Source organism: Streptomyces stoeckheimensis, from assembly GCF_045822005.1.
In the GTDB taxonomy this organism is placed as follows: Bacteria; Actinomycetota; Actinomycetes; order Streptomycetales; family Streptomycetaceae; genus Streptomyces; species Streptomyces stoeckheimensis.
The window spans coordinates 5,201,907-5,259,577 of record NZ_CP169550.1; the positions used below are offsets into that span (position 1 = coordinate 5,201,907).

Consider the following 57,671-nt stretch of genomic DNA (forward strand, 5'->3'; position numbering starts at 1 on the left):
TCGATGTGCGGCCAGGGGCGCTCGGGGTTCACGTGGTCGGGAGTGAGCGGGGAGACGCCGCCCCAGTCGTCGATGCCGGCGCCGATGAGCAGCGCGTACTCGGAGTCCACCAGGTTCGGCGGGGCCTGGATGCGGGCGCTCGGGCCGAGGATGTGGCGGGCCACGGCGATGGCCGCCGCGAGCTCCTCCAGCTCCGCGTCGGGCATGCCGCGCATCGCCGTGTCGGGCTTGGCCCGGAAGTTCTGGACGATGACTTCCTGGATGCCGTGGTAGCTGCGCTGGATCCGGCGCAGCTCGAAGAAGGCGTCCGCGCGCTCCGCGTAGGACTCGCCGATGCCGATCAGCACCCCGGTGGTGAAGGGGACGTTGGAGCGGCCCGCGTCCTCCAGGACGCGCAGCCGGACGGCCGGGTCCTTGTCGGGGGAGCCGTGGTGGGGGCCGCCGGGCTCGGACCACAGCCGGGTGGCGGTGGTCTCCAGCATCATGCCCATCGAGGGGGCGACGGGCTTGAGCCGCTGGAGGTCCGACCAGGACAGGACACCCGGGTTGAGGTGGGGGAGGAGGCCGGTCTCCTCCAGGACGCGGATGGCCATGGCGCGCACGTAGGCGAGGGTGTCGTCGTAGCCGTGAGCGTCGAGCCACTCGCGGGCCTCGGGCCAGCGGTCCTCCGGCCGGTCGCCGAGCGTGAACAGGGCTTCCTTGCAGCCCATGGCCGCGCCCTTGCGGGCTATGTCGAGGACCTCGTCGGGGGACAGGTACATGCCGTGGCCCTCGCGGCGGAGCTTGCCGGGGACCGTGACGAAGGTGCAGTAGTGGCACTTGTCCCGGCACAGCCGGGTGAGGGGGATGAACACCTTGCGCGAGTAGGTGATGACGCCGGGCCGGCCCGCGGCTTCGAGGCCGGAGTCCCGGACCCGGGCGGCGGAGGCGGCGAGGTCCTTCAGGGCCTCCCCGCGCGCCTGCAGGAGCACGGCCGCCTCGGTCGCGTCGAGCGCGACGCCGTCGCGGGCGCGACGGAGCGCCCGGCGCATCGAGTTCTCGGTCGGAGCGTCACTCGGAGTGGTCATGGCCCGAGCATACGATCCGCTCGCGCGCGCAAGGAGGGGCTCATCGCATCAGCTCCCCGGCGTTGACCAGCAGAGACTGGCCGGTTATCGCCCGTGCGCGGTCCGAGGCTAGGAAGGCGGCGGCATCGGCGACGTCCCCGTCGGTGGCCAGGTCGGGCAGCGCCATGCGGTCGGTGAGCCGGGCGTGGACCTCGGCCTCCGGCACGCCTTCGGTGTGCGCGGTGAAGGTGACGAAGGCCTGGACCGGGGGACCCCACATCCAGCCGGGGAGCACGGTGTTCACGCGGATGCGGTGCGGGCCGAGTTCGCGGGCCATGGAGTACATGGCGGAGGTCAGCGCGCCCTTGGAGGCGGCGTAGGCGGCCTGCTGCACCTCGTTGGGGGAGGCGATGGCGGACTGGGTGCCGATGATGACGACACTGCCGCCGGAGCGCTTCAGCGCGGGCAGTGCGGCGCGGGTCATCCTCAGCGTGCCGAGCAGGTTCACGTCGAGGATCTGCTGCCAGGTGCCGAAGTCGGCGTCTTCGAGGCCACCGAAGTACGAGTCCCAGGCGGCGACGTGGACGACGGCGTCGACCCCGCCGAACCGCTCCTGGGCGAGGGCGGCGAGGGCCTCGCACTGGCGCTCGTCGGAGATGTCGGTCGGCAGGTACGCGGTGTGCGTGCCGTCGGGGTCGATCTCGGCGGCGGACTTGGCGAGGTTGGCCTCGGTCCGCGCCCCGAGCACGGCGTTGCCGCCGTCGCGGACGACGGTGGCGGCCACCTGGTGACCGAGCCCGGCCCCTACGCCGGAGACGATGACGGTCTTGCCTTGCAGCAGCAGCGACATGGTGGGGGTCTCCTGACGGCCCGATGAATCTGACGGGGCGTCAGGCTACGGCGCGGGGCGCGGTGAGGGAAGTCCCCGGTGCGCCACCGTTGCCGGGGACCAGCCCCCGGACCCCCGCTCCTCAAACGCCGGAGGGGCTGGATTTGCCTCCGGCGGCGCCTCAAACGCCGGCGAGGCTGAATACGGCCGGCGCCGGGCAAATCCAGGGGTCCGGGCGGAGCCCGGGATCCCGGTTCGGGCGGGGTCGCACAATCCAGCCTCGCCGGCGTTTGAGGCGTGGGGTCTGGGGCGGAGCCCCAGGGGTCCGGGCGCGGCCCGGGGCCCCTTCCCAGCCCCGCCGGCGTTTGAGGCGAGGGTCCGGGCGGCGCCCGGGGAACGGTGGAAGGGTGGGTGGGGGACTTCGCCCCGCAGGGCCGCCCCGCGCTACGCGGCCAGGCGGCGGAGGCCCTCCGCGATCTCCTCCGGGGTGTGCGTCGTGAACGACAGGCGCAGGGTCCGCGGATCCGGGGCCGCCGCGAAGAACGGGGCCCCGGGAACGAAGGCGACCCCCCGGGAGGCGGCCGCGCGGAGCAGGGCCGTCGCGTCGTGGCCCTCGGGCAGCCGCGCCCAGACGAACATGCCGCCCTCGGGCCGGTTCCACGTGGACCCCGCCGGAAGCGCACCGGCCAGCCCCGCCAGCAGCGCATCCCGCCGGATCCGGTACGCATCCCGCACCCGCGCCACGTGCGCGTCGAGGTCCACCGCCCGCAGGTACTCCGCCACCGCCAGCTGGTCCACCGTCGAGGTGTGCAGATCCGCCGCCTGCTTCGCGAGCACCGCCCCGCGCAGCAGCGCGGCCGGCGCGCGCAGCCAGCCGAGCCGGAGCCCGGGGGCCATGACCTTGGAGAAGCTGCCGAGGAGCGCGGTGCGGTCCTCGGCCCCCGGGTGGGAGGCGAGCCGGGGCAGTGCGCGGCCCTCGTAGCGGAGTTCCCCGTACGGGTCGTCCTCCAGCAGCCACAGTCCGAGCCGGGCCGCGACCGCCGCGATCTCGGCGCGGCGGCCGGCGGGCAGGGTGCGGCCGGTCGGGTTCTGGAAGGTGGGGATCGTGTAGAGCAGCTTGGGGCGTTCGCGGGCGACGAGTTCGGCCAGCGCGTCCGGGAGGATGCCCCGGTCGTCGCACGGCACGGGGACCACCCGGGCGCCGGCGAGCTCGAACCCCTGGAGCGCCGCCAGGTAGGTGGGGTTCTCGACGAGCACCGTGTCGCCCGGCTCGATCAGCGCGGTGGTGATCAGGCCGAGCCCCTGCTGTGATCCGGTGGTGATCAGCAGGTCGTCCCCGGTGGTCGCCAGCCCCTGCCCGTCGAGCCGGGCCGCCACCGCCGCGCGCAGTTCGGGGGAGCCCTCGGTGGTCGAGTACTGGAGGGCGCGGCGGGCGGACCGCGCGAAGGCGGAGTCGTAGGCGGCGCGCAGGCCTTCGGTGTCGAAGAGCTCGGGTGCGGGCAGGCCGCCGGCGAAGGAGATCATGCCGGGCCGGGCGGTGACGGCCAGGATCTCGCGTACGGCGGAGGGGGCGGTCGTACGGATCCGGGCGGCGAAGGCCGGCGGGGGAGTGAGGGCGGAGGCGGGCGCTGAGGCGGGCACGTGAGCTCCTTCGGGAGGCGGGTGCGCGCATCGTAGCCGCGGGAAGGTGTAGATGGCATCTATGTATCGGATGCTGAACGGCCCCTGGGGACTCCCCATCTGACGTCGCATCAGCTAGACCGTCTCCATGACAGCAGACGAGCGGAACACCCGGGCCGACGACTACGCCGAGCTCGCCTCGGTCGGCCCCTACGGAGTCCACCCCGGCCATGCGCTGATCACCATGGTCGAACCGCACCCGGGCCACGAGTTCGCGTACAACCGCTGGTACGAGGACGATCACTACTACGCCGGCGCCATGGCCATGCCCTGGATGTACGCCGGCCGGCGCTGGGTCGCCACCCGCGAGCTCCAGGAGCTGCGCTACCCGGAGAAGTCGGCCGTGGCCCAGCCCGTGACCGCCGGGTGCTACATCTCCACCTACTGGGTCACCGAGGGCCGCTACGACGAGCACATGAAGTGGACCGTCGGCATCAACAAGCGCCTCAACCGCGACGGCCGGGTCTACCAGGACCGCACCCACGTCTTCACCGCGTTCCAGGACCACGAGGCCACCGTCTACCGGGACGGCGCCGCCGGCCCCCGAGACTTCCACGCCCTCGACCACCCGTACGGCGGGCTCGTGGTCCAGGTCATCGACGCGGAGGGCCCGGAGCAGCGGGCCGAGCTGCTGGAGTGGCTGCGCTCGCGCGCCCTGCCCAAGCGGCTGGCCGGCTCACCGGCCGCCCTGGTCACCGTCTTCCGGCCGACGCCGCTGCCCGGGGACCGGATGACCTACGTGAAGCAGGTGGAGGGGGTCGACACCCGGCTGACCCTGCTGTGGTTCCTGGAGGCCGACCCGCGCAGCTGCTGGGACCGGTTCCAGGGGCTGGACGCGGAGGTCGCGGAATCGGGGCTGGGGCGGGTGGAGCTGGTGGCGCCGTTCATCCCGACGGTGCCGGGGACGGACCGGTACGTGGATCAGCTGAGGTAGCCCGGGGGCCGCGGTTCGGGACCCGGGCCGGGGGTCCGGGGCCCGGACGTGGCCGAGCCCCCTCGGCAGGCGACGGCGGGCCGGTCGAGAGGGCTCCAGTCAGTGGTGCAGGTAGTGCAGGTGATGCTGGTTGTGCTCTTGCTTCTGGCCGTAAGGGTCGCCTCGATGTTCAGACGAGGCGTCCCAGCCGGCCCTCGGTCACATCGGCGACGAAGGAGGTCCAGGAGCCGGGCGCGAAGGTCAGGGACGGGCCGTCCTGCACCTTCGAGTCGCGGACCGCGATGGACTCGACGACGGGGGACTTGACCTCGACGCAGGCACCGTTGGCGGAGTACGAGGACTTGGTCCAGTTTTCCGTTGCGCCTTGACGAATAGCCATGTTTCTCTCCGGTTCAGCGAGTGGTTCCGGTGTCATGTCGGCCATTGCTCCGGCTGACGTGATCGACGCTACCCGCAGCTCCCGTTGCGCGAAGGGGGCGTTCACCCGACCGAGTGGCATATTCCATTCAGGTCTTCTGCGCCCGGGGAGTGACGGTGTACCGTACCGGCCTTTTCGTCGTCCCTCATTTCCCCTTGCCCGCGAAGTCCTCGATGATCTGCGCGATGAACTGCCGAGTCTGGTCCACATTGTGGGCCTGTGCGCGCAGATGTTCGTACATCACGCTGTATTTCTGGACGTCATTGGCCTTCTCCAGGTACAGGTCGCTCGTCACGCCCTCGATGTAGACGACCGTCGAGTCCGAAGCGTCCGGGAATTCCAGAATGGCGTACTGGCCGTTGACGCCCGGGTGGGCGCCCATCGAGAAGGGCATCACCTGGACCGTGACGTGCGGCTTCTCCGACTGCTCTATCAGGAACTCGAGCTGGCGGATCATGAGCTGCGCATCGCCGACGTGCCGCCGCAGGGCCGCCTCGTCGATGACCGCCCACAGGCGCAGGGGTCCGATCTCGGGATTGCTGTTCTCGGTCTCGTGGAGCCGCTTCTGGCGGTGCATCCGGACCTGGACGCGCTTCTCCACGTCGACCGGAGCCGTCTCGGGCCACGCGCCGCGGACGAGCGACTGGGCGTACTCCGGGGTCTGGAGCAGCCCCGGGATCACCAGGGGTTCGTAGGTGCGCAGGCTGGCGGCGTCCGTCTCCAGGCCGATGTAGACGCTGTACGGGATGTCGCCGAAGGCGTGCCACCAGCCCTGCTGGCGGGAATCCTTGGCCATCTGCATGAGGGAGTCGACGAGCCGGCGGTCCTCGACCTCGTAGACGTCGCACAGATCGCGGACGTCGCGCTGACTGATGGAACGGCGGCCGTTCTCCAGCCGGCTGATCTTCGACTGGGAGACGAGCAGGCGTTCCGCGACCTGCTCGGCCGTCATGCCTTTGTCCTCGCGCAGTTTGCGCAACTCCATGCCCAGTCGGCGGCGTCGGACGGTGGGATTGACATTGGACGCCACGTGAACGGCACCTCCGCCTTCTTCTGTTGCTGTCGCTTTGCTGTCTCTCTGCGTGTCTGCTGGTGAGCAGACTGCCACCGAAACACGCGACCCCGCTGGGGAACGGACGGGAAAAGCAAACGCGCGGGCCGACGGAGCCGGCGTACCGGCCCCGTCGCCCCGCGCGTAGGCGGTTGCGATTACTGCTGCCCTGCGTGTCCTGCGTGTCCTGCCGGTGGATCAGTGCGCGGCCGCGCGGGCCATCGCACCGGTCCGGCGCGGCTGCAGCGGAACGGCTGCCGCCGTTGCCCTGGCGGGCTGGGCCGGTGCCCGGTCGCGGCGCGGCTGTGCGGCCACGCCGTTCTGGACGTCCATGACGGCGTGAGCCACCAGTCCGCCCATCGGGTCGTGCCGGATCAGGTCCCGGAGCCGGGACCTGGACGACCGCCCCTCGTTGCCGGGGTACAGGTGCTTGCCGAGTCCGACCGCGTGGGCCAGTGCGGCAAGCGCCGCGGTCCGCGGGTCCGGCGGTACGCCGGTGCGGATCGCACTGTCCAGCCGGCCACGGATCTCCCGGCTGATCGCTGTGTCGGTCGCTTGGTAGCGAGTCGTCGGCAGCACCCCGCACATCTGGCCCGCGACGGCATGCACCATGCCGCAACGCTCCAGGTGAGCGAGGTAAATCTGACGGAGCCCCAGTCGGGGTCCGCCGATCCAGTGGACCGCCCGAACCGGGCTGCCGCGCCTGCGCAGCAGTTCCAGTGCGGAGTCCAGAGTCGGATCTCCTGTCGGCCGTGGCATCACCACGGCGATACGATCCCCATCAGGGGCTATCCGTCCTGCCAGAGCCAGCTCCACTAGCTGTGCCCCGGCCAGGCCGAGGTCGAGCGACTGCGGCTGCGCCGTGGTACCCGTGGCCGGGTCCAAGGCGAGCAGCAAAAGCTCCTCCGGAATCGTTCTGCGGCTCTTGCCCATCCATGCCTCCCCGCGTGGATGAGTGACAGGGTGACGCCTCTCACATTCATCTGTCGAGAGTGCCTGGCCGCTTTGTGGGGGAACCGTCAGCTATGTCGTTCTCGTCTAGCACGGGGGCGATGCCCCCTAGACGGGACACTGTTAGACATTCGGACAGCCGGACGTGAAGGCGAACGAGGAGGAACTGGTGGCGGGCGAGTCCCCCGACAAGTCGGTTGATGAAGGAACGTCGGGGACGGCGGAGTCGTCCGAGGGGCGTGACCCGAGGGCATCGCTGTTCCGCCCGAGGGACTCGGAGGACGGGTCCGCGGAGCGCGATCCGCTGCGCGAAGCGGTGGCCGCGTGGGTGGCCACGGCGGAGGACGAGCCGTCCGACGCGCCGGCCGCGCCGAGTGCACCGGGTGCGCAGACCGAGGTCTTCGAGGCGCTGCCGCCGGAGGCGGCTTCGGCTTCGGGGTCCGGAGGCGGCGAGTCCGCTGCCGCGCCGGCCGGGAGCGAGCGCGCGGTGTCGCCTCCGGCTGCCGCTTCCGGTGATTCCGCTTCCGCGCGTACGGGTGGCCCGGACGCCGCCCGGCCCGCGGCCGGGTCCCGTACCGAGACCCCTCCAGCGGCCGCCGACCGCCCCACGCCTCCTGATTCCGCACCTGGTTCTGCACCTGGTTCCGCTTCCGCGGGCGATGCCTCGGCCGCGCCTGCGGGCGGCGACCGCACGACCGCCTTCCGCGCTGCGACGCCGCCGACCGACGCGGACCGCTCTGCGGGTTCCGTTTCGGGTGCGCCCGGGGCTACCGCCGGGCAGGTCGAGAGCACCCGTACGAGCCTTCCTACGGGTTCCGGTTCTGGCGCCTCGGGCGAGCCTGCGGCTGGCGCCGCGCCGGTCGAGAGCGACCGCACGGCGTCGTTCCGCATGACTCCGCCCAAGGGTTCCGGTTCGGCCCCCGCACCGGCAGGCGGCACCTCGGACGAGCCCGCGGCCGACTCCGGCCCGGTCGAGAGCGAGCGCACCGCGGTGTTCCGTACGCTCACGCCGCCGGCCGCCACCGCGCGCCCCACGGATTCCGCTTCGGCGCCGACCGACCCCACCGACAGCGAGCGCACGGCCGCGTTCCGCACGCCGGGCGCCCCGGCCCCTTCGGCTGCGCCGGACGCCCGAACGGCTTCGGATGCTCCGGCTCCGTCGGGTACCCGTCCGTCCGCGGACGCCCCGGCTACCCCGGGCGCCCCGGCAGCGTCGGGCAGCCAGACGGCTTCCGGTGCTCCGGCTGCGCCGGGCACTCGGCCGTCCGAGGGCGCCTCGGCTGCGCCGGGCAGCCAGGCGGCTTCCGGCGGCCCGGCTTCGTCGGGTGCTCGGCCGTCCGAAGGTTCCTCGGGCGCTCCGGCGACGTCGGGCGGCCAGGCGGCTTCCGGCGGCCCGGCTTCGTCGGGTATCCGGCCGTCCACGAATGCCTCGGGCGCTCCGGCAGCGTCGGGCAGCCAGGCGGCTTCCGGCGGCTCGGCTTCGTCGGGTGCTCGGCCGTCCCCGGATGCCTCGGCTGCGTCGGGCGGTCAGACAACCTCTGGCGGCCCGGCTTCGTCGGGTGTCCGGCCCGCCTCGGGCGCTTCGGCGGCTTCCGGCGGACCGGCTTCTTCGGGTACTCGGGCGCCTTCGGGTGCCCAGACTCCTCCCGGCGCCCCCGGCGCCCCCGCCGCCGGTGGGGCCGTCGACAGTGAGCGGACCGCGGTGTTCCGGGCGGTCAAGCCCGGGGCCGGCGAAGGCGGTGCGGCGGAGGACAGCGAGCGGACTGCGGTGTTCCGGGCGGTGAAGCCCCCGGCTCCGGCAGCCCCGGCCGACGACGAGCCCGTCGACAGCGAGCGGACGGCCGTGTTCCGGGCCATCAAGCCCGGCACCGCCAGCCCGGCCGCCCCCACCCCCGGCGCAGCCGGGCAGGGCACGGCCACTCCCGGCGCGGCAGGCCAGCGCGCCGCAGGCCAGCGCCCGGTCCCGCCGGTCGGTGCGGAGCGGGCGAGCACCTTCGTACCGCTGCGGAGCGACGACACCCCGCCCGTGCGGCCTTCCACGGGCGTGCCCGGCACGCCCCCCGCGCCGCCGGTGCGGACTCCGATCGATCCCGGCGTGCGGACCCCCGTGACGCGGGAGTCCCCGGAGCGGACCACGCAGCAGCCGCTGCCGCCCAAGCCGCCGCTCGACATGCTGGCGGACCTCACCAACAACCCGCCCCCGCCGCCGAGCGCCGCCCGGACCGCCGTACGGCGGTTCAAGATCTACGCGCCCATCCTGGTGCTCCTCGCGGTGGTGCTCGCCGTCGTCCAGCTCGTGCGGCCGCTGCCCAAGCCCACGCTGAAGGTGACCGCGAACACCTCGTACACCTTCGAGGGCGGAGCCCCGTCCCTGCCGTGGCCGAAGGAGGGCCAGGCCTACATGGCCGCGGCCGGCCTCGGCCCCGTCGGGAGCTTCGGGGAGCAGAAGCCCGTGGCGATCGGCAGTGTCGCCAAGGCCATGACCGCCTACGTCTTCCTCAAGGACTTCCCCATGAAGAAGGGGGAGAAGGGCCAGATGATCCCCGTCGACAAGACGGCGGTCGAGGACGGCAAGAAGGAGACCGAGGGCGAGTCCACGGTCAACAACCTGAAGGAGGGCGACAAGATCTCCCAGGAGGACGCCCTCTCCGCGATCATGATCCCGTCCGCCAACAACGTCGCGCGGCTGCTCGCGCGCTTCGACGGCGGGCAGGAGGCGTTCGTCAAGAAGATGAACGACACCGCCAAGGAACTCGGCATGACCAACACCACGTACACGGACCCCTCGGGTCTGGACGCGACCACGGTCAGCACCGCCGAGGACCAGGTCAAGCTCGGCCTCAAGATCGTCGAGATGCCCGAGCTGATCGCGATCACCAAGAAGCCGAAGTGGATCGACCCCACGGGCAAGGAGTGGCGGAACTACAACGACCTGGTTCCGTTCAACGGCTCGCTCGGCATCAAGACCGGCTCCACCACCAAGGCCGGCGGCAACCTGCTCTTCGCCGCCGAGAAGAAGGTCGGCAAGACCAACCAGCTGATCGTCGGAGCGGTCCTCGGCCAGCACGGCGTGCCGATCCTCGGCACTGCGATCGCGGCGAGCAAGAACATCATGCTGGCCACGCAGAAGATGCTCACGGCAGCGCCCGTCGTCAAGAAGGGTTCCGTCGTCGGCTACGTGGACGACGGCCTCGGCACCCGGGTCCCGGTCGTGGCCACCGCCGACGTGGAGGCGGTCGGCTGGCCGACCCTCACCATCGCCATCAAGCTGGCCGACGGGGCCACCCAGCTCCCGCAGACCGCCAAGGCGGGCTCGGAGATCGGCATGCTGACCGTCGGCGAGGGCGCCAGCCAGGTGAAGGTGCCGGTGGCGCTGCAGAGCGACCTCACCGCACCCGGCATCGGCAAGAAGCTGACGCGCGTCGGCTGACGAGCGCGGAGCGGGTCCGGCACCCCGGGGCAACCCCGGGGTGCCGGACCGCGTCTACGAACCGAGGGACGCACCCGAGGGACGCACCCGAGGGACGCACCCGAGGGACCGGAGTGGGGAGTACGTCGGCGTGACCACCGCTGAGCGGCAGGAACAGGGCCGGGAGCAGGCCCGTGGCCGGGGCGGGGTTCCGCCCCGGGTCCCGGCTGCCCCGGCTGCCCCGAGCCCGCAGGCCGGCCCTCAGGCCGCCCCCGGGCCGGTCGGTCGTGCGCTCGGCTGGGCCCGTAGGCACCCCGTCGCCGTGGCCACCGCGCTGGCCGGGCTGCTGCACCTGATCTGGTTCTTCGCCGTCGCCAACAGCGGCGGCGACCTCGCCGCGCAGGACGCCTGGGCCGAGTTCGTGGGCCGGCATCCCGACTCGGCGTACAACCTCGCCTGGTACGGCGGCATGCACCCGGTCTCGTACAGCGTGGTCTCGCCGTACGTCATGCACGTGCTCGGCGTCCGCACCACGATGATGATCGCCGGCACGGTCTCGGCCGGGCTGCTCGCGATGATCCTGACCCGCTGCCGGGGAGCCGTCCGCGAGCCCCTGTGGCCCGCCCTGGCCGGGGTGTACGGGCTGCTGTGCAACGCCGTGTCGGGCCGCGTCACCTTCGGGCTCGGCGCGATGTTCGCGCTCGGGGCCGTCGCCGCCGTCTTCTGCTGGCCCCGCAAATGGGCCGAGCGGCGCTGGGCGAAGGCCGCCGTGGCGGCTCCGCTCGCGGCGGTCGCCACCGCCTCCAGCCCGGTCGCCGGGCTCTTCCTCGGGGTGATCGCGGCCGCGCTGTTCCTGAACGGCCGGCGCCCCGGGGCGTACGCGCTGGGACTGGCCCCGGCCGCGGTGGTCGGGCTGTCCTCCTGGCTGTTCCCCTTCTCGGGGACCCAGCCGATGAAGCTGATCTCCGCGGCACTGCCGTTCGCTTGCGCGCTGGCCGCGCTGTTCCTCGTGCCGAAGAGCTGGAAATCGGTCCGGACCGCGTCCGCGATCTACGCCCTCGGGGTGGCGGTGACCTGGGCGGTCGACTCCCAGGTCGGCTCGAACGTGACCCGGCTGGCGATGCTCTTCGGCGGGGTGGTGCTGCTCGCGGCCCTCCCGTACGAGGCCCCGCGCACGCGCCGCTGGTACGGGCTGCTCCTCGCGCTGACCGGAGTGACCGCCTGGATCACCGTCAACAGCGTCACCGACATCGTCCGCACCACCCCGCTGGCCTCCTGGAGCCGGGAGCTGGCCCCGCTGGTGGACCAGCTCCAGAAGGCGGGCGCCGACCGGGGGCGCGTCGAGGTGGTCCCGGCCAGCAGCCACCGCGAGTCCTCCGCCTTCCCCGCGTACGTGAACCTCGCGCGCGGCTGGAACCGGCAGGCCGATCTGGAGCGCAACCCGGTCTTCTACGACGACACCCTGACGGCCGACAGCTACCGCGAGTGGCTGGACCGCTGGGCCGTGCACTACGTGGTGCTGCCCGCCGACAAACCCGATGAGGGCGGGCGGGACGAGGCGAAGCTGGTGCGCGAGGGGCTCCCGTACCTCCAGCAGATCTGGGGCGACGCGAACTGGCAGCTCTTCAAGGTCACGAACCCGACGAACCTGGTCGCCGGTCCCGCGACGGTGGTGCGGGCCAGTGCCGACCAGCTGGTCATCGACGTGAAGCAGGCCGGGCGGGTGCTGGTGCGCATCCCGCACTCCCCGTGGCTGGGCCTGGTGGACGGCGCCGGCAAGCCGGTGGAGCCGCCGCAGGAGACGGAGGCCTCGAAGGCCGCCGCGAAGGCGGTGCCGAAGGGCTCGGTCACCCCGCCCAAGGTCTACGCGAACACCGCGGGATGCCTGTTCAAGGCACCCTCGGACGGGACCGGGGACGAGTGGACGGAGCTGCTGGTCCCGGCGCCGGGGGAGTACCGGATCGCGGCGAAGTACCAGCTTCCGCGGGGCACGCCCTGTCCGGACGAGCTGCTCTACGAGGTGCTGGGGCCGCCGCAGCGGCCGTCTCCGCCGCGCCCTTGACCGGCCAGGGCCGGATCTCGGGCCGACCCGGGCCGGATCTCGGCCGACCTTGATCGACCATTCTTTACGTCCGGTCCGGGTGCGTTGGGGTCTATATGTGCATACGATCCCAGTAGTCCGATTGGGTGCCCCGAGTCTTGTTAGGGAGTGACGACGGGATGAGCAAAGAGCAGAAGCACGACTTCCAGGCGGCTGTCGCGAAGGCCGCGGAAGCGACCAACCTGCCCCGCACCGTGCAGCACGCGCACGGCTTCTCCGGTCCGATCCGGAGCAAGGTCAAGGGCGGAGCGCACACGAAGGCGGAACTCAAGCGGGCAGGGACCCCGCAGGGCGACCGCATCGGAGAGCGCAGCAGAGGCCTCAGCTGAAGACGGGGCCGAGGGCTGAGCCCCGCCCCCTGTCGTGATGCGGCCCTTCCGGCTCCGGCCGGAAGGGCTTTCGTCTGCCTTGACGGCCTCTGAAGGCCTCCTTGACGGCTTCCTTAACGGCTTCGCGGGGTGGCGTCCGGCCGGCTGTTACGTTCCCGACGGACGGCCCTGACCTGGCCCTCGTAACGTCGTGGTCGTCGCCACCGCAGGCGACGCCGACCCGAGGGAAGCACTCATGCGCGCCACCGTCCGTACCGCCGCCGTCGCGGCGCTCGCCACCCTCACCGCATGCGGGACCCTCACGGCGTGCGGCACCGGTGGCGGGACCAAGCTGCCGCCGGACCCCCGGGTGGGCAGCACGGCGGCCCCCGCTCGCACGGGCGAGGCGGCGCCCGCCCTCCCGGGGTCGAAGCCGACCGGCATGAAGATCGCCGCGGCGGGCGTGGACGCGAAGAAGATGGTCGACCTCACGGTGGACCCGGCGACGGGCGAGCTCGGTGTGCCGAACGCGGACACCGACGCGGACAACCCGGGCTGGTGGACCCAGGGCGTGACTCCGGGCGAGAAGGGGGCGGCCGTCCTGGTGGCGCACTTCGACACGAAGTACGGGCCCGCGGTGATGAAGAACGTCAAGAAGATCAAGCTCGGTGACCTGATCGAGGTGCCGCGCGAGGACGGGAAGACGGCCAGGTTCGCGATCCGCGAGATCGAGGACGTCGCGAAGAAGGACTTCCCGACCGACAAGGTCTACGGGGACACCAACCGCCCCGAGCTGCGCCTGCTGACCTGCGGCGGCGAGATCAAGAACGGCCACCGCACCAACAACGTGATCCTCTACGCCGACCTGGTGGCCTGAGCCCGCCCGATCTCTCCCGGCCTCTCCTGACCCGGCCTGACCCCGCCTGACCCCGCCCGATCCCGGCCGTTTCGCGCGACCACCCGAGACAGTTCCTTGACCCGCGGGCGGGGCCGGGGCCTATCGTCGGCGGCCGGCAGTGACCAGGACGAGGAAGGCGGTGCCTTGGTGTCAGTGGGAGGAGTGCGACAGGTATCCGTACTGGACCGCGCGCATTCCCGCCTGGAACCGGCTGCGGACGCCCAGGTGGGTCAGCAGCCCGGTGATCACCCGGCCCACGGTGCGGGTGGAGACGCCCAGGCTGTGGGCGATGGCTTCGTCCGTCCGGCCCTCGGCCATGAGCTGCAGCACCGCGGCCTGTTGGCGCGTGAGGAGCTCCGGCTCGCAGGGCGCCGCCGTCGGGCCGAGGGGGCTCGCGGCCTCCCAGATGTGCTCGAAGAGCGTGACCAGCAGGGAGATCAGGCCCGGGCTGGTGACCAGCGCCGCCGCGGCCGCGGTGTTCTTCTCGTCGACGGCCACCAGGGCGCTGCGGCGGTCCACGATGGTGAGTCGGTTGGGCAGGACCGGGCTGGTGCGGATGTGGGCGCCGACGCTCTCCAGCCACGTCGCGTACTCCCGGGCGTGGTTGTCGTGGCGGATGCTGTCGAGGTAGATGGTCCGCATCACGATGCCCTGCTCGACGTTGCGCAGGTTCAGCGGCCGGGCCGCCTCGATGCTCGCCTGGGACATCTGCGAGTCGGGGGCGAACGACAGCACCTCGGAGCGGGTCCCGGCGGACAGCAGCTCGATCTGGTCCCGGATCGCGTCGATGCCCTCCAGGTACCGGATCCCGGATCTGGAGGACTCCTGCGACGAGGAGTCGGCGATCTCGGCCATCAGGCCGACGACGGCGGCCCGCGTGGCCTCCATGCGCTGCTGCTGGGCGGCGAGTTCGGCCTGCTGGCGGGCCTGGAGGAGCTGGAGGGCGAGCTGCGGATCGATGGCGCGGCCCTGTTCGGGATCGCCCCCGCCGCCGCGCAGCAGCGCCATCTCGCTGAGCAGGGCCAGTGAGCGGCGTACGTCCTCCGGGGCCAGCCCGAGGCGCTCCGCCAGCTCCAGAACACCGTCCTGGGGATTGGCCAGTTTGCTTCGATAGACCGTTGCCGTCACGTCATCGAGTTCTAGTCGACCGAACATTGCCGCCCACCCCCTGGAAGACCATGTATGGCATATCGGTGCAGCTCACATGCCCTGTTTACGTGCGTCAGGCTAGCTTGATCGGCCGCCCGATCGAAGGGTGCTCGGCACGGAATCCGATGGAGATATCCGGCCGATCTGACGAATGCGGCCATGCCGGTTGTCCGGTTCTCCCCCTGCTCCGCCCGGGGCGGTCGAATTCCCGCCGGCGAAGCACGTTTGATGAGGAAACGACACCGAATCAGGAGGTTTCATGTATCTCGTCCACTTGTATCTGAGTGCCCCTCCGGGGGCGGGCGACCTGCCGACCGGTGTGGAGGCCGCCCTCTCCGAGGTCGAGCCGACGGTCGAAATGGCCGTCAGGCACGTGCGGGCGAACGGGGAGCCGGTGCTCGGCGTCTACCTCAAGGCCCCTGACCTGCACACCGCCGAGCAGCGGGCGGCGGTGGCCTGGCACCTCGCCGTGCGCCGGACGTCCGGGGCCGGCGCGTGGACCCTGCTGAAGGCCGAGGTACCGCTGCTGGTCCTCGACGAGTCGGCCTGACGACTACCTGACGACCGGCCTGGCGACTACCTGACAACCGGCCTGACGGCCGCTTGGCGACCGCCCCGACAGGTGCTTCCGAGGCCACCCTGTCCGGTGTAAGACATGTCGGGTCCAGGACAGCCAAGACCCCTAGATAGCCCCCTCCACCTGCGGCAACCTTGATCACGTCAGCAGGAAACGCCGCTCAACTCGGGGGAATCCAGTCATGGTTAGTCGTCTCAAGGCCGCCACGCTCGTCGCCGTCACCGCCACCGCGCTCCTCACCGGAGCCGTCACCGGAGTGGCCGCGCAGATCACCGGTCCGGACGGTGCGACGCACCAGGCGGACTGGCGCTGGGACTCCCCCGCCCCGGTCATCGGCAACGGAGCGGACAGCTGAGCACCGGCCTCCGGTCCGGGGGGAACAGGGTCCGCGAGGCACCGATGGTGACCGCAGCGGCCCGGCGGGGAGCACCTTCCCGCACCACCGGCCGATTCGCCTGGCTGTCCCCGACGGCCCTCTGGCCACTGGCACGACACCTGCTCGCCACCGGTACGGTCCGCCCCCAAGGAGGCGGCACCCGCAGGGCGGACGAGGAGGCCGTGTTCGCAGCGGTCCTGTACATCCTGGTGAGCGGCGAGTCCTGGCGCGCACTACCGAAGTCCTTCCCCGTCTCCTGGCAGAACGCCCACCGGCGGTTCGGCCAGTGGTGCGAGGAGGACCTGTGGAACCGGATGGCGGACACCGCCCGGGCCACGCCCCACATCTCCGCACCGGTACGCGACTGGGCCGAACGCGTCGCCGAGGCGGCCCGGTCCCGCAGGCCGGACCTCACGAACCTCACCGAGCTCAAGAACCTCACCGAGCTCACGAACCTCACCGAGCTCACGAACCTCACCGAGCTCACGGACCGACCCGGTCTCGCGGCCCGTACGGACCTCAGGGACCGCCCGGCCCGTACGACCCCTACGGACATCCAGGCCCAGACCCGCACGCAGGCCCGTACGCAGACCCGTACCCAGGCCGGTACGCAGGCCGCCGCCCGGTCCCAGGCCCGGGTCGCCTGACCGAGCCGCTCACCCCGGCCCCCTCCGGTCAGGGTCCGCAGGCCCGCCCCTCACCTGACCCCCTCACCTGCCCCCGCCACTCCCGTGGCACAGCCATGCCCCGGGGCAGAGCCCCGCCCCCGCCCGCCCTGCCCACCGGCACCGGCAGGCACAGACTTTCGCACTCCATCCGAACACCCATCGAGAGGTTTACCGTGCGCAGATCCGCGCTCCCCATCGTCGCGGCCATGTCCATGGCCCTACTGCTCCCGCAGAATTTCTCGGCCTCCGCCGCCGAAGAGGCGCCCAGCGCACCTCTCAGCGCGGGCGATGTCACGAACATCGGCCCCGGCCTCTACACGTCCGCGAACGACAGCTACCGGGTCTTCGAGAGCGACGTCGCGGCCGGCCTCATGGGCCGCAAGCACACCATCACCGGACAGGCGGTGGGCGTCTCGCAGGCCCAGGACGCCCCCCAGACCCGCTCAGACCTCGGAGTCTTCGGTCCCAGCTGGCAGGCCGAGTTCGTCGGTGGCCAGCTGAACCGCAAGCTGGTCCAGGAGTCGGGTGCGATCGTCACCACCGACCTCGACAACAGCGAGTCCGTCCGCTACGAGATGACCGACTCCCTGGAGGCTCCGGGCGGCGGCAGCGTCAACACCTACACCTCGTCCGACGGTTCGACCATCGTCGAGAACGTGACGTGGGACGACCTCGCCGGTGAGATGAAGTCGAACATCACCGAGACGCTGAAGATCGGCATGGGCGCCGCGCTCGAGGGCGACAGCGGCCCCGTCGGCGAGAACGGCGCCCCCATCCCGGAGGCCGACCTCCACCCCACGTACACCTGGAAGCAGGTGTCCGGCACCGGTGACACCTGGCGCGTCACGAGCGTCGGCACCAAGGCGCTCAATTCCACCCAGGTCTCCTACGACGCCCAGGGCCGCGTGGCCACCGTCAGTGAGCCCGAGGGCGGCGACCACCCGGCGCGGTCCCTCACCCTGAACTACGCCACCGCGACCACCGCGGCGGGCACGACCCTCGGTGACGTGGCCGGCCAGGTCAAGGACATCACGGTCACCACCGGCCAGACCGTCGAGACGCTGGCCCGCTACACCTACGAGGCTTCCGGTCTGCTCCGCGAGGTCACCAACCCGGCCGCGGGCAGCGAGCTCAACTCCTACACCTACGACGGCGCCGACCGCCTCTCGACCCTGACGAGCGGCGACGGCGGCGACTGGCAGCTGACCTTCACGGGCGACGCCGCCGCCCCGCAGGCCCAGGAGACCGGCGGTGGCATTCCCGACGCTGGCTCCATCGTGGCCGGCGGCCAGGAGCACCCCGACGGTGTGGCCCCGCCCTCCGAGAACTTCGTAGACGGCGAGATCACCGACCCGCAGGCCTACCCGCGCGCCTGCTCCTCCCCGGAGTCGTGGATCCGGTACTGGGGCAACTGCTCGACCGTGGTCGCCCACTACGGCTGGAAGTGGCCGTCCTGGAAGCAGACGCCCACCGGCTACTGGGTCCGCGGCATCTACGAGGACCACTGCACCACCTCGGTCGACCGCCCGTACGGCTTCGACTTCCGCGCCGCGTGTGACGCGCACGACTACGCCTACGGCACCATCGGCAACCGCTACAAGGGTTACGGCTGGTACCTGGACACCAACCAGGGCTACAACGCCGACGCCGCGTTCTACAACCTGCTGCGCTACAACACCTGCCCGGCCTATGCCTCGTGGACGCAGCGCACCTGCAAGAACCTGGCCGCCACCTACTACGCCTTCGTCTACAAGTACGGTCACCCGAGGAACGGTGCCAACGCCACCTGATCGGCCCGCCGATCCATCTGACGGAACCGTCCGACTGCACCGTCCGACTGAACCCGTCCGACCGCACCACCTGATGGAACCGTCCGACTGAAGAGCCCGGACGGAACCGTTCGAAGGACTACGCAGGGGCCGGGCGCCCGACCCGTCCGGCGCCCGGGCCCCTGCGTCCCCCGGAGCCCCTGCGTCCCCCGGAGCCCCTGCGTCCCCCGGAGCCCCTGAGTCCCCGGAGCCTCTGAAACCCCGGAGTCCCTGAGTTCCCGGAGCCCCTGAGCCCCTGCGTCCCCCGGAGCCCCTGAGTCCCCGGAGCCTCTGAAACCCCGGAGTCCCTGAGTTCCCGGAGCCTCTGAGTTCCCGGAGCCCCGAACCCCCGGAGCCCCTGCCCTCCGGCCCCTGAACCCCCTGGGCCCCCGGCCCCCCGGAGCCCCTGGCCCCCGGCCCGCGGAGCCCTCGGCCCCCGGAGCCCGCCGGAGTCACCCGGAGCCTGCGTTTCCCCCTGAGCCCTCGCCTTCCCGGCCCCCGCTCATGCGCCCGCTCCCGCTCCTCCCCCTGAACTTCCGTCCCACCCCGCGCCCTTGGCCTCCGCCCCGGCCGCGCCCCGTAGTCCCGTAGTCCCGTCCCCCTCCCCACCCCTCCCATGGAGCCACGAGTGAAGAGATCCATGCGGGTCGTGCTCGCCGCCTCGGCAGTAGCCGCCGTTCTCACCGCCGTACCGGTCGGCTTCAACCCCGTGTCGGGCACCGGCCCGGCGTTCGCCGCGGACAACGGAGCCATCGACCCGCCGCTGTTCGACGAGACCCAGGACGGCGGCACCGTCCGCGTCAACGTGGTCCTCGACGGCCGGTCGGAACTCTCCTCCGCCTCCGAAGCGGGCGAGGTCCTCGTCTCCTACGAGACCCTGCCGATGGTCACCCTCCGGGTGAACCGCTCCGGCCTGGACTCGCTGAGCGCGATGGCGGGCGTCGTCAGCGTCACCGAGGACATCCCCGTCGAGGCGACGCTGAACGAGTCCACCGCCAAGATCGGCAGTGACGCGGCCGTCGCCGCCGGGAAGAACGGCGCGGGCAGCACGATCGCGATCCTCGACACCGGTGTCGCCACCAACCACCCCTTCCTCGCCGGCCGGGTCAAGGCCGAGGCATGCTTCTCCGTCACGGACGAGGCCTACGGCGCCACCAGCCTGTGCCCCGACGGCACCACCGAGCAGCACGGCACCGGCAGTGCCGACGCCGACAGCGGCCCCTGCACCACCGTCGGCGCCGGCTGCTCCCACGGCACCCACGTCGCGGGCATCGCCGCGGGCAACGGAGCCGGCGTGACCGGAGCCCCCGCACGCGGTGTCGCGCCCGGCGCGGACATCATCGCCATGCAGGTCTTCTCCAAGTTCACCTCCGACTCCTACTGCGGCCCGGGCGCCAGCCCCTGCGTCCTGAGCTTCACCAGCTCGCAGATCAAGGCCCTGGAGAAGGTCTCGGCCCTCAAGAGCGCCGGAACCAACATCATCGCTGCCAACATGTCCCTGGGCGGCGGTCGTTGGACGGCCGCCTGCAACACGGATGCCCGTAAGCCGATCATCGACACCCTCTTCGCCCAGGGCGTCGCCACCGTCGTCGCAGCCGGCAACAACGGCTACTCAAACGCCGTCAACTCCCCCGGCTGCGTGCCCTCGGCCCTGACCGTCGGCTCGACGACGGACGACGACCAGCTCTCCAGCTTCAGCAACCGCGGCCCGCTCCTGGACATCCTCGCCCCCGGCACCGCCATCACCTCCTCCGTCCCCGGCGGCGCCTTCGCCTCCAAGAACGGCACCTCGATGGCCGCGCCGCACGTGGCCGGCGCCCTCGCGATCCTGCGCCAGGCCCACCCCGGCAAGACCCTTGCCGAGCTGGAGACCCTCCTGAAGGAGGGCGGCACGCCCATCACCTACACCGGCGGGGTCACCCCCCGCCTCAAGGTCGAGGTCCCGGCGGCACCCCAGCGCCCCCGCTTCACGGACTTCAACTGCGACACCATCGAGGACACCGTCATCGGTGACCCGAAGGCGACCGTCGGCGGCGACGCCGGCGCCGGTGTGGTCCGCGTGGTCTACGGCGGCGGCAAGGGCACGGCCGAGTTCCACCAGGACCTCGCCACCGTCCCGGACGACGCCGAAGCCGGCGACTCCTTCGGTGAGAACCTGGCCACCTTCGACCACGACGAGGACGGCTGCTCCGACCTCGTCGTTGGCATCCCGAGCGAGGACATCGGCACGGACGCCGACGCCGGCGCCGTCAACGTCCTCTACGGTGCCGCAGGCGGCCTGACCACCGGCAAGGCCGCCCTCAACCTGGTCCAGGGCACGGGCGAAGGCGCCGTCAAGGCCGCGGCCTCCGTCGCCGAGGACCGCTTCGGCCACGCCGTCGCCGCCGGGCACAGCGCCCAGGGCCCCTACCTGCTGATCGGCGCGCCCGGCAAGGACATCGGCGCCGTCAAGGACGCCGGCAGCGTCTACTACCTGCGCGGGACCACCAACGTGGCGACCGACCAGAACAAGCCCGCCATGGACGGCGACATCGAGACCGGCGACCGGTTCGGCTCGACCATCGCCGCCTCCGCGAACCACATCGTCATCGGCACCCCGAACGAAGCCATCGGCACCGCGGCCGACGCGGGCAACATCCAGCTGCTCACCCACGAGCTGAACGCCGGCGGCCTGCCGACCCCCCTCGCGGGTCTCAACCAGAACGACCCGCTCGTCGCCAGCCTCGCCGAGGCCGGTGACCTGTTCGGCGGCTCCCTCGCAGCCGTCGCCTACACCCCGTCCGGTGCGACCGCCTCGACCGACACCCTCCTCGCGGTGGGCGTGCCCGGCGAAGGCCTGACGGTCGCCGGGGCCCCCGTCGACCATGCCGGCCAGGCCTACACCTTCCGCATCACCGGTGCGGGCGCCATCACCAAGGTCGCCTCCATCACCGCCGAGGTCGCCGGAGTGACCGGCACGGCCGCCGCCGGTGACCAGCTCGGCCAGAGCGTGTCCCTGGTCAACCTCGCCCCCGAGGCACCCGCCACCCCGGCGACCCTCGTCCTCGCGGTCGGCATCCCGGGCAAGGACATCGGCGGCGCCGCCGACGCGGGCGCGGTGCAGACCTTCGACCCGCTCGGCGCCCCCGGCGACACCGACCAGTGGATCCAGGCGGGCGACGCCTCCGGCCTGGGCGGCACCCCGACGGCCGGCCACGCCATCGGCTCGCACCTGGGAGCCACCACCTCGGCCCTGCGCATCGGTGTCCCGAACGCGACGCCGTCCGGCGCGGTCCACGCCCTCCCGTGGGGCAACACGACCGCCGGCCGCACCGGAGCAGCCGGCACCGTCACCACCCACCAGCCCGGCCAGAACGGCCTCCCGGCCGGCGGCACCGCCTTCGGCTGGTCCACCGCCTGACCAGGCCCCCCGGGCCACGCATCGCCACCCGGGAGGGAGGGAAGGATCACCCCTCCCTCCCGGGTGGCGGTGGCCCCACCCCAGGCCCTTGAACTGGGCCTTTACCAACCCCCGGCGATAGTGCAAGATCGCTGCCACCCCGCCTCAACCGCTCCACCAGCCCCGCCCATCCCAATCCGCCCTCACCACGATCCGGCCGCTACAGCGCCTCCGGGAGGACCCCCGTGTCTCAGCTCATCGGTTACGCGTCAGGCGTCTTCGACCTCTTCCACATCGGCCACCTCAACCTGCTCAAGCAGGCCAAGGCCCAGTGCGACTACCTGGTGGCCGGCGTACTGACCGACGAGGCCTCCTGCCACAAGGGCTTCCCCCCGGCGATCCCCCTCCACGAGCGGATCGAGGTCGTCCGCTCGATGAGCTGCGTGGACGAGGCCATCGTGGACCCCACCCTGGAGAACCTGGACGCCTGGCAGCAGATCGGCTTCCACCGCCTCTTCAAGGGCGACGACTGGCGGGGCACCCCCCGAGCCGACCGCTGGGAAAGCGACTTCGGCACCCTGGGCGTGGAGGTCATCTACCTCCCGAACACCCCCCACGCCCCCAGCACCAACCTCCACCGCCTGATCAACCACCTCTAACCCACAGGCACACCGAAGGCCCCCAGCCCCACCCGGCCGGGGGCCTTCGGGCACGCCCAGGAGCCCCGCTGCGAGCCCAAACAAGCCGCACACCCTTCCCCGTCACCGGGGCCAGCACCAGACGCCAAAGACCCCCAGCCAAGATCGGCTGGGGGCCTTTGTCTTGTGCCCTCGGCAGGATTCGAACCTGCGACACCCGCTTTAGGAGAGCGGTGCTCTATCCCCTGAGCTACGAAGGCGGGGATCTGTCGGAAAATGTGTCTGAAATTCGCCTCAAGGTAGACGAATCCATTCAGTTGAGACCCCGACAGTGGGGTGGTGGTGCTGCCTGCGAGGCTGCGCCATCGCTGGACAGTGTAGCGGGTGGATCAGTCGAGGCGGCCGGCTTAACCGGCGGGCTGTTGTCCGGACGTCGGGTCTGGGGTGTGGTTGCGGCAGGCCCTCTGTACCTGCCGCAACCGTGCGGGCCGGGTCAGGTCTTGCTGCCGCCGACGGCGCGTGCGATCGAGTTGTTCACCCAGGCGTAGCCCAGGTAGATGAGGAGGGCTCCGACGGCGCCGTAGGCCGGGACCCGCTCAAGGTGGTACGCCTGGTCGAAGCGGGAGTGCTGGGATTCGCTGTCCTGCCGGAATCCCTTCAGTCGCTTTCCGGCAGGTGTGCCCGGGGCGATTTGCCTCAGGTGCTCAGTCCGGTTGAATCGCCGCCTTTTTGTGGAGGGGTCGATCTCGCGGTCTTCATTGGTCTCGTCGACACGGATCCGTGTGTGGTGATTTCCGCGCGGGCAGGGAATTTCGATTCGCTGATAAAAGCGGGTCTGCGTGCCTTTTCGGCACTCCAGCTCTTGGACGGGCAGCGGTGTGTAGAGGGTTTCACCGTCAACGGCGATCAGACGTTCGCAGACGCGGCCTGCTGCGGCGTAGAGGACGTGGCTGCAGAGGCCGTCTCCGCCGTCGTACTTCAAGAGCGGCTGGGGTTCATTTCCGCTGTGGTGGGGGGTGTAGACGACGAGGCCCGCGGCGATCAGCGGAGCGCGGTGCACTCCGCGCAGCGCGGTGTCGTAGGTGAAAGCTCGCAGGTTGTCGACCTTGCTCATGATGTACTTGACGAGCCTAACCGTGGCGGTGCCTTCGTCTTCGCGGAGCGGGTCCCTCTTTCGTGACTTGTGCCGGACGGACTCCAGGGCGAGGATGACCCGGCTGTGCGGGGTGTTAGCGATACGGACGGCGACCGAGAGGAACTTGTTTCCGTAGACTTTCCGTCCCCCGCCTTCGGTGGTGTAGCTGGCGTCGGGGTCGACACGGTGCTGGCGAATTTCCCCGGTTTCCGTGTTGACGGTGGTTTCTTCGGTGTGGTCCGAGGGCGGAGAGGCGACGGTCGCGTCGCCGTGAATCACCTGTTCCCGCTCAGGGTAGATCCAGCTTCCGCGGGATTTTCCGGTCATCATTCCTTGTGCGATGGCCTGCTGGATCCAGGCATCGCGGCTTGCATCGCGGACATCGCCGACAGCCTTCTTGAGATGGTTTTGGAAGAAGTAGTTCCACTGGCTGCGGGTGGGACCACGGTCGGGAAGGGCATCGGCAGCATCGGAGCCGATGAACTCGCGGACGGCCCTGCGTACCGGCTCCCACCACAGCGGACGGGCGAGGCACGCGGCGGTGCCGCGGGCCGAGCCGAACACCGAGATCGCGCACAGGAACACGAAGAAGATGTACGGGGGGAACGTCAGCGGACGTCCGGCCTGTCCGTCCCGCGGTGCGGGGAGGGCCTGCTGGGCCACGGCGTACAGGTCGGGGTTGGTGACCAGGTACTCGAAGCGTTCGTCGATGGTGAGGTGTGGCGCTTCGGGGCCGTGCTTGGGCGGAAGGTCGGCGGCGGCGCCGAACGCGTCGTCGGGGGCCGGTCCGAGCAGCCAGTTCTTGCCCTCGGTGGCCTTCTTCTGAGGGGTGCGGCGGCTCCGCTTGGGGGTGCTCATGCTGCTTCGCCGTTCTCGGGGAGCCAGTGGAGCGAGGCGAGGGCGGCCGCGCTGTCGAGGGAGGAGTAGCCCAGGCGCCGTGCCACGTCGGAGAGCCGTCCGGTTTCCGTGAGGACGGTGCGGGCGACGTAGCGGGTGATGTCGCGGGGTTCGACCCTGCTGCGGCTGGTGGCCAGTCCGCTGCGGCGGGCGATGTCGCCGAAGCCGGAGCAGACGCTGGCCTGGGCCCGGTAGGCGGACGAGGCCCCGGTGGTGAGGCGCTGTGGCAGGCCGGGCTCGCCGGCGCGCAGCAGGTGGGTGGAGCGCATGGCGAGGACGGGCAGGGCCCACTCGTCGAGGGGGCAGTGGCGTCCGTAGGTACGGGTGGCCCCCGAGGTCCAGATGCTGGCGCCGGCCAGGTCGAGGTCGTCGGTGGTGGCCTTGGCGATCTCGGCGCTGTGCAGTCCGGCGAGCAGGAGCGCGAGGATCGAGGCGTGCCGGGTGGCGGGCATGCCGCGCTCCGCCTGGAAGCGCAGCGCTGCGATGTCCTTTGCGTCCAGGGCGGTTCCGGTCTTGCGGGGACTGCGGGGGATGGGCGGCAGGTCGAGAAGTGGGGCGGCGGTCGTCAGGCCGAGGGCCCGGGCTTCGCTGAAGAGGGCTTCGAGGCCGGCACGGCGCTGACGCTGGGTACCTGGCGCGGGGTTGAGGATGATGCCCTGATGGCGGTCGTGTCCCGGTGCCTGGAGGAAGGCGATGACGAGGGCTTGGGTGACCTCGTCCAGGCGCTGAGTGCCGTGCATGGAGGCGAAGCGTTCCATGCGTTCGGCGATCTGGGTGTACAGGTCGACGGTCTCCAAGCTCATACCGCCTGCTGCGGCGCGCTTGAGCCAGGCGCGGGTGATGTGCGGCAGAGCGGTACGGATGTGAAGGCGCTTAGCCACGGTCGCTCCCTGCCCAGGACGCGTCCGTCTGGATGGCGCCGTGGATGGCGGCGAAACGGAGCTGGCTTACGAGGGTCTGCGTGTAGAGGTCGATGGTGGGGCTCGTGGCGCGGTCGGAGCCGGACTTCAGCCAGGAGATGAGGTTGATGGGAGCGGGGCGTACCGCTTGCGGGTGGTGATGGACTGCTTCGGGGTGGTGGGGGGATGCGGGGGCGCTACGGTGAGCAGCGCCGGCCGCCTTGTGGTGTGCAGGCATGCCGAAGCCCTTCTGTCGTGCTCGCGGATGTGTCCGCGTGTGCGCGTGGGGTGGAGGTGAGGGGTCCGGCAGCGCTTCTCCGGCCAGGAAGTGGGCGCTGCCGGACCCGTTTGCTCAGCGGGTCAGTTCAGGGGTCGGGTGTGGGGCGGCTCCTGAGTTTCGTGGCGGTGGCGGATAGCCCGGCCAGGTGGCCGTGCAGGGAGAGAAGCTCTTCGGGGGAAAGCCGGGCCAGGTCGGCCAGTCGTACGGGCTGACTCAGCAGTGCCACCAGGTCCTCGACACCGCTGTCGTCGGCCGAAGCCACGGGTGAGGGGATCTGGCGGACGGCGCACTTGTCCGGGCCCGCGCCTGCCCCAGGCTTCTGCGCGGGCAGCGGCGGCTTGGCGCGGGCGGTGTCGGAGGGGACGCTGCCGGCTTCGGCAGGCGGCCTGTTCGTGGGTGGCGCTGCCTGCGCGGGGACCGCGGCTGGGGCGGGGGTGTGGCCGTTCCAGCTCAGATATCCGTCGGACTGCGCAGAGAGCATCCCCACGGCGACCATAAGGTCCACGAGCATCTCGACATCGCGCCGGTATTCGTCCCCGACCTGGGCAAGCCGCATCAGCTTGGTGATCACGCCGGTCCGCAGCCCCGGTCCCGCAGCCAGCCGGGATTTGACCGACCGCGCGAACCACTCGGTCTTCAGCACGTGGCGTACTGCCGCGCGGCCCTGCACGTCTCCTGTCCGCCAGGCGCGGGCGGCGGACGTGGCCACCTGGGTCGCCCGGTACATGCCCCGCCCGGGGACGCGCTCGACCAGGCCGCACGAGCGCCAGAACGCCAGCGTCAGCTGAATCCGCTCTGCCCGCACCCCGCACACCGTCTCAAGTTCCCGCGCGGTGAAGGGGCCGTCCGAGAGGCAGATCCCCTTGGCGACGGCCAGGTACGCGTGCGAGGGGGTCCGGTAGGTGGGCAGTGGACGCGCAGGACGCGGCCGACTGTTCTGACGTGCTGTCAACGTGCACCTCCCATGTCCACGGGGCCTGCCGGGCCGGTGTCCGATGGCCGAAGGGCTGTCGTGCGGAGAAACGCCTCCACAACCCCATGCTGGATAAGTAGCATGGTTGGATGGAGTGCGCATCCCGGCACCCCCTCCGCCACACTGTCCCCATGCCCGGAGGAACGCGACGTGCGAAAAAGCCCAGTGAATACGTCATCCACGGCTCGTGGCCGAACGCGGTGATCGAGTCGAGGCGGGCGGCGCAGATCGCTCAGACGGTCAGCCGCAGGCTCGCCGAAGCGATGACCCGTCAGGGGCTGAGCGCGAACGCCCTGGCCAAGGCCAGCGGCGTCAACCGGCAGGTCATCGCGAACATCCTGGCGGGTCAGGTCTGGATCGACACGGTGACTCTGGCGGACCTGGAAGAGGTGCTGGACGAGATGTTGTGGCCCCAGCACGTGGCCTGGCCGCGAAATCCGCAGGGCGAGGCACTCGAACCGCTCTCCGAGTAACGGCGAGGGTGCTCGTGTTCGAGTTTTTCTCGAAAGGCAGCACAAAGAAGGCATGCGTGTTCGACCTCTGGTTACGTGGGCAGAGTGAATTAGGCCGAGCACGGACGGCGCCCCCGCGAGGAGACGCTAAAGTCGGTGGTGCTCGGCCGTTACGTGGGCACAGAGCGCAGGCCGCCGCCCGGCTACTAGAATTTGCCGTTCGTTGTGCAGGGCGGCGGCTACTACGTCCGTGGTCCACACGGAGTCCGTTACGGACAGCTGGATATCAGGCTCATTTCAGCCTCCACGTCCTGACGACCCGATAGGTGACGCGGGAATCGCCAGCAACACCCAACCTGAGCTGGCCCTGGCTATGGTTCTTCTCCAGGATTCCCTTCCTGCATAGGTAGTCCAGGCCGGTGCGAACCCGCTTCAGACTGCCGGCCTCGGGCTCGTCGAGCTGGGAGGCGATCTGGGCGGCGCTCCACTCACGGTCCGGATCGCTGGCCAGGACCTCCAGAAGCAGCCGGGCGCGCTCGCCGGTGATGTCCACCGGGGCGCCAGCGGTCTCTTCGGCGGCCGGAGCGGGGTGCGGGGCCGGGGGGTCGGGCTCGGCGTCGTCGCTGTGGTCGTGGCGGGGGCCCTGTTCCGGGACGGTGTGCAGGGGGTCGGTCCCAAGAGTCTGGCCGGCGGCGTTCTGCAGGAACAGCACCTGCGACTCGACGGCCTCCGCGTTCTTGAGTGCGCTCTGGGCCTCGAGCAGAGTCCTTGAGACACGGTCACGGTTGGCTTCCTCGGCAGCCACGGCGAGCCGCAACTGCTCAAGTTTCACGTCGCAGGCATCGACGTATTCCAGGCACTGCTGGATGTAGACGCGAAGCCACTGTGTGGGGGCGGCCGAGCCTGTTTCGCTGCCTGTCTCCGTAGCGCCCTTTGGGCTTGGCGTCATGAGCACAGGGTAGGGCCGCAGAAGGTTGCGAGTCGAATCACCAAAGGGTGATTCTGTCTCGGCGTTGATGTGATCAACTCTGTCCAGGATTTCAAAAGTTGACTGTGCGCACCCTGTTTGCGCTTCGCCGAATTGTTCGAGTGTGGGCAGGGGTGCGCTTACGGGCTCGCCGCATGTCCTTTCTGAACCTGGCTCTTGGACAGCACGCGGTGGGCAGAACGTGCCGTCCGGTGTGGTCCCTGGCCTGTCAAGGTGCCGCGGATGGTGGGTACTGGCCCCCGGGAGGGGCTGTGGGAGACCGGCCAGGGTCTTGGCGGTCACACGCTCGGAACCGTTCATGATGGCCTTGATGGCCGCGGAGCGGACGAGATGGACCAAGGCGCCGAGCCGTCCATCGGTGCGTTCCATCAGATACCCGGCGGCAGCCGGCAGGTCACCCGGCCGTTGGCGGCGAAGGCTCAGGCTGTGCTCCAGCCCCTCCACCAGCACGCTCCAGGTGACGGGGTCCTCAACGGGCCCGATCTGCAGAAGAGCTGTCTGTCGCGCTTCGCTGGCCTGGCCCGTCATCGTGAATCGGCTGTCCCAGGCGGCGTAGGTGAACAGGCACGGGACCTGGTCCGCGAGATAGGTCAGAACTTCCCAAGCGCTGGGCTGTGACCGTGAGGGGTGCGGGTGCAGATGGTGCGCGTCGTCGATGAGGACCATCCTTGTGCCGCAACGCAGCAGTGCGTCCTGGACGGCGTCCGTCAGTTCAACAAGGTCCCCGGGGCGGTCCACCCCCAGGGCGTCGGCGAGCAGCCCCAGAGCGGTCGGCGCCGTTGCGCCGGGCGGGATCCGGATGTACACGGCCTCGCTGTCGGAGGGTGCTGCCTTCTGCCCGTGGGGCTGGTGTGCCAGTTCCAGCAGCGTCGCCGTCTTCCCGGAGCGCGCAGGGCCGGTCACCACCAGGGGGCGGGCGCTCTCCTCCGGCTGTCCGCGGAGCAGGAGGAGCCGCTCTGCCCAGGCGTGTACCTCTGCGCTCAGGGGGCTGCCTGCGGCGGTGAGCGCTGCGTGATGGGCCAGTCTGTGCTTTGTGCTGGCCGATGCGGGCATGGGGGGCTTGCCCCAGTGGCGGAGCGTGGCAGCGTGGCTGAGCCGGGAGGTGGCCGGGATGGCAGGAACGCGCTGGGAAGGGCTGGGTGCGGAGCGCGGCTGAGGTAGGCCCAGGGGTCGAGCAGGCGGTGAAGCGGGCTCGGTCCGCGGCGCGGCTCCCGGGGTGCTGTGGCCCGGGCCGACAGCCGGAGCTTCCTCGGATGCCGTCTCGTGCTGGTCAGGGGTCTGCCGGACGGAAGGAGGCAGGTGCACCCACCCCAGCCGGGCCACACACGCGGCGAAGGCTCCGTTGGGTGTGGGCTCGCCCTGCGGACCGACGACCGGAAGCAGTTGAGGCTGGATGCGCCGCTGCCAGACCTCTGTCACCCAGCGCTCCAGCAGGTCCTGGACCACGGCGGGTGTCCAGGACGGCGCGTCCGCGGCGTCGTCCCGCTCCAGCAGGTACTGGTGGAACATCTCGCACAGGAGACTGACCTTCGATGTGCCCGACGCAGGCTGCGGGGGAAGGGGGTTGGAGTTCACAACGCCGACACCGTGAGCCTGTAGCTGCTCGTAGAACGTCTTCGACCGGCCCAGGCCGAGAGGTTCCACAGCAATGAACTCCGGCAGGATCAACGGGACGCGCCCGGCCAGACCCGCTCCAGGGGAATGCGAGGACCACCAGCGCTCCAGCAGGGACCCGCTGTCGGTGACCACGCCGAGGGCGTCGACCGCGACCGAGCACACCGACCAGGTCAGCTCATCGAGGGCGACGGTCACCTCCATCCAGTTCTCCGAGCATCCGATACGGACCTGGAGGCTGTGGAGGAAGACGCGCTGCCCGGGCCGTGACAGCCACGTCCCGCCGGCGATCGCTGTCGGGCGCCCACGCTGGACGAGCTGCTCGCGCGCGCGACCGTGCAGGGGGGAGAGCTGTTTGAGTAGCCGGTAGAACGTGGTCCGTGAGGGCATCACCCCGAGTTCGTCCTCGCCGTACCGGCTGATGAACATCTCGCGCGTCCGGCTCTGGTAGTAGTCCATCGGCCTGGGCGGCTGGCCCTCCAACATGGAGAGCAGGTTCAGGAGGCATTCCACGACTCGCGGGTCAAGACGTGAGCCGGCCGCGGGCGCCCGCCGCGTACGGGCATCGACGAGACCTGCCCGGCCTTGGACCTGGTAGCGCTGGCGCTTGCGCCGCACCGTGCGGGCGGAGGCGCCGCTTACGCCTGCGGCCGCCAGTTCCCGGGCCTTGGCAGCCTCCCGGGCCGCCAGATCGTGTACCCGCGGATCGAAGGCGGGGCGAGGCCCGACGGCTCCCTCGCCGGGCCGCTGCCCGGTGATGACCTCCACGATGTGCTGTTCCCACCACAGTGCCTGCCGCTCGGCTTCCTCCTGCGACCCGAGACCCGCGACCGCCGCTGGAGGCGGCGTGAGGGGGCCACGGTCGAGGATCTCGAACCCTGGCGACCCGATGAGCTGGAAGACCGACCGCACCAGCTGCCGGCCCAGGACATCGACGAGCTCCACGAGCCCGCCCGGCAGACCTGCCACCGTCCACGCGCGGCCTTCGAACAGGATCCGCTCGCCCAGGCCGATCCGGGAGTCCACCAACTGGCCCATGGCACGTTCTCCCGTCCCTTGCCGGCCCGAACAGTTTCTGTGCCGCCCTCCCGTGCGAGGCATCACTCCTCGCAGACCGCCGGTCAGTGACGGCTGTGGATTTTCAAAGCCACCGAAAGGGACGATGCATTCACAGAGTTAAGCAATAAACGGTCCCTGGCGTCCCTGAACGTGGGCACCGTGACTCCCCCGCGCGAGCCAGGCGCATGCTCCCTGTCAGGCATCGTCAGCCTGCCGGCGCGGCCGGTGCTGGTGGGCGGCGGCGTACGGTACGGCCTCGGCTGAGCTGTCCGGAAGGACACCCCCCGGCGAGGGCATCATTGACGCGTATGACTCCGGGATCACGGGGCTCTCGACACCTGATGTCCGACCGGCCGCAGGGTTTCGTCCGAACCGAAGAACGGAGGGGCGGGGGTACCCGAAACGGGCTCCGGCACCGATGTACAGGTGACAGTGTTTCGGTTGGGCCGGCCGGCCACCACGGCGGTACCTGGTCCCCAGGAAGATGATCTACGCACCGAGTGCGCCACCCACAAGGAGGCGAACACCCGCAAGGGGTGGATCAAGAACCGTTTCGAGGCATGCGTGCACCTGCCCGTTTTCCTCAAGCTCATCGACGACAAGAAGCGCCTGCGAGGTGAGCTCTGGTTCGACGTGTGGATCCTCGGCTTCACCTACGACGGATCCCGGCGCGTCGACTACACCAGCAGCATCGAGAACATCCGCACCAAGGCGGTCGCCGGCGAGAACCTGGCCACGGGGAAGATCGACCAAAAATTCAGCCACTCCATCAACGCCTCGGCCAGCGGCCCCAACCCCAAGATGACCAAGCCGACCGTTACCAGCGGCAGCGAGACCATCGCACAGTGGAAGGCCAAGCCCTTCTGGCAGCTCAAGTACACCTCACCCGACACCGGCAAGCTCGACCTGGCCAACACCCAGATCGTGGCAGGGATGGTCTCCCTCGAGATGCGGGCGTCCTCGCCCACCGCGGTGCCGTGGTCGGATCCCGTCATGGCCTACCCGTGGCGCCAGGCGCTCGGGGAAGCGGGGCATCTCGGCATCCCGGAGCTCGAGCCCTTCCTGGAGGGCTACCTCGAAGGCTGGATCCCGGACGGCTGGATCACGCTCACCCCGGATGGGCACCACTGACCGGGTGCGGTTTCGCCGCTGAAGCTGCGGTGAGGAACGTCGCGAGGGCCGAGGTGCACGCGAGGGCTGCGGCGATATGGGTGGGTGCGCCGAGAAGCCCTGAGAGGCGGCCGTAGTGCGTGGTGCTCCAGCGATCGGTGACCGCCGTGGCCTGCAGGAGCGTGAGGTTGCCGACGCCTCCCGCGAGGATCGCGAGGGCGGCCAGCAGTGGCACCGGACCTGGGATGAAGGGCAGCGATGCTGGCGTTTCGCCGTCGAGGGCGATGAGGATGTCGGGTCGTGGCGGCCGTTCGGTTCGAGAGGGCCACGTAGAGGGTGCGGCTGGCGAGCGGCCGGGCATAGGTGTCCACCGGGCCGTATGAGGGCTTCCGCCCCGGACGCGCCGGTGCCCCGGCGGGAGAGCCCGCCGGGGCACCGGCCTCATTCATTCCGTGGCGAGTTGGCCGTCAGTCCCACCAGAACGTCCATACCGATCTCCGGGACTGATCACTAGCAATCGCTGCGTCGCCGAGATCGGGGCAGTACGCATACTGCTCCACTCCGACCTGGGCGACCTCAAGGAGAGTCCGAGGCGGTCGGCTGACAACCAGTTCCAGCGTCGACGAGTCCGCGTAGCGGAACTCTGCTCCGTACCGGTCATGCCAATGGCGGAGCACCGCGACGTGGTCGGCGGGCAGTAGGAGCCGGTCTGGATGGCCCGACCAGTTCGCCGTCCGCAACAGTGCGGGGAAGAGTGCGGGAAGCTCGTAGCCGGCATTCGCCTGGACGAAGTTCAGCCACAGGAGCCCCTCCTCTCGCTCAGTCCGTGGCGCAGACTCCGGGGTTGGATCGGGCCGGAGTGCGAGTTCTGCCTGAAGTGCCATCGGGTCGAACAGTCGTTCGTATTCCTCGATCTCCGACCTGTCTGCCTCACTCCGTGGGGGAAGGTAGATGTCGACCATCTCCCGCAGTCGTGCGGCCACCAATTCGGCCATCACCTCCGACGACTTGGCCCGCAAAGCCGAGCCGAGGAGCTTCCTGCTCCCTCCGGACCACGGCTGGTCACCGCCGTCGTGCTCGACCATGGCACGCGGCCCCAGTGTGGTTACGAAGGGAACCAGACCAGTCCGGTCATGCTGGGCATGCCACCATGCCCATGCGGACCGGACGGTTCTGCGATCAACACGGAATCCGTGGAGTGCGATGTCCGACGCGGAAACCGCGGATTCCACGGCTACCGGCCCTGGCGCGAGACCGTTGGCCTCGCTCTCTTCGGCTAGAAACCTGGCCGCAGCCGCCTGCTCTTCCATCAGTGTGCCCTCCTTGCTCTAACGGAAGTGGATCGGTTCAATTCCGTCTTCGTGCACAACATAGATCGAGGTTAGGTTGACCGTTCGTCGGCTATCTGAGGCCCACTCGTTGACGATCTCCTTGGCGTCGTCCACATCGATATTCTTCAGCTTGATGTAGAGGGCGTCTGCGCCCTTCTTGTTCGCGTCGGACAGCTGATCCCTCACATTTCTCGGCTTGTCCGTCGAAAGGATCTTGAACTCTGAGCGGATGCCGTCGACCCAGGCATCGAACCTCTTGTTGCCCTCGGCCCCTGGAGCAGGGATGTCCTCCCCACGGGACGTCACCGTGTGCTCATCCCGTGCCAGTTGAAGTGCGAGGTTGAACTCATCCTCAGTGAAGGCAGCCTCGCCGCCGTCTTTCCAGCCCTCGTCGATCCGGTCGAGAGCGTCGCCGAAGATTGTCTCCGCGTGCATCTCGCGCTGCGACTGGGTGATGAGGCCGCAGGCGGCTCTGCCAAGCCCGCGCAACTTGGCGCATTCCTTCTGCTGAAGCTTGATGATCACATCGACTTCGTCACTGTCTGCGAGGTATGCCAGCCGCTTCTTCCGAGTGTTGTCGCGGGTCTTCTTCGACCAGTGTCCGTTTCGCTGCTCGTGGTCCACCTTGGCGTACTTCTTCGTGTACCCGTTGGGTTCACGAGAGGGGTCCAGCTCCTCGACGTTCCAGCTACCCCCACCCTCGTACGAGCAGGTGATGCCGTGCTCGATGCACTCGATGGGCTTGAGACCGGACGGGTCCGAAAGCGCGACCGGGTTGTTGTTGGAATAGGTGTACCCGTGTGTCTGCTGCGGGTTGGCCAGGTCCATCAGTGGGTCGACGGAGATGAAACGGCCAATGGCCGGGTCGTACTCGCGGGCACCAAGATGGGTCAGGCCGGTGCCGGTGTCCTTGGTGCCGCCGACGAATCCCTTGTCCCCGGCCCAGCCGGTCGGCTGAGCGCCGCGCTCTTCACCGAAGATGCCTGTCTTGCGCCGGGTTACCGTCTGCGTGGCGTCGGCCGACACCTGGGTGGTGCCTGTGCCGTGGTGGTCGCTGAGCAAGAAGGTCAGCTTGCCACTGGTGCGCATTGCAACCGCCTGGCCGGCGACTGAGTAGTAGCGGGTCCCGGTAACGGTGGTGCCAGCCTTGTCGAGCTTGAGCTCGTTGCCGCCCGGCAGAGTGAGTGTGGTACCCGTGGAGTCCTTGCGAATCAGCCGCTGGCCGGCGGCGTCGTAGAGGTAGGAGTTGTTGTTGGTGCCCTGGACGACTGAGGAAAGATGGCCTTCATCGTCCCAGTTCAGGGTCTGCGTGGCGGCCGACCCGATCTTGCGGGTTCTGATATTGCCTGCCGCGTCGTAGGTGAACACCTCGTCACGGGGGCTGGTCCCAGTCTGTGTGACCTTGGATAGGTTGTGCTTGCCCAAGGTCGGGTCGGCGTAGCTGCGGGTGGTATCCGCCGAAGGCCCTGAGGGCGTCTTGTGCTTGGTCTCGGTCTTGCGGTTGCCGACGGCGTCGTAGGTGTACGTCGTCCAGTACGCATCCTGGCCGCCCACCGCGGTGCCTGAGGGATTGGAAGCGCAGGCGCTTCCCGTGTTGGTCCATGCCTCCGTGATCCGACGCAGCTCGTCGAGGGCGAAGCACTGGGTGTCGGTGGTCCGGGCCGTTCCCTGCCCGAAGCCGGAGGCGATGGAGGTGATGTTGCCGAGCGCGTCGTACGAGTACGTGGAATCCTCGACCCGCTGCGGGGCAACCTCGCGGTCGATGTAGCTCCGCTTCAGAGCGCCGCTGTGCTCGTCGTACTCCTTGCTGACCCAAATATGCTGGGCGAACTCGCCGAGCTCCTGGCGTATGTTACGACCGTAGTGGTCATAGGTGTTCGCCGAGATGATCGGGTCCACGCCCGCGCTGACCGTGTCGAGGAGCCCAGACTCGGCTTTGTACGTGTTGGTGATCTCCTCCTGTGACAGTCCGCCCATCGCGGGGTGCCGTACCCACATCACCTGGCCGGTGTTGGGGTTATAGGAGTTGATCCACTTGTACGTACCGGCAAGTGCCCCTTCGCTGTCCGGGATGGTTACCTGCTGGCCGACCGGCTGGTAACGACTGTTATACGAGGTGATCGAGCTCTCGTACCCCTTGCCGTTCACCCAGCGTGTGGACTTGGACGGCTGGCCCTTGGCGACGGTGTCGAACTCCCAGGTCGCGAGGGCGGTCGTGCCGCTCTTCAAGGCGGTTCGCCGACCCAGCTCGTCATAGTCCGAGTGCAGGCTGACCTGCCGGGCATCCGTGATGTCCGTGATCCGGTCGCCCTTGTCGAAGACGGACTTGGTGGTCCCCTCGTCGGGGTCGTCGACCTGAACCTGGCGACCCCGGATGTCGTAGGTGTACGTCCACTTCGCGCCGGACGGGTCAGTCACCTGCGACAGCTTGCCCACCTTGTTGTAGGCGTAGAAGGTGGACTGCGAAAAGGTCCGGGCCTCGTTGGTGTACTGCCTCTGTTCAACGGTACGGCCCAGAGCATCCACGACCGCGGTGGTCGCGGTGCCACCCTGCGGGGGAATCACCGTAGTGCTGTCACCTGTGTAACTGGTGGTGGTGCGCTTGGTCTCGCTACCGAATTTCTTGGCGATGACGGCTGTGACCCGGCCGGCTCCGTCGTACGCAGTATCCGCGGACGCCGGGTACTTGAGCTCCTGGCCGGTGACCAGGACGGGTTCGGCGGCGCCAGTCGCGAAGTATGAACCGGAGGTGCGCCACGCTTGTCCACGTGTGTTGTAGAACGTCTCGGAGACGATCCGACCAGCCCCGTCTTGAGAGGGTTCCTGTGTCTGTCGCGGGCGCAGGAGTCCGTCAGCGAAGGCATACGCCGCCTTGTATTTGGAGTCGTGAGTCAGGACCTTGGTTGTCGTGATGATCGGGCCGTTGTTGCGGACCAGGTAGTCGAAAACGTAGTTCGGCGAGTCGGGGTACGTGACTGCTGATCGGGCCGGCAGCCAGACCTTGGTGACCCGTCCAAGAGCGTCGTACGACGTCGTCGAGATCTTGCTGTTCGCATCAGTGAGTCGGACTGTCTGACTGCGCAGCGGTTCCAGAGTACTGGTCACGACGTGGCCGAGAGGGTTCGTGACGACCATGCTCGTCGGGACCTCGCCCGTGGCGGGAGTAAATGCCGTCGTCGTGATCTTGCCGTAGGCGTCGGAAGTCTTCAGGACCCGGCCGTGGGCGTCAACGCAGAGCTGCTTGCTGTCTGCACCGCAGATGCTGGGGATCGTGGTGCGGACGTCGTAGCCGTCGCCCTTCCCATTGATCCGCTCGGTTTTGGTTGGCAGACCCTGGCCGGGAACCGTGCCCAGGGTGCCATTGTCGTAGAAGGTGCGGGTCTCATCGACAACATCAACGGGATGGCTCCACGCCGAACCACAGTTCACGGCAACGGTCTTGACTCGGCTGACCTTGTTCAGGATCCCCGTTGTGTCGTTGCGCGCATAGCTCGTGGTTGTGCATGTCTCATCGCCGGTCTTGTCCTTGTCGCCGGTAGAAGACTCGGTGGCGACCATGCCGTAGGCGTCGAAGGTCCGGAGAACCTCGACAGTGCGAGTGCCGCCCGTGACCGGGGTCCGGGCTGACTCCAGTTTTGTGCCGGTCTGGTATGAGACCAGGGCAGGAAGGCCTGTGCGGATACGCGTGGCTATGGCATCATCCGAGCGCCACGGGGTGTAGGAGGTAGAGGTGACGAGCTTCGTGGTGTCGTCGCCGTTGTACGTCGAGGTTTCCCGGGACATGCCCGCGAACTGTTCGCGGTCGGTTACGGCGATGCCCGCGGAGTCCTTGACCTCCTGGCCGTCCAAGCCGCGGAAATAGCGGGTCTCGTTCAGGGTCCTCGGGTCGCTAGCGGCGCCGGTACGAGTCTGTACTCGCCCGTAGCCACGGGCGACAGAGTGGACGCGGTCCTCGGCCTTGGTGAACTCGTCGGTGCTCTTTGCCCACGCGGCGCCGTCAAGGTAAGAGTACGAGGTCACCTTGTCCGGGGATTCGACCAGATTATCGCCCTCGACGACCTGGTTGACGACGTAGGTGTTGAACCAGTCGAGCTTCGCGGTGTCACCTTCGTACGCCCACTTCACTGGGAAGCAGCGCGTCTTGTTCGAGCCGTCGGCCGGCGGCAACGTGGTAGCGGTGCAATCCGGCTGTGAGTAGGTGGCACCGATGGTGCCGCCCGTCTCCGTGGTGATCTTGTAAAGCCGCAGGCGGATGAACGCTGCGAGGCCGTCGCCTGTCTTGTCGACTCGGTTCGCCTTCTGCTCACCTTCGAATGTCACGGGGGGAGTGTCCAGCGACCCGCCCACCAGGCCTGTGCGTTGGATCGACATCAGCCACATGGGCGTGGAGATGCCGTCACCAGAAGGCAGGAAGTCCTGGTTCAAGGCCCAGGAGTCGACATCCTTGTACGACCCGTCGCTCAGCAGCTTGGTAGTGATTTTGGTGAGCCGTTTACGGGACCAGAAGCTCGGGGAGTACTGGTCCTTGCACTCGGCCGAGCCATTCTTACAGTGGAGGTCGAAGGGACTGTCGGGCCAGTTCTTCGCGTTGATCTCGTCGAAGGTGCCGCAGTTGGTTAGGCAGCGTTCAGAGACTCCGAACGTGACCTGGCCCATGGCCTTGCCGGTATAGACCGCGTCCGGCCTCAAGCCGTAGTCGATGTGGTCGAGCCAGCCGCCCCGGATGTACGGGGTGACCGTAGATTTGCCCGTGCTCTCAGAGACGTTGCGACCGTAGTTGTTTCCCTCGGTCTTCCAGTAGTACGCCATGGCGCTGGCACCGGGTGCGACGACGTAGTCGAGCTGCCACCGCCATGCCTGCTGACACCAACCGCTGGCGAAGTTCGCGTTGTAGCAGGGCTCACCGGACTGATTGCCGAACACCGGAACAGTCCAGGTTGAGTTGGTGACCGGATCGTCAGCGGCTGTGCCGTTGTCCTTCCAGCCCGGCAGCCGGTTCAGGCCGAAGAAGTATTGCGTACCGTCAGGCGTAGTGACCTTCCAGTGCTCACCGACACCGTCGACAGTAGCCGTGCCCTGATCGCCGTTGGATGCACCTGTAAGCTTCTCGATCTTCTCGGCGCCGTTGTCCTCAGCGTGCCAGCCCTTGCCTGTTTGGTAGACGAGTTCTGTTGACTTACCGCCGAGATGCAGCGTGGCGTTGTCGTTGTACCAGCATTGGTCACCGACTTTAGTGGTGTTGGTGGCACCGACCTTGTCGTCGTTGCATGCCTTGTATCGACGCTCGATGAAGCCGGGCTCGTACGACCAGCCGTCACCGAGCCAGGAGGGCTGGGTGTTCGAGGCTGCGGTGAGGCCGTCGACTGCCTGGGAGCTGTAGCTCAGGGCGATACCCGGTTTGGTGTTGCCCGGCACGCTAGGTATATCGATGGGGTAAGACCAGTTGAATGAACCGGACGCCCCACCGCCGCTCCATGACCCCGAAGGCTGGAGTGAGGTTGCCTTGTAGTCGCCGGTGGGGCCGGCTGTGTCCGCCGTCGCGCCCAAGACGGTTGCGCCGCCCACCGAAGCTGGGCCCGATTGGGCCTTTACGCCTTCCGGCTTGGACTGAAAGGTTGCACCCAGGGTGTCCACCTGAGCCGAGAGTTTGCCCGACCTGGTGTCGTTTCTGGTCTCAAGAGACTTCTGCGCTCGGCACTCCGAAAGCTCCGGCGTGGTCAATGCACATGCCGGAAGCTCTACCAGATGCAGCCGAGAGGCATAGTCGCCGCCGTAGGCACCGCGGAAGGAGTTGTAGTCCAACTCCACCTCCGCGGTGCCGACCTGTCCGTTGCCGTCTGAGCGGGCAACGGACAGCAGTACTCCGTCAACGCCAGCTTTACGAGCCGCGTCCTGGCCGGCCACGGTGACCTGCACCTTCGATGGGGCTGCACTGGCCCTGCCTGGGGCGGGATACACCGAGACCGGAAGCTTGCCGGCCCGCTGTCCCTCTGCTCCGACGGCCGGCCCCTGCGTTGCACGGGAGCGGAATGACTTCGAGACCGCACCTGAGGTGAGGTCCACCTCCGCCGAACCTGCCGTCGGCCAGACGACCTTCGGCGCTTTCCATGGAGTCGCGGCCTTGTCATCGGCCTTACTGGAACCACCCGTACGGACCGGTGAAACCGGCACCGGATTCGGCTGCTTCAACTCTGGCAGCAGCGGCCGGTCTTTGCTGGCTGCTACGGCTACAGCCCCCGGCAGCATGCCTGAGAGGACGGCTGCAGCCAGTGCAGCAGAAAGCCATCGCCCGCGAGATCTTCTCACACCCCACCCCACCTAACTTTGGAATTTACCGGCGCAGACTAACAGGCCCAATTCGCACATCTGACACTCGGCCATTGGCTTGAATTGGAGGGTCGATATCGCTAACTATTGCAAAGTGGATCTTGTGGAACGAATGGGATGATTCGGTTAAGATCGATATAAATGCGCAGGTCAGGGGTGTCCTATTCTCGGTGATCCGAGTAGAGTCTTCGCGAGTATCAGACACTTGGAGTTTGCGTGACGAGAAGTGATGTCCTATCCGGAAAGCCGGGTGGGCGGGGGATTCATCGAATAATTTCCATGGCTTTGGTGGGTGCGATAGCTGCCGCCGGATTGAGTCTGCTGCCTCCGGGCAGGGCCGCTGTCGCAGCTAGCGATCCCGTGGCGGAAGGCTCGATGACCGCCGAGGATTTCGCGCTTGCCCAAGCCAAGGCAACGGGTCAGCCGTATGAGCTGGCGTCTGCGCGGACCGAGACTTCTGACACGTGGGCGCTTCCGACGGGCAAGTGGTCGGTCAAGCAGCACGGGACAACGGTCCGTGTTCTACGCGCCGGTGTGTGGGTCGGTACCGACCCGACGCTGGTGGTTGGTACCGATGGAAAAGTCACATCGAAGGCATCGGCGGTACAGGTCACCTTCTCCGGCGGTGGTACAGGCCCCCTCCTGACCGGTGTGCGGGATGGCCGGACGCTGTCGCTGACCTGGCCGAAGGCGCTACCGAAGCCGACGCTTGCCGGGAATGTGGCGACCTACGCGAACGTCCTGCCCGACGTGGATCTGCAGCTGAAGGCAGAAGTCGAAGGCTTCTCGCAACTACTGGTCGTCAAGACCGCCGCTGCGGCGCAGCACCCTGACCTGACCACGCTGAAGTTCAAGCTGGACACCGTCGGCCTGAACGTATCCACTGACCCGACGACCGGCTTGATCAGCGCGACCAACCCGGTCGGGCAGAGGGTCTTCACCGCCTCCACCCCGATGATGTGGGACTCCACCACGACGGGAACGGTGGCCCCGGCTGCCGCAGCGGCGCCTTTGCCCCTCGCGGCCGAGGGCGGCGAGGCTCCCTCGGACGCGTTCATTGCTCCGTCAGGGGCGAAGGACGCCCAGATGCCCACGGCCGTGGTAGACGGCAGCCTCGAAATCAAACCGGATCAGGCCCTACTGAAGGGCGCCGCGACGACGTACCCCGTCTACATCGACCCCTCGGTCGCCTGGGGTGAGCGGCAGAACTGGGCGTGGGCTTACCGCAGCTGGCCCACCAACTCGTACTGGAACACGAAGGAGGATGTTCGGGTCGGCTTCGAGACCAAGACGAACGGTCTCTCCCGTTCCTATTTCCAGCTCGACACCGCCAACATCAAGGGCGCCCGGGTATCCAAGTCGACGTTCCGTGTCAGGGAGACCTGGGCCTGGTCCTGCACCAAGACTCCGGTGGAACTGTGGAGCACCGGGCCGATCTCGCCGCAGACCACGTGGGAGAAGCGGCCCAGCCAAGGCCGCTGGCTCGACACTGTCACGGACGCCAAGGGCCGGCCCGAATGCGCCGCCGGAAACCTTGAGTTCAACGCTACCGAGGCCACGAAGGAAGCGGCGTCCAAGGGCTGGTCGAGTGTGACCTTGGGCTTGAAGGCGAGCAACGAGGCCGACGAGTACCAATGGAAGCGTTTCGACCCCAAGACGATCACCCTGGAGACGGAGTACAACAACCCGCCGGACACCCCGTCCCGTCTGGGGACGTCACCGTCGGTGCCCTGCGTTCAGGGAGGGGTGGTTGGTAATACGACGGTCAGTGTTTACTCAATGATCTCTGACCGTGACGGCGGCAATCTGTCTGCCGAGTACGAATTGTTCAAGGCTGGTCAGAGTGCCCCCCTGCTCACCCAGAGCCTCCCTGCCAACAACGGCCGGGTCGCCACCTGGCTTGTCCCCGATGCCAGCCTGCCCAGCGGCAGCTACACGTGGAGGGTTCGAGCCAAGGACCAGGAGAACGTGACCTCGGCCTGGTCCCAGACCTGCAAGTTCACTGTGGACCGGACCAGGCCGGCCAAGGCGCCCAAGGTCATCTCCGCCGCTTTCCCCGACGGTAAGGGGGGGTGGCCTGCCGTGACAGGCAAGGCCCGTACCCCCGGATCGTTCACGATTTCAGCCAACGGCATCAAGGACGTCGTCTGGTACGGCTACTACACCGACTGGAACCCCGAGGTGAAGAGCGCCACTGTCGCCGCCGCTGCGCCGCTGACCATGGAGCTCACGCCGCCTGGCACCGGCCCGCACTTCGTCTACGCCTTCAGCCAGGACGCAGCCGGCAACCGCTCGGACACCACTGCCTATCTCTTCTATGCGGGTCGGTCCAACGTGCGCGATGAGTTGGGCGACGTCAACGGCGACGGGCTCCCGGACATCTGGAACAAAGACCTCTTCGGTAGCCTCCTCACCTACGCCGGGCAGGGCAACTCCAAGTTCTCTGCAGTGACCAACAGCGGAATCAGCCTCACCGCGGCGCGGGCCGCAATCAGCTCCGGCGACTGGGGGCAGGACGGCTACAACGACCTTCTCACCCTGGAGGCCGATTCCATCGACAAGATCGACAAGCTGTATTCCTACCGCAACAACGGCCTCGGATACGTCCAAGCAGGGGAGCGTACGCAGGTTAGGGTGCGCTGCGCTGAAGTCAACGTGGACGAAGGCTGCTTCGAGGTAGACGACCACTGGCAAGGAGCCTCCCAGATCGTTGATCCGGGCGACCTCAACGGCGATGGTCGATCCGACCTGTTGGTCAAGCAGGGCAACCGCCTTTGGGCCTACTACGGTGAACGCAATCACCGCCTTGACATGCATGGCGCGCCGGTCCTCGTGGGGGGCACCGACTGGGACAAGTACACCGTCGTCGCTCCTGGTGACCTCAACGGCGACAGCGTTCCGGACTTGTGGCTACGTGACAACGCCAGTGGCGATATTCTGCGCAGCTACGGCAAGAAGAGCACGGATAACAAGATTGTCGACCTTGCTACCTGGGGCACACAGACCCGCACCAAGGTCGGCTCAGGTGTGACTCAGGCCGGCTATCCGTCCCTGGGCTCGGCCGGAGACATCACCGGTGACGGCGTGGCTGACTTGTGGGCGCGGCAGTCTGATAACACCGTGGTCGGCTGGGGCGGTGTGGCCTCAGGCGGTACTGTCACTTCTTTCTCGGCCCGCTTCCAGATCGACGGTGTACCCGGTGCGAAGATCCCGGCGGGTACCACGTTGTCTTCCGGTAAGGAGTTTGTCTCCGGCAACTCCAAGCTGGTCATGCAGGCCGACGGAAACCTAGTGCTGTACGCGAAGGGCAAAGCCGTCTGGGCCACCGGGACCAACGGCAACCAGGGTGCCCTGGCTCGGATGCAGAACGACGGCAACCTCGTCGTCTACAAGGCCGACGGCACCACTGCCCTGTGGAGCAGTAAGACAGCCACCCCTTACTCCTACGCCGTGCTCCACCCCCGCGGTGTGCTTGTCCTCTACAACGCCTCCGGGCAGAGCCTATGGACCAGCGGAAGTCAGGGCCGGCCCGATTACAACGCTGACGGCTTCACCGACGTCATCGTTCGCGATGTCCACGGTGTTCTCTGGGTCTATCCGGGCACCGGTGGTACAGGCACGAGCACTCTCGGCGCGCGGTACTCCGCCGGGCATGGTTGGCAGCGTGACTACTGGACGAACATCTACAACGCGGACTTCAACAATGACGGCCACACCGACGTAATCGCGCGCAACCTCCACGGTGAACTACACCTGTATCCGGGTACCGGTAAGGCTGGAACCAACACCCTCACCAACCCTGTATTGATCGGCAGCGGCTGGAATATCTATGACCTGGGTTTTGGAGACATCAACGGTGACGGCCGGACCGACGTCATCGGCCGGGACAGCGGCGGCGGCCTGTGGCTCTATCCGCATGTAGGCGGCACGGGGACCCAGTCGCTCGGTGGTCGGATCTCGATCGGCGTCGGCTGGTCGTCCGCCGACTGGTCCACCCTCCGATTCGCCGATCTCAACAACGACTACAAGGTCGACATCTTGGCGCACCGCAGTACGGGCGATCTGTACCTCTACCCGAACACGAGTAAGGGATCAGTGAGCCTCGGTAACCCGAGCGTGGTCGGCATTGGCTGGCCCAACGCCGATTGGACGCCGTACGCCAGCGACCTCAACAGTGATGGCTCATCGGAGCAGGTCGGCGTGACCCGTAGCGGTGAGCTCTACGACTTCCTCCCCGCCGGTCGCACCTTGATCGGTACCGGTTGGAACGGCTACGACATCATCCTCTGACCCCAGACCGCAGTGAGGGGAGAGTCCGGTACGGACTCTCCCCTCACTCGCGTGCCCTCTTCTTTGCCCTAAGCGCCCGTTCCCGTTCCTGTGCTGGAGGAGCGGCGTAGGGGCTCGAGACCTCGGGTAAGGCTGCGCTTCAGGATGGCGGCAAGGGGGCGTTCAACGAAGCGGTGGACCAGCCAGGCGGCGGCGAGCATGCCCACAGTCATCACGGCGACCAGCGCCCAGGGGGAGAGGTCGTGGCGGAGCAGGCGGATTCCGGTCCAGCCGATGTGCTCGTGGAGGAGGTAGAGCGGATACGTGGTGGCGCCAGCCACGGTGAGCCACTTGCCGCGGATCCAGGAGAGCTTGCCGAGCGCGAGCGCGAGCATCACCAGATAGCCGAGGGTCATCAGCGCGATGGCGGGCTTAGCATCCATATTCCGGCCGAGGCTGGCGGCCAGGCCGTCGCTGTAGAGGGTGACCTGGCGGACCGAGAAGAGCCACGAGATCGCGACGATGCCCCAGAGCAGCAGGGTCGGCTTGAAGCGGTACATGAGGTACATCGCCACGCCGGCGATGAAGTACGGCGAGTACTCGGGCATGAGGATGTAGTTGGCCAGCGGCGCCCGCCCGGCGGTGACCAGTACGCAGGCGACGGTCCACAGTACGCAGAAGAGGATCACCCGGCGGTAGGTGACACCCTTCCACACCACCAGGGCGAACAGCAGGTAGAAGCGGATCTCGACCCAGAGGGTCCAGTACACGGCATCGACCGAGCTGACCTTGAAGGCTTCCTGGAGCATGGTGAGGTTGAGGAGCACGTCCTTCGCGCCCAGTGGCTGTACGACGACCGGCCAGAGAGTGACCACCGTCGTGGTGGCCAGGACGGCGAACCAGTACGCGGGATAGAGCCGCACGACGCGGGACGTGAAGAAGTCGCCCAGACTACGGCCCCAGCTGCTCATACAGATCACGAAGCCGCTGATGATGAAGAAGAGCTCGACCCCGGTCCACGTGTACGAGCCCAGCCAGGAGGCTGTGGGGAAGACCACGTCTACCGGCTTGGCCCAGGCGTTCTCGGAAGCTGTGGCGCCTCCCCCATACCCAACGTAGTGGTGGAAGACCACCATGAGCGCGGCTATCAGGCGCAGCCCGTCCAATGCGGCCAGCCTCGGACGCTTCCGGGCGGCCGGCGCGGGCGTAGGCGCGGGCGCGGTATCAGCCTCGGGAGCCGGGCTGGATATGAGGGGGGGCAACATCTTAAAGATGCTACTAAGAACCTGCCGTCTGCAACGAAGCCGAAGCTCGGCTGGACTCCTATGCCGACAGACCGCAACTCACGCTCGACCCGCTAACGAGGACGATCTCGCGTCGAAGCCGCTGCCCCCGCGTCGGCGGGGGGTCTCGTAAAGGCGGAGGAATGGCTGTGTAGGGGAGGCGAGTCGAAGTGACAGTCGCAGGCTCTGCGAGGAGTTTCCTGCAGCGCCGTCGGTAGGCGCCTGAGCTGCATCGATGCCCTGAGCGTCCGCGGACAGGCCCCAGCCGGCGATTTCGCAGTAGGTGCGGGCGCCGCGGGCTCGGGCGTGTTCCTCGGCTTCGAGGATGAGGAAGGCGGCGCCTTCGCCCAGGACGAAGCCGTCGCGGTGTTCGTCGAACGGCTTGGAGGCGTGCGCGGGACTTCTGGTGCCGCGGGCGAGGGCGCGAAGGGAGGCGAACGCGGCCATCACGGTGGGGTGGATGACGGCCTCGGTGCCGCCGCCGACCGCGACGTCGATGTGGCCGGCCCGGATCCGATCGGTGGCCTCGGTGCCCGAAGCGCACGCGGAGACGATGGTGCGTGCCTCGCCGCGGGTGTCGAGGTCGATGGCGATGCGGGCGACCGCTCCGTTGGGGACCGTCATCGGGCTCGCGTGAGGGGAAACGTGGCGGGGGTCTTTGTCGCGGAGCTGGTGGGAGGCGTCGACGAGGGCGGGGGCCCCGTCGATGATCGTGCCGACGCTGAGACCGGCCGGGTGAGGATCGACGACGGGAGTGTCCAGGCCCGCGTCGGCCCATGCCTCGCAGGCCGCGAGGACAGCGAACTGGGACCCCCGGTTCATGGTGCGGGCCTGGGCGCGGGGCAGACAGTCGGCAGGCTCGATGGCGGCGGGCGCGCCGATGCGTACGGGCAGGTCGGCGAACCTGTCGTCGAGTTCACGGATGGCGCTACGGCCGGTGAGGAAGCGGAGCCAGAAGGAGGCGGTGTCGCCGCCGAGCGGCGTGATCATGCCGATGCCGGTGACGAGCACTCGCCTGCGGGGGCGCGGGGCGTCGGGGGTGTCGGCCATGGGGACGGTCCTCCCGAAGGTACCGATCGGGGACCGTGCGCCCCGACCGCTCCACATCTGCCGCTCATGCGACAGCCGCAGGTACCTCCACGGTGCCCGTGCGCCGAGTCGGGGCGGCGGGGCTTTGGCCCTGAATCGCCTTGGCGTACGGCCCGCTCCGGGGCCCTCCCGGTGACTACGAAGGGAAGAAATGTGCCTCCGTAAATTCGGTCTGATGCGATGACACGCGGAGAATAGCCAACTATTTCGATTGCGCAGGCGGGTCTGCTACAGGCATCCGTTGGCCAGAGGTCGCCGGTCGGGAAGTTGTTCCGGCCAACCCTTTTCGTCTTCACCTGCGGCCGGGAATCCCCTGTTTGGCGAACAGCTGACCTGGGTCATCTGCCCGTTCCTTGATCATCTATAGGTGCTTGTTCCCTGGGTTCGGCTTGAATCCCTCGGTGACTTCGTCATTGTTTTTCGGACGACACTGCAATTCTGATTGCAGGGAAAGGGGAGGGATCGCACTCTGGGCCATTAAATCCACGACTGAGTTATCAGGGGGAGAGTATGTCCGAGCTCATGAGTGCGGGGGATCTGGCGGCGATGGGGGCTGCGGCGCTGGTCGCGGAGATGGCGAGGTCCACGTGGCAGGGCGTGCGTGATGCTGTGGCCCGGTTCTTCGGCAGCAGGGACGAGGAAGGTGCGGCGGGGCAGGTGCTCCAGCTCGATGCGGGCTACGAGCTGCTGAGCCGCACCGATGATGCGCACCAGCCGGCAGCGGAGAACGCCCTGCGGACCACGCTGGGGATCCAGCTGGAGGCGTTCTTGCGGAGCCAGCCGGAGGCTGCCGCCGAGTTCCAGGCCCTGATCGAGAAGACCACCGGGGTGTCCGGGCCGGTAGAGGGCAGCCGGCTGAGCGTGCGGGGCAACACCAACAGCCAGATCGTCGTCTCGGGCGGCTCCATCACCGGGAACACCCTCCACTACCGGCCGGAGGCCCAGCAGTGACCGAGGACAACCACCGCGCCGGGTTTCCGGGAGAACCGCAGAGGCTCGGGACGCCGTCCGCGCCCGGGAACTCGCCGTCCGCGGTGCCTTCCTTCGGCTCGCCGCCGCCTGCCGTGCTCAAGCCGCCAGCGGCCGAGTTGCAGGATCCGGCCGCCGAGCCGGACCCTGACCCTGCCGCCGAGGCGAAACCGGTCGGAGTCGAGGTCAGCGACAACAAGAACTCTCAGATCGTCATCGCCGGCCGCGACGTGACGATGCACAGCAAGCCCCCGCTGACGGTGACGCCCATCCCGTCCGCAGAGGTCGAAGCAGTCGGCCTGGCCTGGGTGGGTACGGGGCACCAGCACGAGCGGGTGAGCACCGCCGAGGACGCCAGGGTGCTGATGGCCGGGCCGGGCCCGGCGCTCGCGGTGGTCGCGGGCGCGCCGGGCATGGGCAAGCGGACCGCCGGCATCCGTGCCCTGTGGCAGCTGTCCGACGCACGCCGTCGCGACGGTGCGCAGCCGCTGGACCTGCAGGAGGTGCACCCCGACTGGGAGCGCCCCGAAAGCCCGGACATCGAGCTCATGCCGAAGGCGGAGGCGACCGGGTACCTCCTCGATGTCGCGTCTGAGATCGATGCCTGGAAGGCCCCGGGGGACGTGGCCAAACAGCTTCTGGCGCACGCCGAGAAGCTGCGTGAGGTCGGCTCGTACCTGGTGGTCATCGCCAACGAGGACGGGTGGCCCGCCGAGCAGTCCGGTGCGTTCGACCGTGTGCTGGTCACCGCCCGGATCCGGCCGTCCGCCCACGAGATCGCCATCGCGCACCTGAAGGCGCTGTACGGGAAGCCGGTCTGCGCGGACTGGCTGCAGCGGCCCATCGTGGGCAGCCCCGGCCCGGCCGCGATGCTCCTGAGCGCGAGTTCCACTCCCGCGGATGCGGTGCGGCTGGCCGCGAGACTGGCCGCGGTCGAGGAGTCCCTCGAGGGGTTGGAGACGGCGAAGTCGGCGTTCCAGGAGTGGCGTACGGACGTGAAGAACGTGTTCACGGCCACGGAGGACAAGCCCGAGGACCGGGCCTTGCTGATCGCTGCTCTGTTCCTCGACGGCGAGGACGCTCTCACGGTCCAGGAAGCGGCCCGCGCGCTCCTCAAGGACGACAAGGTCGGGAGCGTCAGGGAGATTCTCACCGGCCCGGACCTGACGAGCCGCCTGAACAAGGTCGGGGTCGAGGTCGAGAGCCGCAAGGTCAGCCTCGACCACAAGGCAGGCTACGCCCGCGCGGTACTGGTGCACCTGTGGCACCAGCGGGCCGACATCCACAAGCCGCTGCTGGCCTGGCTCGACCAGCTCGTCACCGCAGAGGCCGGCCCCGGCAGGCTGCGGACGATCAGTGACCTGCTGGTGGAACTCGCGATCGCCGAGAACGACTTCAGGGCGATCACCACCATCAAGGAGTGGATCGGGAAGGACAGCAGGGACGAGCACCTCGACCTGATCGCCCGTGTCCTCACACGGGCTGCCGAGGCCCCCGCTCTGGGACCCCAGGTCCGTTCCAAACTCCTGGACTGGGCCCAGGAGACGTCCTCCGAGTCGGTGGCCCGTGTGGTGGCTCTGGTCTGCCAGGGAGAGTTCGCCGAGCACTATCCGAGCCAGGCGCTGGTCCGCCTCAAGCACGTCCTGGGCCGCCCCGACCACGACGAGGCCGTCAAGACTGCCGAGGCCGCCCTGCGTACGACCGCCCGGGCCCGGGGCCAGCTGCCCCGGTTCTGGACGGCGCTGGGAAAATGGTCTGCTGAAGGCCGCCACCTGGCCGCCCACCGCGCTTTCCTCGCGCTTGTGGACCCGCAGGAGGACCCCTGGATCCTTCAGGTCATGCTGTCCTCGGCCGAGCAGCACCCCGACGTCAAGGATGCGCTCATCGACAGGTGGAGTGCCGCCCTTGGGAACTCCAAGGTCGACGCCGAGTCCCGCCAGGTCCTCCACAATTGGGCACACGCTTTCGTCGACGGACATGTCGAACTGGCTATGGTCAAGGAGATCCTTGACGAGGTCATCCAGCGCCACCTGGGTAGCTCGCCCATCTCCGACCTCATGTTCGGAGCACCCGGAGTCGCCTACGACGAGGCAGTCGTCTCGCTGCGTAAGGCCCTTCGCATGCCGGCCCAGCTCCAGCCCTGGCAAAGTCACGGCTCCGGCTACGCGGGGTCGTGACATGGCGTGGTTCAAAAGCAGGCGTCCTGGTACCTCCCGCAAGGGCCTGAACAGCGAACTCGCCCACATCGAAGCGCGCCTGGCCAGCAGGCACGAAGGGATCGGCTTCCACGTGGTGATCACCGCGACTGTGATCAGTGACCCGCCGGCCGACATGGACGCCGTCCAGGCCATCGCCGGCATCCGGGACACACTGCGGCATGCGGCGGCGGACGTCCTGCGGGTCCGTGATGCGTTCGACCTCGCCACGGTCCAGGACGTGTGCGCGGCCGAGCTGGGACGGGAACGGTCCCTCGCCGCTGTTCCCCGCCTGCTGTTCACCGCGAAGGCCACCGTCGGGCTGCTCGCCGAAGACCGCGCCGCCGTATCGGCCCTTCTGGGGGCACAGCGCCAGCAGACCATCGCCGATGAACTGCGCCGCCAGAGGGCCGAGGCGCTAGCCGTGCGTCTCTCACAACCTGCGACGCTCCTCGCGCACTGGCTCGAAGAAAAGGACAGTGACTGGACCAATGCACCCAGGCCCGAAGACACCGCCAAGATGGCCCAGCGCCTGGCAGAGCACCGGCCCGTCGAGCACCTCGGTGTGGAGTATGCGCTGGTCGACGTCGTACGCCAGTTCCTCAGTACCTTTCCCGAGCCATCCCAGAAGGTGATGATCCACGCGATTCTGGCCGGAGGCATGCGCGCCTTGGACCGCCACGACCACGCAGACCGCGTGGAGGCACTCGCCGGCAGTCTCGAACCGGCTCAGGTAGGTGGCCCGTGAACAGACGGCTGGCCTTAATCGCGTCCGGCTGGTGGTGCCCGTGAGTACGACGCTGTGGCGGTGGCTGCTGTCGCCGCGGACCAGCTGGCACGTCTGGCGGGCGGTACGGGCCTCCCGCGGGGACCTTTCCTTCGATGTGGCCTGGCGCCAGACCCGGGTACGGCTCCATCCGGACGAAGCCGATTACCGGGCAGCAGGCCACCGGAGGGACGGTGTCCCGCGGGCGGACACCGCTGCGGAGCAACCCTCTGCGATCAAGCCGGACGGGCCATAACCGCTGCCTCCACAAGGAGGACCAGCCCCAGACCTGCAGGACGGCCTCCGAGACCTCTCCGGCCTCGGAGGCCGTTGGCCGTGCTCGGCGGCCGTAGGAATCCTCGAAGCGCCTAGTGCGGGCCCCGCATGTCGCTCCTCATTACAGCACCGAGTGAATTCCACGAATGGTCGATAGGGATTGAGGGGACGTCTGGGTGGATCATTTGGACGGGTGAACTGGGATGGAAAGCCCTCTCTCCGCCCTGTGGCCGGCAGCTCAGGTTCGGCGGGTCCAAACGGTGTTCCCGGTGGTGCGGTGGCGTTGGAGCCCGTCACGCCGATCGCGTACGGAGCCCCCAATCAAGATCGTTAGCTGGAGCCCGTGACCTGGCGGAGGCCTCGCTGTCCACATGTGCACCAGTGGTGGAGATGGCGGGGACCGCCAAAGCCCAACGACCTGTTTGTCCCGTTCTCAAGCTGTCCATTGTCAGTGCTGCATGCGAGTCTGTGAGTACGCAGCCGGCAGGAACGAGCGGAGGGCATTGGCATGCGGGCATTGACCGTGCGTGTTCGGCATACAGATCCGCCTGCTCCTTCGGGATGCAGATGGTGCGGCGAGGAACAAAGCAGCCACGGACACCGCTGGGCTGCGTCCGCGGGCATGCACACGTGGGTGGCCCCTACGCGCGCTCAGCGCCTGAGCCGGATGAAGGCCCGCCGCTCACGTAGGATCTCTCAGTCGTCCGCGGGCCAATAGCGCTGCCCGGCATCACTGGCGATCTTCATGGCGGTCTCGAAGGCCTTGGTGAGGGAAGCCGGAATATCCGACGGTCCCCGCAGCTGACGGGTAAGCGCCACGACCATTTCTTCCTTGGAGCGGGGCGCATCGGCACAATGATCACGAACCAGAGTGTGCAGCTTCTTGCTGAACTTGCCCTCCGAACGTAGTGCCTCCACGTCCTCGGGCGTCCACTGCAGCTCGTCACTGCGCGGCCACAGGGCATTCATGGTGTCCGCCCACTGATCGCTGCCGAACACGTCCTCAAGTTCGTTCGGGGCTCCGATGAAGATGCAGTCGTCCTCTGCGAAGCCCTGCTTCTTCAGCCGGTCGATGTTGAACTCCTTCTGCTTGTCCGTGAGGGAGTCCGCGTCGACCATGAACTTCACCGTGCGGTGGTGTTCCTTGAGGAACTTGGCGAAATTGAGCGCCCCGTCGTTGCCTCCGCATGCCCACAGCGCGATGCCGGCGGACTGGATCGGGTAGCCGAAGGCAAGCTTGAACAGGGCCGGGAGCGCCGCGTACTCGGTAGCTCCTTCGACCCCGATGAAGCACCTTTCGTGCAGCAGGACGCTGTTGCGGAACCCTAGGGACGTCGCCATGTTCGACAGGAAGCGGCGCGTGTCGGCATCCGTGTCGTTGCTGGTGAGGGACTGGATGTAGGCCCGGCCGTTGCGGCTGTGCAGGTGGACGATGTCCTGGATGTCCACGCCGTCGATCAGGTTGAGTGAATGGGTGGCGACGACCACGGTCGACTGGGCTCCGCTGGCCGAGGCTTTGATCATCTGCATGACGCGCCGCTGGTGGTCGTAGTCCAGGTGGGTGTCGGGCTCGTCGTAGACGATGATGACGCCGCCGCCCGCGCTGTCCTCGGTTGCCTCGGAGAGGAGCTGCTGGCTGGCCTCCCACAGTGCCAGGGTGACGCGCCGGGACCGGCCGGCTCCCGCGGCTGACAGAGGTACCGTCTGCTGCCCGCTGGCGGAGGCCGCGAGAGCCACGCTGACGACGGACGGCTTGAACTGGATCTGCGGCTCGAGGGTGAAGTCATCGAAAGCGCAGCGCTCCAAGACGAGCTTGCGGAGGTGGTCGGCGTCCTCCTGCAACTGCTTGGCGAACTCGTCCTCCAGGCCGGTGATCTTCTGCCGGGTCGGCTCGTCCAGGGTGTACTCGCGCAGCTTCGCGGTGAGGATGCTGCGGACCACTGCTTCCGGCGACTCGGCGGAGTCGCCCTTGAAGTAGAGAAGCTGAGGCAGAGCGTCCTTGACCACAGGCGGCGCCGCAGCCCAGTCGGTCATGTGAGGGGTCAACGCCGCGTGCTCCTCGAGGACCTCCATCCAGCTCGCCCGGACGTTGGTCTGGCCGGGCTGGAGGCTCAGACCCAGGCTGGAGGCCAGATCACGAAGTTCAGTGACCCTGAGTCCGTGAAGATCCCTGAGCTCAAGGCTCTGGGGAACCCAGGACTCCCACTCCAGGAGGGCTCCCTGCCCTTCCACGAACCGGCGACGGATCCGAACCGGGGAGGAGGTGTTGAGGAGCTTTGCCTCGCCAGCCGAGAGCTCGAACCTTCCCTCCACGGTCACCGTGCGCGGCGGCTCCTCATCGTCGAGTGCCGGGAGCGCGGACCGCTCGGCTACCCCGACCGCGAAACGAGAGATATCGCTTTCCAGGATGTCGCGCTCGCCAAGAAGAAAGGCCAGGGCATCCAAAGTGGCGGTCTTCCCGCAGTCGTTGTGGCCTGCCAGGATCGTTTGCTTCCTGATCGGGATGTCCTGCACGTGCGCCAGGGAGCGGAAATTGCTGACGCTGAGCCCGATGAGTTGCACGACGCTCCCTTGCTTCTAACGGTATGGCCGCCGGAGTGCGCGCGACGGTCACCGCTGGTAACACACCCTTCGACTGTGGGTGGGGAAGACTCTAGCGCCTGTCCGCCATGCGGGTGCAGCTGTGCACCATCTGGGTGCACAGCGAACGTCGCGGTCTCTGAATACCGATACGAGGGGGAAGTTTTCAGCCAGTCACTTCCCGGGCCGGCCATGAGGCGTCACCGTTGCGCGGGATCACAATGGCCGCTGTTCAGAGGCATTGGGACAACCAGGCGGCGTTTCCCCTCCTGGCCAGATCTCCCCACTCGCTTCGGGGCTGGGGAGTCCTAGCCAGCCGCGACCTCAGCCCAGACCATCTGGCCACGTGTGTGCTGGATGGTTCCCCAGCGCACGGACAGGCAGTCGACCAGCCAGAGGCCCCGCCCGTTGACGTGGTCCTCGACGCACTGTTTTGGCGGCTGCCCACCCCGCGGTCTCTGACCTCCACGCGCACATGGTGAGCGTGTTCACGGGACTCGACGCTCAGGGCCACCCTCACCGGCCCCGAGCCGCGTACGACGGCGTTCCCCACGAGTTCGGAGACGATCAGCACGACATCGTCCGCGGCGTGGGAGAGGCGCCACGTATTCAGTTGGCTCGTCACCTGACGGCGAGCCGCACCGCACGAGGCCGTGCTGGCCGGCAGAAGCCAGACACGACGGGAGGAGGCCGTGGTGGCCGGTCCTGCGGTTTCCGTTGACATAACGAGCTCGCAGAGGGGGAGTCTGAGAACGGTGACAGCGGTTCAGCGGCCGATGCCCGAATCAGTGATGGTCGTCTGGATATGCCGGGCCGATGATCGACGTCGGCCTGACCCGTCCCCGCTCTTCCGGCCAGCAGGGCGAGACGCTGTCAGCTGGAGGGGGAAGCAGGCCACACATACACGTTTAGGTTCTATGGGGCGATGCTATTTTCCAGGCCCCGCACCCTTCATTGGAGGACAGCCCAAGGTGACGCCCCCCGATTAGCCGTTCACGCAACCGCCGTCACGGCCGCGGCGTCCGACGGATCTCGAATGACGGGTTGCGGCTATCAGCTACGACATCCCAGGCTTCGAGGCAGGGCCAGCGTTACGACCCGTTCCATGAACACATCTGGGTCTGTTCCGGGCCACCCTCCCTTTCTTTCTGGGACTTCGATGCGAAGGGGGAGGAGGAATCCCCGTTCGGCGCACGCGATGTCCCCCAGGTCGATATCTGCGACGTCCACACCCAGCGAATCCCTCAGCCTGGACCCCACCCTGTCCAGGGCCTGGCACTCGCTGTCGCCAGAAACGAGAACCCTGACCCCTTCAGTCGAGTAACCCCGCGCAGAGCTCGCCCTGGCGTCGGCGTGCAGATCGTATAAAGATCCACTACCCGGCCTGTCCTTGACTCAGAAGAGAGAGATCGGGCCGTCGGGAATCCAGCCCTCCACGTATCCGGTCACGAGCGAAACCAACCCCTCGGGGGAGATTTCGCGCCGTCGGCGTCGCAGATCAGAAACACCCCACCTCACATGCGACGGAGCACTCCCTTCGAACAGCTCGCCCTGCTCGTCACTGACGTGAATGATCAAAGCGCGTGACGTCGTAGCGCGGTCGAACTCCCACGTCTCCCCGAGTCGCGACTCGAACGTGCCGTAGACAGAGCCGAACCGAGGATTCTGTACGTGCCATTCCTCGAGCAGAAACCTGGTCGCAGCGTCTTCGAAGTCGGTGCTGGCTCCGACACGGATCTGGGGAACGCTCCACCTGCCGCAGCATCCACCGCAGAGCAGGAGCCGGCGCTTCTTGTCGAGCAGGAGCAGGTACGCGAGGCGGTCTGACCGGGGCCATGGGACTTGTGAATCGGGCATGACGCAAGACTGCAATGATGCTACTTAAGTGGCAATCCATGTGCTGCCGGATGGGCGATGACCGCTGAAGCCTGCTGTCCCGGTCCGGGTATGGGGCCGGACCGGGACAGCAGGGAATCGCCTGCGGGAAGGAGGGTGCGCGACCTGCCGTGGCCTGCGGAAACGCCAATACGCCGTTTGAGTTCGACGGGGTAGGCGTTTGGCCGGCTCTCAGCTCGCGGGGCTTGATCTGCGGCGATGGAGTTTCCGACAGATCCCACGAAGGCGGGCCCTGCGTGCAACGTGGCTGGCTGCTCTGCGTGAGAGTCCGGCTCGCCTCGGCAAGGTCCTGGGCTGTCACAAGGGCAGCCCAGGGACAGGGTAGCGGATCAGGGCGGGGCTCCGCGGGTCAGTTCTCGGGGGAGCGGCCGGGGCGCGTCGGGGGCTCGTCGTCGCGGTCGACGCGAGGAAGTGGGAGGGGTGACGGTGTGCGTCCGACCTCAGTGCGTCAGGAACCGGTTCCGCAGTCGGGCCGTCGTGGCCGGGGTGATGCCGACCTCGTCCGTCAGGTAGGAGTGGACCGAGCCGTGGCGGGTGGCGAGGTCGGCCAGGGTCAGGCGCAGGATCTCGGCGGGTGCGCGGCCGTACGAGGGCCAGCGCATGGTGCGGCCCGGGTGGGCGGCGTGCCAGTCGGCCGTCAGCCGGGCGGTGGCCAGCTCGGTCAGGGCGAAGTCCGCGAGGATCTGCTCCTCGTCCACGCCGAGGAGGGTCAGGACGAGCGCGGCGATCAGGCCGGTGCGGTCCTTGCCCGAGGTGCAGTGGAAGACCGCGGGTCCCGGGCCCTCGGCGAGCAGTTCGATCGCGGCGCGGATCTCCGCCACCCCGTCCTCGGCGACCTCGGCGAACCGGTCCGCGAGGAACCGCCACGGGTCGGTGTCCGGGTCGATCTCGGCCTGGTCGTACGGCCGGTGCTCGATGCTGTGGTTGGCGTACGTGAACCGCTCGGGCTCCGGTATCCGCCCCTTCGCCTCGATCTCCCAGGGGTAGCGCAGGTCGATGACCGTCCGCACGCCGAGGTCCAGGAACCGGTCCCAGTCGGCGCCCGCGAGCTTGCCGAGCGAGTCCGCCCGGTAGAGGGCGCCCCACACGACGGTGGAGCCGTCCTGCGTGCGATAGCCGCCCAGGTCACGGAAGTTGTGCAGTCGCTCGAACTCGATGTGGCGGGTCGTGGTCATGCGCGGATCCCCTCGGTGCGTACCGATGATCTTCCTGTGGTCGAGAGGCTACCCGGGCGGCTCAGCCCATCCGCAGGGCCGCGGCGAAGTCCATCTTGTCCTCGAGCCGGCTCAGGTTGCGCCCCGTCAGCGCCTCGATGCGGCTGATCCGGTAGCGCAGCGAGTTCACGTGCAGGTGCAGTGCCTCCCCGCAACGCGCCCATGAGCCGTCGTGTTCCAGGAAGGACCGCAGTGTGGGCACCAGGTCGGAGCGGTAGCGCCGGTCGTAGTCCGTCAGCGGGGCCAGCAGCCGGCGGCTGAACTCCCGCCGGACCTCGGCCGGGATCAGCGGCAGCAGCGCCATGACGTGCGCGGCGAGATCGTCCGGCCCACGGGCGGCGACCTGTTCCGAAGGGGCCGCGACCTGACGGGCGTTACGGGCCTGCGCGAGCGCGTGCCGCAGTTCCGCGGCCCCGCCCACCGGGTCGCTGACGCCGAAGGCCAGCCGCTCCCCGGCCCGCAGCCCGCGCGGCAGCGAGCCGCCGGCGACCCGGACGAGCGCCTCGGGGGTCAGCCGTGCGTCCGCCCCGACGAGCACGAAGGCGACGGCCTCGGCCCCGTCCCCGGCCGTGGTGACGGCCATCCGCGGACCGGCGTCCGGCCCCAGGCAGCGCGGATGCAGCAGGACCTCCTCCAGCAGGTCGCGCACGGACGCCGGTACGGGGAACCCGTGCGCCCCCTTCGAGTCCAGCCGGGCCGATACGGCCTGCCAGAGCAGCCGGCCTTCCGAGTCGGCGTCCCCGGCGGTCCCGGCGTCCCCGGCGACTCCGACGGCCCCGGCGTCCCCCGCCGTGAGCCGGGCCGCCGCCTCCTCTTCCTCGAAGAGCGCCTGCCCGCCCTCCCCGACGGCTGCGGCCGAGCCGACCAGCGCCAGCAGCCGTTCGGCTGCGCGCCGCCGCATCGTGCGATCGGTCTCGCGGCCGCCGCGCTCCACCGAGACCAGCCGCGCGAGCCGGTCCAGCAGGTCGAGGCGTTCGTCGTTCCAGTCGGCGCTGTCGGCCTCGACGGCGATCAGCCAGTCGGTCAGCGCCGCACCGGGAGCGCAGTCCCCGTCCCCGGTGCCGGAGCGGACCGGGAACAGGGAGAAGGCCGTCCCGCGCGCGACCGTGCGGTGCGGGGCCCGCTCGCCCGCCCGTTCGGCGGCCAGGAACCGCCCGGCCAGCGCGGAGGCCGTCTTCTCCGGCAGCGGCGGCTGAGCGCCCGCGATCTGCCGGCCGGTCGGGGACAGGATGTGCGCGTGCAGGTCCAACTCGGCCAGCAGCAGTTCGAGGAGGGCTTCGGCCCCCGCCCCGGCCTGCCGTTGGGTGCTGAAGCGCCGGTGCCGGTCGACGAGCGCGGCGAGGCCGCCGATCCGCTCCTCGGTGCGGCCGCGCGCCACGTACTCGGTGACCGAGGTGAACGGCACCTCCACGCCCACCGCGAGCAGCGGCAGCCCGTACCGGGCGCAGGCCTCCACCAGATCGTCGGGGACGTGGCCGAACTGCGCCTCGCCCGCGCCCAGCGCGACGGCGCCCGCCTCCACGAGCACGCGGACGAACGCGTCGGACCGGCCGGCCCCTGCGTCCTGGCCGGCCCCCGCGTCCTGCCGGTGCCAGGCCAGTCCGGACAGCACCAGGTCCCCCGGGGACACGAAGCGACCGGGGTCGGGCAGGTCGATGGTCACCGTTCCGAGGACGGGCCGGTCGAGGTCCCGCTCGCCGCCGGGCAGCCGCAACAGGCGCAGCAGACACAGGTCCGCAGGCGCCTGGGCCTCTTCGGACGACAGCAGATCACGCAGCCTCATGACCCCACTTTGCCATGCGGCGCCGGGTTCCCGATCGCGACGGATTTCCGCTGAACCCCAGGTCAG

39 protein-coding genes and 1 tRNA gene (1 of these 40 only partly in view) are annotated in these 57,671 nt (G+C 68.7%); 17 read left to right on the top strand and 23 right to left on the bottom strand.

Going from position 1 to position 57,671, the window contains the following annotated elements; genetic code table 11:
• From ACE1OC_RS23830 to ACE1OC_RS23840, 3 genes are all read right to left on the bottom strand, one after another.
• Positions 1 to 1,067, bottom strand: partial view of a bifunctional FO biosynthesis protein CofGH gene (locus ACE1OC_RS23830; RefSeq protein WP_407838717.1) — the 5' end (the start) only. Its footprint begins 1,525 nt before the window's first position; the window shows 1,067 of its 2,592 coding nt (coding positions 1-1,067); it begins with the start codon at positions 1,065 to 1,067; the stop codon falls past the left edge of the window.
• Positions 1,068 to 1,107: 40 nt separating this feature from the next.
• Complete coding sequence (locus ACE1OC_RS23835; protein ID WP_407838718.1) at positions 1,108 to 1,896, bottom strand: SDR family oxidoreductase; 789 nt, start codon at positions 1,894 to 1,896, stop codon at positions 1,108 to 1,110.
• A 423-nt stretch (positions 1,897 to 2,319) separates the two neighbouring features.
• Entirely contained in the window at positions 2,320 to 3,516 is a 1,197-nt protein-coding gene (locus ACE1OC_RS23840) for a PLP-dependent aminotransferase family protein (RefSeq protein WP_407838719.1), read from the bottom strand.
• A gap of 127 nt (positions 3,517 to 3,643) precedes the next feature.
• Here ACE1OC_RS23840 and ACE1OC_RS23845 point away from each other — a divergent pair, with 127 nt between their 5' ends.
• Complete coding sequence (locus ACE1OC_RS23845) at positions 3,644 to 4,489, top strand: hypothetical protein (protein WP_407838720.1); 846 nt, start codon at positions 3,644 to 3,646, stop codon at positions 4,487 to 4,489.
• 169 nt (positions 4,490 to 4,658) lie between these two features.
• Here the strand turns inward: ACE1OC_RS23845 and ACE1OC_RS23850 are convergent, their stop codons facing one another.
• The 3 genes from ACE1OC_RS23850 to ACE1OC_RS23860 all read right to left on the bottom strand — a co-directional run bounded on the left by ACE1OC_RS23850 (position 4,659) and on the right by ACE1OC_RS23860 (position 6,891).
• A complete protein-coding gene (locus tag ACE1OC_RS23850) occupies positions 4,659 to 4,868 on the bottom strand; it encodes a DUF397 domain-containing protein (RefSeq protein WP_250742597.1) in 210 nt (69 codons plus the stop codon).
• A 184-nt stretch (positions 4,869 to 5,052) separates the two neighbouring features.
• Positions 5,053 to 5,937, bottom strand: a complete 885-nt coding sequence (locus tag ACE1OC_RS23855) for a helix-turn-helix domain-containing protein (RefSeq protein WP_407838721.1) — start codon at positions 5,935 to 5,937, stop codon at positions 5,053 to 5,055.
• A 219-nt stretch (positions 5,938 to 6,156) separates the two neighbouring features.
• Complete coding sequence (locus tag ACE1OC_RS23860; RefSeq protein WP_250742596.1) at positions 6,157 to 6,891, bottom strand: GOLPH3/VPS74 family protein; 735 nt, start codon at positions 6,889 to 6,891, stop codon at positions 6,157 to 6,159.
• Between the two features lie 1,720 nt (positions 6,892 to 8,611).
• Between ACE1OC_RS23860 and ACE1OC_RS23865 the strand changes: the two genes are divergently transcribed.
• The 4 genes from ACE1OC_RS23865 to ACE1OC_RS23880 all read left to right on the top strand — a co-directional run bounded on the left by ACE1OC_RS23865 (position 8,612) and on the right by ACE1OC_RS23880 (position 13,604).
• Positions 8,612 to 10,339, top strand: coding sequence for a serine hydrolase (locus tag ACE1OC_RS23865; protein WP_407838722.1), 1,728 nt, complete (start codon positions 8,612 to 8,614; stop codon positions 10,337 to 10,339).
• Positions 10,340 to 10,469: 130 nt separating this feature from the next.
• On the top strand, positions 10,470 to 12,380 hold the full coding sequence (locus tag ACE1OC_RS23870; protein WP_407838723.1) for an MFS transporter: 1,911 nt from the start codon (positions 10,470 to 10,472) through the stop codon (positions 12,378 to 12,380).
• A gap of 158 nt (positions 12,381 to 12,538) precedes the next feature.
• Positions 12,539 to 12,748, top strand: coding sequence for a hypothetical protein (locus tag ACE1OC_RS23875; protein ID WP_407838724.1), 210 nt, complete (start codon positions 12,539 to 12,541; stop codon positions 12,746 to 12,748).
• A gap of 235 nt (positions 12,749 to 12,983) precedes the next feature.
• Positions 12,984 to 13,604: a sortase domain-bontaining protein gene (locus ACE1OC_RS23880; protein WP_407838725.1), complete on the top strand. Its 621-nt coding sequence runs from the start codon at positions 12,984 to 12,986 to the stop codon at positions 13,602 to 13,604.
• Between the two features lie 171 nt (positions 13,605 to 13,775).
• Here the strand turns inward: ACE1OC_RS23880 and ACE1OC_RS23885 are convergent, their stop codons facing one another.
• Positions 13,776 to 14,780, bottom strand: coding sequence for a helix-turn-helix transcriptional regulator (locus ACE1OC_RS23885; protein ID WP_407838726.1), 1,005 nt, complete (start codon positions 14,778 to 14,780; stop codon positions 13,776 to 13,778).
• Positions 14,781 to 15,033: 253 nt separating this feature from the next.
• Here ACE1OC_RS23885 and ACE1OC_RS23890 point away from each other — a divergent pair, with 253 nt between their 5' ends.
• The 6 genes from ACE1OC_RS23890 (at position 15,034) to ACE1OC_RS23915 (ending at position 22,241) form a co-directional block, all read left to right on the top strand.
• Positions 15,034 to 15,324 carry a hypothetical protein gene (locus ACE1OC_RS23890; protein ID WP_407838727.1) on the top strand — a complete coding sequence of 97 codons (291 nt, stop codon included), beginning with the start codon at positions 15,034 to 15,036 and terminating at the stop codon, positions 15,322 to 15,324.
• Between the two features lie 208 nt (positions 15,325 to 15,532).
• The gene (locus tag ACE1OC_RS23895) at positions 15,533 to 15,706 is read left to right on the top strand and encodes a hypothetical protein (RefSeq protein WP_407838728.1); all 174 of its coding nucleotides are present in this window, start codon (positions 15,533 to 15,535) and stop codon (positions 15,704 to 15,706) included.
• A 44-nt stretch (positions 15,707 to 15,750) separates the two neighbouring features.
• On the top strand, positions 15,751 to 16,374 hold the full coding sequence (locus ACE1OC_RS23900; RefSeq protein WP_407838729.1) for a transposase: 624 nt from the start codon (positions 15,751 to 15,753) through the stop codon (positions 16,372 to 16,374).
• Positions 16,375 to 16,568: 194 nt separating this feature from the next.
• Positions 16,569 to 18,185: a phospholipase A2 gene (locus tag ACE1OC_RS23905; protein ID WP_407838730.1), complete on the top strand. Its 1,617-nt coding sequence runs from the start codon at positions 16,569 to 16,571 to the stop codon at positions 18,183 to 18,185.
• Between the two features lie 646 nt (positions 18,186 to 18,831).
• Positions 18,832 to 21,603, top strand: a complete 2,772-nt coding sequence (locus tag ACE1OC_RS23910) for a S8 family serine peptidase (RefSeq protein WP_407838731.1) — start codon at positions 18,832 to 18,834, stop codon at positions 21,601 to 21,603.
• Between the two features lie 224 nt (positions 21,604 to 21,827).
• Complete coding sequence (locus tag ACE1OC_RS23915) at positions 21,828 to 22,241, top strand: adenylyltransferase/cytidyltransferase family protein (protein ID WP_407838732.1); 414 nt, start codon at positions 21,828 to 21,830, stop codon at positions 22,239 to 22,241.
• Between the two features lie 166 nt (positions 22,242 to 22,407).
• Here ACE1OC_RS23915 and ACE1OC_RS23920 read toward each other — a convergent pair.
• The 5 genes from ACE1OC_RS23920 to ACE1OC_RS23940 all read right to left on the bottom strand — a co-directional run bounded on the left by ACE1OC_RS23920 (position 22,408) and on the right by ACE1OC_RS23940 (position 26,383).
• Positions 22,408 to 22,480 (bottom strand) — tRNA-Arg (locus ACE1OC_RS23920).
• A gap of 233 nt (positions 22,481 to 22,713) precedes the next feature.
• Positions 22,714 to 24,213: a hypothetical protein gene (locus ACE1OC_RS23925; protein ID WP_407838733.1), complete on the bottom strand. Its 1,500-nt coding sequence runs from the start codon at positions 24,211 to 24,213 to the stop codon at positions 22,714 to 22,716.
• Positions 24,210 to 25,133: a hypothetical protein gene (locus ACE1OC_RS23930; RefSeq protein ID WP_407838734.1), complete on the bottom strand. Its 924-nt coding sequence runs from the start codon at positions 25,131 to 25,133 to the stop codon at positions 24,210 to 24,212. The genes ACE1OC_RS23925 and ACE1OC_RS23930 overlap by 4 nt, the downstream gene beginning before the upstream one ends.
• Complete coding sequence (locus tag ACE1OC_RS23935) at positions 25,126 to 25,389, bottom strand: hypothetical protein (protein ID WP_407838735.1); 264 nt, start codon at positions 25,387 to 25,389, stop codon at positions 25,126 to 25,128. The genes ACE1OC_RS23930 and ACE1OC_RS23935 overlap by 8 nt, the downstream gene beginning before the upstream one ends.
• A gap of 127 nt (positions 25,390 to 25,516) precedes the next feature.
• The gene (locus tag ACE1OC_RS23940; protein WP_407838736.1) at positions 25,517 to 26,383 is read right to left on the bottom strand and encodes a hypothetical protein; all 867 of its coding nucleotides are present in this window, start codon (positions 26,381 to 26,383) and stop codon (positions 25,517 to 25,519) included.
• A gap of 152 nt (positions 26,384 to 26,535) precedes the next feature.
• Here ACE1OC_RS23940 and ACE1OC_RS23945 point away from each other — a divergent pair, with 152 nt between their 5' ends.
• Positions 26,536 to 26,877: a helix-turn-helix domain-containing protein gene (locus ACE1OC_RS23945; RefSeq protein WP_407838737.1), complete on the top strand. Its 342-nt coding sequence runs from the start codon at positions 26,536 to 26,538 to the stop codon at positions 26,875 to 26,877.
• Positions 26,878 to 27,148: 271 nt separating this feature from the next.
• Here the strand turns inward: ACE1OC_RS23945 and ACE1OC_RS23950 are convergent, their stop codons facing one another.
• Positions 27,149 to 30,496 (bottom strand): AAA family ATPase, encoded by a 3,348-nt coding sequence (locus tag ACE1OC_RS23950; protein WP_407838738.1) that lies wholly within the window; start codon positions 30,494 to 30,496, stop codon positions 27,149 to 27,151.
• A gap of 585 nt (positions 30,497 to 31,081) precedes the next feature.
• Here ACE1OC_RS23950 and ACE1OC_RS23955 point away from each other — a divergent pair.
• The gene (locus ACE1OC_RS23955) at positions 31,082 to 31,648 is read left to right on the top strand and encodes a hypothetical protein (protein WP_407838739.1); all 567 of its coding nucleotides are present in this window, start codon (positions 31,082 to 31,084) and stop codon (positions 31,646 to 31,648) included.
• Here the strand turns inward: ACE1OC_RS23955 and ACE1OC_RS23960 are convergent.
• From ACE1OC_RS23960 to ACE1OC_RS23970, 3 genes are all read right to left on the bottom strand, one after another.
• Positions 31,626 to 31,862, bottom strand: a complete 237-nt coding sequence (locus ACE1OC_RS23960; RefSeq protein ID WP_407838740.1) for a hypothetical protein — start codon at positions 31,860 to 31,862, stop codon at positions 31,626 to 31,628. The genes ACE1OC_RS23955 and ACE1OC_RS23960 overlap by 23 nt on opposite strands.
• A 232-nt stretch (positions 31,863 to 32,094) precedes the next feature.
• Entirely contained in the window at positions 32,095 to 32,937 is an 843-nt protein-coding gene (locus ACE1OC_RS23965) for a DUF4253 domain-containing protein (protein ID WP_407838741.1), read from the bottom strand.
• A gap of 18 nt (positions 32,938 to 32,955) precedes the next feature.
• Entirely contained in the window at positions 32,956 to 39,147 is a 6,192-nt protein-coding gene (locus ACE1OC_RS23970) for an RHS repeat domain-containing protein (RefSeq protein ID WP_407838742.1), read from the bottom strand.
• Positions 39,148 to 39,660: 513 nt separating this feature from the next.
• Here ACE1OC_RS23970 and ACE1OC_RS23975 point away from each other — a divergent pair.
• The gene (locus ACE1OC_RS23975; RefSeq protein WP_407838743.1) at positions 39,661 to 43,575 is read left to right on the top strand and encodes an FG-GAP-like repeat-containing protein; all 3,915 of its coding nucleotides are present in this window, start codon (positions 39,661 to 39,663) and stop codon (positions 43,573 to 43,575) included.
• A gap of 68 nt (positions 43,576 to 43,643) precedes the next feature.
• On the opposite strand, the gene ACE1OC_RS23980 is transcribed toward ACE1OC_RS23975, so the two are convergent.
• Together ACE1OC_RS23980 and ACE1OC_RS23985 are read right to left on the bottom strand one after the other, a co-directional pair.
• Positions 43,644 to 44,819, bottom strand: a complete 1,176-nt coding sequence (locus tag ACE1OC_RS23980; protein WP_407838744.1) for an acyltransferase family protein — start codon at positions 44,817 to 44,819, stop codon at positions 43,644 to 43,646.
• A 78-nt stretch (positions 44,820 to 44,897) separates the two neighbouring features.
• The gene (locus ACE1OC_RS23985) at positions 44,898 to 45,887 is read right to left on the bottom strand and encodes a beta-ketoacyl-[acyl-carrier-protein] synthase family protein (RefSeq protein ID WP_407838745.1); all 990 of its coding nucleotides are present in this window, start codon (positions 45,885 to 45,887) and stop codon (positions 44,898 to 44,900) included.
• A 549-nt stretch (positions 45,888 to 46,436) separates the two neighbouring features.
• Between ACE1OC_RS23985 and ACE1OC_RS23990 the strand changes: the two genes are divergently transcribed.
• The 3 genes from ACE1OC_RS23990 (at position 46,437) to ACE1OC_RS24000 (ending at position 49,838) form a co-directional block, all read left to right on the top strand.
• Positions 46,437 to 46,877 (top strand): hypothetical protein, encoded by a 441-nt coding sequence (locus ACE1OC_RS23990; RefSeq protein WP_407838746.1) that lies wholly within the window; start codon positions 46,437 to 46,439, stop codon positions 46,875 to 46,877.
• Between the two features lie 113 nt (positions 46,878 to 46,990).
• Entirely contained in the window at positions 46,991 to 49,072 is a 2,082-nt protein-coding gene (locus ACE1OC_RS23995) for a hypothetical protein (RefSeq protein WP_407838747.1), read from the top strand.
• Between the two features lies 1 nt (position 49,073).
• Positions 49,074 to 49,838 carry a hypothetical protein gene (locus ACE1OC_RS24000; RefSeq protein ID WP_407838748.1) on the top strand — a complete coding sequence of 255 codons (765 nt, stop codon included), beginning with the start codon at positions 49,074 to 49,076 and terminating at the stop codon, positions 49,836 to 49,838.
• 990 nt (positions 49,839 to 50,828) lie between these two features.
• Here ACE1OC_RS24000 and ACE1OC_RS24005 read toward each other — a convergent pair.
• The 5 genes from ACE1OC_RS24005 to ACE1OC_RS24025 all read right to left on the bottom strand — a co-directional run bounded on the left by ACE1OC_RS24005 (position 50,829) and on the right by ACE1OC_RS24025 (position 57,605).
• Positions 50,829 to 52,694 (bottom strand): ATP-dependent nuclease, encoded by a 1,866-nt coding sequence (locus ACE1OC_RS24005; protein WP_407838749.1) that lies wholly within the window; start codon positions 52,692 to 52,694, stop codon positions 50,829 to 50,831.
• Positions 52,695 to 52,944: 250 nt separating this feature from the next.
• On the bottom strand, positions 52,945 to 53,436 hold the full coding sequence (locus ACE1OC_RS24010; RefSeq protein ID WP_407838750.1) for an ATP-binding protein: 492 nt from the start codon (positions 53,434 to 53,436) through the stop codon (positions 52,945 to 52,947).
• A gap of 671 nt (positions 53,437 to 54,107) precedes the next feature.
• Positions 54,108 to 54,569 (bottom strand): NUDIX domain-containing protein, encoded by a 462-nt coding sequence (locus ACE1OC_RS24015; RefSeq protein WP_407838751.1) that lies wholly within the window; start codon positions 54,567 to 54,569, stop codon positions 54,108 to 54,110.
• A gap of 479 nt (positions 54,570 to 55,048) precedes the next feature.
• Entirely contained in the window at positions 55,049 to 55,783 is a 735-nt protein-coding gene (locus ACE1OC_RS24020) for a tyrosine-protein phosphatase (protein ID WP_407838752.1), read from the bottom strand.
• Positions 55,784 to 55,844: 61 nt separating this feature from the next.
• Positions 55,845 to 57,605: a PucR family transcriptional regulator gene (locus tag ACE1OC_RS24025; RefSeq protein ID WP_407838753.1), complete on the bottom strand. Its 1,761-nt coding sequence runs from the start codon at positions 57,603 to 57,605 to the stop codon at positions 55,845 to 55,847.
• Positions 57,606 to 57,671: the final 66 nt, after the last annotated feature.

Excerpts from the sequence above, each read along its gene's own strand:
- ACE1OC_RS24000 (WP_407838748.1), top strand. The coding sequence starts at position 49,074 with ATGGCGTGGTTCAAAAGCAGGCGTCCTGGTACCTCCCGCAAGGGCCTG.
- ACE1OC_RS23880 (WP_407838725.1), top strand. The coding sequence starts at position 12,984 with ATGCGCGCCACCGTCCGTACCGCCGCCGTCGCGGCGCTCGCCACCCTC.
- ACE1OC_RS23950 (WP_407838738.1), bottom strand. The coding sequence starts at position 30,496 with ATGGGCCAGTTGGTGGACTCCCGGATCGGCCTGGGCGAGCGGATCCTG.
- ACE1OC_RS24015 (WP_407838751.1), bottom strand. The coding sequence starts at position 54,569 with ATGCCCGATTCACAAGTCCCATGGCCCCGGTCAGACCGCCTCGCGTAC.
- ACE1OC_RS23845 (WP_407838720.1), top strand. The coding sequence starts at position 3,644 with ATGACAGCAGACGAGCGGAACACCCGGGCCGACGACTACGCCGAGCTC.
- ACE1OC_RS23875 (WP_407838724.1), top strand. The coding sequence starts at position 12,539 with ATGAGCAAAGAGCAGAAGCACGACTTCCAGGCGGCTGTCGCGAAGGCC.
- ACE1OC_RS23925 (WP_407838733.1), bottom strand. The coding sequence starts at position 24,213 with ATGAGCACCCCCAAGCGGAGCCGCCGCACCCCTCAGAAGAAGGCCACC.
- ACE1OC_RS23980 (WP_407838744.1), bottom strand. The coding sequence starts at position 44,819 with ATGTTGCCCCCCCTCATATCCAGCCCGGCTCCCGAGGCTGATACCGCG.
- ACE1OC_RS23885 (WP_407838726.1), bottom strand. The coding sequence starts at position 14,780 with ATGTTCGGTCGACTAGAACTCGATGACGTGACGGCAACGGTCTATCGA.
- ACE1OC_RS23900 (WP_407838729.1), top strand. The coding sequence starts at position 15,751 with ATGGTGACCGCAGCGGCCCGGCGGGGAGCACCTTCCCGCACCACCGGC.
- ACE1OC_RS23835 (WP_407838718.1), bottom strand. The coding sequence starts at position 1,896 with ATGTCGCTGCTGCTGCAAGGCAAGACCGTCATCGTCTCCGGCGTAGGG.
- ACE1OC_RS23890 (WP_407838727.1), top strand. The coding sequence starts at position 15,034 with ATGTATCTCGTCCACTTGTATCTGAGTGCCCCTCCGGGGGCGGGCGAC.
- ACE1OC_RS23945 (WP_407838737.1), top strand. The coding sequence starts at position 26,536 with ATGCCCGGAGGAACGCGACGTGCGAAAAAGCCCAGTGAATACGTCATC.
- ACE1OC_RS24025 (WP_407838753.1), bottom strand. The coding sequence starts at position 57,605 with ATGAGGCTGCGTGATCTGCTGTCGTCCGAAGAGGCCCAGGCGCCTGCG.
- ACE1OC_RS23935 (WP_407838735.1), bottom strand. The coding sequence starts at position 25,389 with ATGCCTGCACACCACAAGGCGGCCGGCGCTGCTCACCGTAGCGCCCCC.
- ACE1OC_RS23850 (WP_250742597.1), bottom strand. The coding sequence starts at position 4,868 with ATGGCTATTCGTCAAGGCGCAACGGAAAACTGGACCAAGTCCTCGTAC.
- ACE1OC_RS23860 (WP_250742596.1), bottom strand. The coding sequence starts at position 6,891 with ATGGGCAAGAGCCGCAGAACGATTCCGGAGGAGCTTTTGCTGCTCGCC.
- ACE1OC_RS24010 (WP_407838750.1), bottom strand. The coding sequence starts at position 53,436 with ATGTCAACGGAAACCGCAGGACCGGCCACCACGGCCTCCTCCCGTCGT.
- ACE1OC_RS23990 (WP_407838746.1), top strand. The coding sequence starts at position 46,437 with ATGTCCGAGCTCATGAGTGCGGGGGATCTGGCGGCGATGGGGGCTGCG.
- ACE1OC_RS23985 (WP_407838745.1), bottom strand. The coding sequence starts at position 45,887 with ATGGCCGACACCCCCGACGCCCCGCGCCCCCGCAGGCGAGTGCTCGTC.
- ACE1OC_RS23965 (WP_407838741.1), bottom strand. The coding sequence starts at position 32,937 with ATGGAAGAGCAGGCGGCTGCGGCCAGGTTTCTAGCCGAAGAGAGCGAG.
- ACE1OC_RS23895 (WP_407838728.1), top strand. The coding sequence starts at position 15,533 with ATGGTTAGTCGTCTCAAGGCCGCCACGCTCGTCGCCGTCACCGCCACC.
- ACE1OC_RS24020 (WP_407838752.1), bottom strand. The coding sequence starts at position 55,783 with ATGACCACGACCCGCCACATCGAGTTCGAGCGACTGCACAACTTCCGT.
- ACE1OC_RS23975 (WP_407838743.1), top strand. The coding sequence starts at position 39,661 with ATGACCGCCGAGGATTTCGCGCTTGCCCAAGCCAAGGCAACGGGTCAG.